This window comes from Nonomuraea basaltis (assembly GCF_005893125.1).
In the GTDB taxonomy this organism is placed as follows: Bacteria; Actinomycetota; Actinomycetes; order Streptosporangiales; family Streptosporangiaceae; genus Nonomuraea; species Nonomuraea basaltis.
This window is the reverse complement of the sequence record NZ_VCJS01000003.1, coordinates 1-55,710: the sequence shown is the minus strand read 5'-3', so window position 1 is coordinate 55,710 and position 55,710 is coordinate 1. Positions and strand designations below refer to the sequence as shown.

Genomic DNA, 55,710 nt, shown 5'->3' with positions numbered 1-55,710 from the left:
ACGGGATGACGAGGCTGCTGCCCACGGCCGAGGTCGGGTTCCTGGGCATGATCCGCAACGAGTCCACGCTGCAGGCGGAGACATACGCCACGCGGCTGCCCGACGACCTGTCCGGGCGGCAGTGCTTCGTGGTCGATCCCATGCTGGCCACCGGCGGGACGCTGGCGGCGGCGGTGCAGTTCCTGTTCGAGCGGGGGGCCGTGGACGTCACGGCCATCTGCCTGCTCGCCGCCCCCGAGGGGCTGGCGCACATGGACAAGGTGTTCGCGAACTCCGGCAAGCCGATCCGCGTGGTGACCGCCGCCCTCGACGAGCGGCTCAACGAGCGCGGCTACATCGTGCCCGGCCTCGGCGACGCCGGCGACCGCCTCTACGGCGTCGTCTGAGGCCGTACGGCGGCGCTTGGACCGATCCGAACGCCACCCGAAGAGGTCCATTTCCGTCACGCAGGGTCGTCACTTCGTTACATAGTGTGGTTGAGTGGGTACGAAGAGATGGGAAGGTTACTTCCGCATGCGCGTGAGGGAGCACGATGAGCGACATGCCCGGTTCCGAGGTGTTCTCGTGAACGAGCACATCAAGGCCGATCCGACTCCGTACGCGGAGGTGGAGGCGGTGCTGCGCGAGGAGTTCGCCGGCGTCCACTCCACGACCACGGTAACGCGCTGCGTCGAGGCGGCGCACTACGGCGCGCTCGAGGTCACCGGCTACGCCCATCCGAGCCTGGTCGAACGCATCGCGCGCAAGCACCTTCACGTCCTGGCTCTGGTGGCCAGCGAACGTGGCTAAGCAAGATCAAAACTAACCCGCCAAGTCACCTTTACCCCGGCATCCGGGTGGGTAATGTATACGGCGGGTGGAGTGGGTAAGTGGCACGGAGGCGACAGTGCAGGTCAAAAAAGTCCTCACATACGGTGGTATCGCATTTGTGGCGTACTACCTGCTGGCTCGGCCAGCTGACGCCGCTGACGCGGTGAAGGGGGCGTTCGACACGATGGTCAACGCGGCTGACTCACTGGCCCAATTCGTGAACAACCTCTCATGAGACTTGTGACCCACGGGGACTCCGCCCCGGCGTCGGTCAACCGCTACCTCCTCCCCCACGAGCAACAAGTCCTCATGGTGCGGCGGCACCCTGCCATCCTGCTGCGCCCTGTCGCCGAGGTGTTCGGCGGCCTGATCATCGCCGGGTTGCTCAGCAAAGTCTTCGGCGGCGGCGACGCGGGCGGCACGGCACTCGTCGTCGTCTGGTGGCTGTGGCTCCTGCTGCTGATCCGTTTCGTATGGAAAGTCGCGGAGTGGTCAGTCGATTACTTTGTGGTGACTTCCAAGCGCATGTTGCTGACCACCGGGCTGATCACCCGGAAGGTCGCGATGATGCCCTTGGGCAAGGTCACCGACATGAGTTTCCAGAGATCTCTGCTTGGGCGCATGCTCGGTTACGGTGAGTTCATCCTGGAGTCCGCTGGTCAGGACCAGGCTCTCTCCACGGTGGAGTACATTCCGTACCCGGAGACCTTGTACCTCGAGGTCTGCCAGATGCTTTTTCCCAGCAAGGACGACAGCGACGATTAATCTCCGCGTGGAGAATTCTTCACGCGGGGATACCAGATTCGGCTACTTCATGCAATCATTGCGTGTTGTTGACCCTTCCCCGCCTTGAGAGATGAGATGCCGAGTCAGGGAACCATCGGTGACCGCGTCCGTGGATTGCGGCTGAACAGGCGAATGTCGCAGGCCCAGCTGGCCGGACCCGACCTGTCTGACAGTTATGTCTCGCTCATAGAGTCGGGCAAGCGCACGCCGACTCCAGTCGTGGCTCGGCTCCTGGCCGAGCGACTTGGGTGCACGACCGAGTTCCTCCTTCACGGGATCGAGCCTCGGCAGCGCATCGACACCGAGCTCGGCCTGCGCCATGCCGAGCTCGAGCTCCAGCACGGCGATCCGGCCGTCGCCGCCGACCGCTTCACGGAGATCGTGAAGGCGGCCGACGAGGAGAACGCCATGCTGACCGCGCACGCACGCTTCGGCAGGGCGCGCGCTCTGGAGGCGCAGGGGCGTCTCGGCCAGGCGGTGGAGGCGTTCGAGCGCCTGCGCAGGGAGGCCGCTGCCCACCCAGAGCGGCTGGCCGACCTTCCGCTCACCACCGCGCTGAGCCGCTGCTACCAGCGGGCCGGCGACCGGCTACGGGCCCGCGACCTGGCCTCCTACGCCCTTGAGCAGGCCGAGCGGCTGTCCATCACCGAGGGCGAGATCGCCGTCGACCTGGCCGCCGCGCTCGTCGAGGCACGCAGCGAGCGGGAGGGCGACTCCCCCGAGCTGGCGTACATCAAGCGAGTACTGGACAGAACCGGCGTTCCTCATGTTGTGGACCGTTCCGGAGAGATCAAGGCGCTGTGGCACGCGAGCGCCGCCGCCGCGGCGGGCGAGGATTCCGCGCTGGCCGTGCGCCTGGCCGACGACGCGATCATGGCCGGCCGCGAGGCCCGGCTCGCGCTGCAGCTCTCCCGGGCCGCCATGCACTGGTCCAGGATGGCGACGGCGCCGATCGACGAGGCCGAGCGATTCGTCGCGGCCGCGTCCGAGGTGTTCGCCGCCTTCCCCAACACCACGCGGGAGCACGGCGAGAGCCTGATCGTCCACGCGCGGGTCAGGCTGCGGGCCGGCGACCCGGCGCGCGCGGGCGAGCTGGCCGGCGCGGCGCTGGAGCAGTCGTCGGGCCACTCGGGCACCGCGCCTGCCGAGGCCTACCTCGTGCTGGCCACCGTGGCGCTCGACCAGGGCGCGGACGCCATCGCGTCCCTGAACACCGCTCACCAGTTGCTCGGCGCGCTCGACCGGCCGGTGTTCGGCTCCGACCGGCAGGCCGCCCGCTGCTGGCGCGAGCTGGGCGACCTCTTTGGCAGGGTCGGGTCCGTGACGCAGCAGACGGCGGCCTATCGTAGGGCCCTCGAAGCTGCCGGAGTCCGCTCCGCCATGGCAGGGGTGACGGTTGACGCGATAGTTCCCCGCTGATCCTCCGGAAGCTCCAGATTTGGCGTTTGGAGTCTGGAATAATTAGGGTCGACCAGTCATTGACTCATAGGATGATTGGTTTCCCCGGAGGAGGCGGACTGTGAGTCTGCGTACGGCGCAGCGGGCTTCGCTCGTCGACCAGGTGATCGATCAGCTCAAGGAGCAGATCACCTCAGGATCATGGCGGATGAACGGCAAGATCCCTACCGAGACCGTGCTCGCTGAGCAACTCGGGGTGGGACGCAACACCGTTCGGGAGGCCGTACGCGCGCTCACGCACGCCGGGCTGCTCGAGTGCCGTCAGGGAGACGGCACTTACGTCCGGGCGACCAGCGAGCTGTCCGGCGCCATGCTGCGCCGGCTGAAGCAGGCCGAGCAGCTCGAGATCTTCGAGGTACGCCGGGCGCTCGAGGTCGAGTCGGCGCGCCTGGCGGCCACCCGGCGCACCGACGAGGACATCGTCCGCATCGAGGCCGCGCTGACTGAGCGGGACCGCGCGTGGGAGCTGGACGACCCCGACTACTTCGTCGAGGCCGACCTGGCCTTCCACATGGCGGTCGCGCACGCCACGCACAACCTCGTGCTCATCGACCTTTACGAGGACTTCTCGGCGGCGCTGCGGGCCAGCATCACGGCTGCGGGGACGTCGCTGAACAAGAGCTACATCCCGCACGACGCGATCGCCCGCGCCATCGCGGCCGGGGACGCGTCGGCGGCCGAGCGGGCGGGACACGCCTGCATGGAGCACATCCTCATCGCCCTCACCGAGTCCTGACCCCTGCCTTCAGGGGTCAGGGGCGCAGGTGGGCGGCGTGATCTCTCGCGAAGTCGGTGAACGACCTGCCGGGGTGGCCCATCACGTCCGTGAACGTCGAGGTGGTGTAGTCACCCCAGCCCTGCGCGTACGCCGTGAGGTATTCCCTGTTGACCGCGGCGATCCACTCCGGCAGCCCGGCCGCCAGCATCGAGCGGTAGGCGTCGTCCGGCGTGACCGGCTGGTAGGCGATCGGCATGCCGTACACCTGCTCCAGCTCGGCGGCCGCATCCCGTAGTGAGATGCTGGATGGGCCCGTGAGAGTGTAGGTCTTGCCCTTGTGCGGCGCGGGATCACTCAGGACCGCGGCGGCGAAGTCGCCGATGTCACGTACGTCGATCATGCCCAGCCGCCCCTCGCCCGTCGCGCCGTAGAGGGTGTCGCCGTTGACCGAGCCGAAAAGGTTCTGCATGAAGAAGGCCGGGCGGATGACGGTCCAGCCGAGCCCTGAGGCGGCGAGCTCGACGTCCGACAGGGCGTGCAGCCGGCCGTTGCGGGTCGGCGCGTCATGGGCGGCGCCGATGGCCGACATCCGCACCACGTGGCTCACCCCGGCCCTTCTCGCCGCCCAGACGGCGTTCATGCCGGCATGTGGTGCCTGCGGGCCCATCGCGGTCAGCAGCCACAGCCTGTCCACGCCCTTGAACGCCTGGTCGAGCGTGGCGGGGTCGTCCAGGTCGCCGACCGCCACCTCTACGCCCGACGGCGCCTTCGCCGCGTCACGCACCAGGACCCGCACGTCCTCCGTGCCCGCCAAGGATCGCAGCACGGCGCCGGAAACAGTGCCGGTGGCACCGGTGATCAAGATGGTCATCGCGTTGTCCCCTCTTCCATGGACACGAGCTCGTCGATCAGGTCGAAGAAGGCCCGGATGCCGGGCAGGTTGGCGCCCTTGGCGCGGGAGGCCGCGAAGTCCTCGGCCGAGCGCCACTCCACGATGTCCAGCCATTCGCCGTCGGACACGCGGACCAGCTTGGCGTCCAGGAATCCGGCCCGGTCGGCCTGGAAGTCCACGATCATCCCCTGGCGGGCCGCCAGCAGCCGGTCGGCGTGGCCGGGAGAGACGCGGAACCTGGTGAGTTCCACCGTTGTCGTCATGTCACGGACAATATAGTAATAATTAGTGACGGTCAAGATTAGTGACTAATTGGAGGGTGTGAGTGCGCAGGAGCCAGCGCAAGCAGGAAAAGCCCGATCTCGGCATCCTGTCCAGCAGGACTCTTTTCAGCCTGCAGCGGGAGCTGTTCACCAGGCTGGCCGAGCAGGGGCATCCGCGGCTCAGGCCACGGCACGGTGCCGTGATGGCGTACCTGGACGAGGAGGGCAGCAGGGCCACCGACCTGGCCGCGCAGTCGGGCCAGCACAAGCAGGTGATCGGCACGCTGGTGGACGAGCTGGTCGAGCTGGGGTACGTGGAGCGGCAGGCGGACCCGGCCGACCGCCGGGCCAAGCTGATCGTGCCCACCGAGAAGGGCCGGGATCACATGGCCAAGTCGGACGCCGTCCTCGCCGCGATGGAGGCGGAGCACGCGCGGGCGGTGGGCGAGCAGGCGTACGCGGACTTCAAGCGGGTCTTCAAGCTGGTCGCCGAACGCCAGACGGCCAAGGACCGAAACGACCCGCCCGGCGCGGCCGAAGCAGACGGCCGGCGCCTGTAGGGAGGCACCGATGCCTGTGCGCCGTTGCGGCGGCCGACCCTGTGCGGGTCAGAGGGCGTCACCCTGGAGGCGCCCGGCCCCGGTCGGCGGGTGGCGCCTCGTTGGCTTGCCGTACAAGAACAAAAAGGGGTTATGACTGGCGGAGGGACATGACCAGATAGCGGAAGGCCGGGGCGGCGTCGCCCGGGACGTCCTGGATGAGGGCGGGCCTGGTGGGCGACTCCAGGTTGATGCGCGCCAGCTCGCTCTCGATCCCCGTCAGCCCGTCGAGCAGGAACTGCGACTGGAAAGCGATCTGGATGTCGTCGCCGCGCAGCTCGCACTCCACCACCTCGGTCCCGCGCCCGATGTCACCGCCACCCGCCTGGATCAGCACCTGCCCCTGGGTGAACGACAGCCGGATCGCGGTGTTGCGCTCGGCCACCAGCGCCACCCGCTTGATCGCGTTGACGAACGCCGCCACCGGCACGTTGGCCCTGATCGACCAGTCGTTGGTCAGCCGGGCGCGGTAGTCGATGAACTGCTCGTCGAGCAGCCGCACGGTCGTGCTGCGCCCGACGCTCTCGAACCCGGCCACCCCGTCGCCCATCGCGACCGACACCTCGCCGCCGCGCAGCGACTTGGCCACCTCGACCAGCACCCGCGCCGGCACCATCGCGGAGACGGCGACGTCCGGGCCGGCCGGGCGCCAGGTGAAGTCACGGGCGGCGATGCGGTAGCGGTCGGTCGCCGCCATGGCCACGGACTCACCCTCGATGTCGACCCTGATGCCGGTGAGCATCGGCAGCGTGTCGTCGCGGCTGGCGGCGGGTGCGACCTGGGCGACGGCGGAGGCGAACACGCCGCCGCCGATGGCGCCGATGCTGGGCGGCATCGCGGGCATGGCCGGGAAGTCCTCGACCGGCATCGTGACGAGCCCGAACTCGGCGCTTCCGCAGGTCAGCACCGCCTCGGCGCCCTCGGTGACGATCTCCACGTCGTCGGCGGGCAAGCTGCGGCTGATCTCGGCCAGCAGCCGGCCGGGGATCAGGACGCTGCCCGTCTCGGACACGTCGGCGTCGACGACGGCCCTGGCGGAGACGTCGTAGTCGAACGCGGACAGGCTCAGCTCCTCGCCTGCCTGCAGCAGCAGCCCGGACAGGACGGGCACCACAGGGCGGCTGGGCAGGACTCGGGCAGCCCACGCCACCGCATCTGCCAGTACATCGCGGTTAACCCGGATCTTCACCTGTTACACCCCTTCGTCACGCCGTGCCTCTATGAAAATAGCCGAGGCGACCGACAACACCGGGCGCGTTCCGCCGCGGCCGCGAGGGGCTTCCCGTCACCGGCGCTATGAGAGCTTCCCGTCAGCCACGGCTGTTGAGGTAGGCGAGCACGGCCAGCACCCGCCGGTTGTCGTCGTCCGACGGCGCGAGGCCCAGTTTGGCAAAGATGTTGGCGGTGTGCTTGGCCACGGCGCTCTCGCTGAGGTAGAGCCGCTGGGAGATCGCGGCGTTGGACCGCCCTTCCGCCATGGCCTCGAGCACCTCCCGCTCGCGCGGCGTGAGCGCGGCCAGCGGCTCGTGCCTGGCGTTGCTGGCCAGCAGCTTGGCGATCACCTCTGGGTCCATGGCGGTGCCGCCCGCGGCGACCCGGCGTACCGCGTCGATGAACTGCTCGGCGTTGAAGACCCGGTCCTTGAGCAGGTAGCCGATCGCGCCCGAGCCGTCGGCCAGCAATTCGCGGGCGTACAACTGCTCGACGTGCTGGGACAGCACGAGGATGGGCAGTCCCGGCACCGACTTCCTGGCCGCCAGCGCGGCCTGCAGGCCCTCGTCGGTGAACGTCGGCGGCAGGCGCACGTCGACGATCGAGACGTCGGGGCGCAGCTCGAGCAGGCCCTTCAGCAGCTCGGGGCCGGACTCCACGGCGCCCACGACCGTGAAGCCATGGGCCTGGAGCAGGTGGACGAGCCCGTCTCTGAGCAGGTAGAGGTCTTCGGCGATGAGCACGCGATTCATGAGCACCAGGGTTTGGTCGGGGTCGCTTCCGCCATCCACTGCTCCCGGTTGTGGGTCGCGGGGATGCGGATGGCCATGGCATGCATGGTAAGCCCGAGCGCGATCATGCCGATGATCACCGGCCACTGCCAGACCTCGGGAAGGTGCAGCGCGAGGAACCAGGCCTTCTCGTCGAAGTCGATCAGCTTGAAGATGGCCGCCACGAACCCCTGCGGGAAGGTCGGGCACCAGGCCGTCGCCCACAGGAACGTGACCAGGATCGCCTTCCGGCGGGGGAGCTTGGACAGGTTGCCCGACCAGTGCTCCGGCAGCGCCCTGGGCAGCTCCATCATCACCGTGGTGGGGCCGCCGGGCGGGCTGTTCAGCGCGAGCACCCCGTCGAACGCGGACAGCCGCCGTTCGATGCCGGCCAGGCCGCTGCCCTTGGCCGGGTCGGCGCCGCCCATGCCGTCGTCGGTGACCGTGATGCGCAGGTCGGCGCCGCTGGAGCTGATGTCCACCGTCGCCGACCGGGCGTCGCCGTGCCGGGCGGCGTTGGAGAGCAGCTCGCTGACGGCGAAGTACGCCGCCGCCTCCACCGGCGGCTCGGGCCGGTGCGGCAGGTCCACCTCTACGGTGACCCGCAGCGGGCTGTCCATGGCCAGCGCGCGTACGGCGTCACCGAGCCCGCGCTCGGCGAGCACCGGGGGATGGATGCCGCGAATGACCCGGCGCAGCTCGGACAGCGTCTCGGAGGACACTTCCCGGGCCTTGGCCAGCAGCGCCTTGGCCGACGCGGGATCGTTGTCGACGAGTTGCTCGACCGCGCCGAGCGTCATGCCGATCGCCACCAGCCTGGCCTGCGTGCCGTCGTGCAGGTCGCGCTCGATCCTGCGCATCTCGGCCGCCTGGGAGTCGGTCGCCAGGTTGCGCGTGCGCTTGAGGTGGCTCACCTGGCCGGCCAGCCGGCTCGCGGCGGTCGCGCCGAGCAGCAGGTCGCTCCAGAACGCGTAGAGGCGCAGGCCCTGCGGAGGGAGCAGGATGAACAGCGGCAACAGGGCCACCTTCACCAGGGGGTCCAGTAACAGCCAGAGATCGTCGCGCCAGGTGGCCGGGTCGCTGATCAGCCACTTCCAGCGGTCGTTCCAGGCCGGAATGCGCGGCGATCTGTACAGGGTGCGGTCCGAGCGGTACATCCCGTCCGCCTGCGGCACCGGTGGCGGGGGCTTGGGGAGGTACGGGGCCTCGATCGGGAGATCCGTCCACGCGCGCATCAGCCGCCGGTTGAGCTCGGCCAGCATCCTGACCATCCGGGCCTGCGGCGGGAACAGGAAGACCATGCCCACCGCCACCGACAGGACCAGCATGACGACGGACAGGAGGATCATCGGCACCTCGACGACGAGCAGCGCGAGAAGCACCGTGATCTGACCGAACCTCCGAAGCATGCCTTCAGTGTGCGGCAGGGACCGCGTAGGGTCACTGCACCTAGGTACACCCTTGCCGGGCATCTAGTCGGATTCCGCCATGCCTCCGGCGTTCCTAGCGTCAATGCCATGAAAATCATCGAGGTCAGGAACCTGCGGAAGCAGTATCCGAACCACCTGGCGGTCGACGACGTGTCGTTCGAGGTCGCCGAGGGGGAGATCTTCGGCATCCTGGGCCCGAACGGCGCCGGCAAGACCACCACCGTGGAATGCGTCGCGGGTCTGCGGGCGCCGGACGGCGGCACCGTACGGGTGGCCGGGCTGGACCCCCGGAAGGACCGGGACGAGCTGCGCAAGGTGCTCGGCATGCAGCTCCAGAGCGCCGCCCTGCCGGAGAAGATCAAGGTGTGGGAGGCCATGGACCTCTACGCCTCCTTCTACCCCGACCCGGCCGACTGGTCCGAGCTGGTGGAGCGGGTCGGGCTCGGCGGCAAGCGCGACACCACGTTCAAGAAGCTCTCCGGCGGTCAGCGGCAGCGGCTGTCCGTTGCGCTGGCGCTGGTCGGCAGGCCCCGTGTGGCGGTACTCGACGAGCTGACCACCGGGCTGGACCCGCAGGCCCGCAGGGACACCTGGGAGCTGGTCGAGCAGGTACGCGATTCCGGGGTGACGATCGTGCTGGTCACCCACTTCATGGAGGAGGCCGAGCGGCTCTGCGACCGGCTCGCGCTGATCGACGCGGGCAAGGTGGCCGCCACCGACACGCCCGCCGGGCTGATCGCGCAGGTGGGCGAGGAGCAGCGAGTGCGGTTCCGGCCGTCCGCGCCCGTCGACGACGCCGTGCTGCTCGCCCTGCCCGAGGTGCGCGAGGTCAGCAGGAGCGGCGGCCAGGTCGTGGTGAGCGGCTCCGGCAACCTCGCTCCCGCGGTCATCCTCGCCCTGGCCCGGCACCAGGTCGTCCCCGGAGACCTGCGCACCGAACAGGCCACGCTCGACGACGCGTTCCTCGCACTCACCGGAAGGAAGCTCTCGTGAAGAAGATCCTCATCGTGGAGGCCAAACTGCACCTGCGCGAATGGCCCTTCATGCTGTTCACCATCGGGCTGCCGGTCGGCCTCCTGGTCGTGCTGGGGCTCAGCATCCCGATGATGACGAAGGTCGGGAACGCCGGTGACAGGCCCGTGGACACGCAGATGCCGAGCATGATGACGCTGCTCGCGCTGCTGGTTCTCGCCTGCAATGTGGTGCCCGCGGTGCTCACCACCTACCGCGAGCAGGGCGTGCTCAAGCGGATGTCCACCACGCCCGTGCACCCGGGGCGGCTGCTGGGCGTGCAGCTCCTGATCAATCTGGCCGTCGGCGCTGTGTCCACGACCATTCTGATCGTGGTCGGGGCTCTGGTGTTCGGCTCGCCGGCGCCCCGGCAGTGGGTGGGGTTCGTCCTGGTCTTCCTGCTCGGCAGCGCCGCGCTGATGGCCATCGGGCTGGTGATCGCGGCTCTGGCGCCCAACGGCAAGGCCGCCCCGGGGATCGGGTCGGTGGCGATGTTCCCGTTGATGTTCCTGGGGGGCATGTGGGTGCCGCGCGATGTCATGCCGGACGGGCTGCGCGCGGTCAGCGACTTCTCCGTGGCGGGGCCGTTCGCCCAGGCGCTCAAGGACACCTGGGCGGGACAGGCCCCGCAGCTCCCGCACCTGGCGGTGGTGGCCGCCGGGCTGCTGATTTTCGGCGGGCTGGCCGTGCGGTTGTTCCGGTGGGAGTGAGGCTAGCGTCCGGCCCAGACCGGGTGGGCGCCCGTGACGTTGGTCATCAGCGAGTAGAGCGAGGTCGAGGCCGCGATGAACATGCGGTTGCGCTTGGGCCCGCCGAACACCAGGTTGGCGGTGAACTCGGGCAGCTTGAGCCGGCCGATCAGCGTGCCGTCCGGGTCGTAGCAGAGCACCGCCTTGCCGGCCGCGGTCCAGATCCGGCCGGTGTCGTCCAGCCGCATGCCGTCGAACTTGTCGTCGTCGCCGCCCTCGGCGAAGACCTTGCCACCCGCCAGCGTGCCGTTCTCCCGCACGTCGAACACGCGCAGGTGCCGCTCGCTGGTGTCGGCCACGTAGAGCCGGCGCTCGTCCAGCGAGAAGGCCAGGCCGTTGGGCCTGACGAAGTCGTCGGCCACGATCCGCACCTCGCCGGTCACCGGGTCGGCCCGGTAGACGTGGCAGCCGTCGATCTCCTGCTCGGCGGCGTGGCCCTCGTAGTCGCTGAGGATGCCGTACGGCGGGTCGGTGAACCAGATGGAGCCGTCGGAGCGGACGACCACGTCGTTGGGGCTGTTGAGCCGCCTGCCCTCCCAGCGGTCGGCGATCACCGTGATCGAGCCGTCGTGCTCGGTACGGGTGACGCGGCGGTTGCCGTGCTCACAGGAGATCAGCCGGCCCTCGCGGTCGAGCGTGTTGCCGTTGACGTAGCCGGACGGCTGGCGGAACGGCCCGACCGCGCCCGTCATCTCGTCCCAGCGCAGCATCCGCTCGTTGGGGATGTCGCTCCACACCAGGAATCGGCCGGCAGGGAAGTAGACGGGGCCCTCCGACCAGCGGGTGCCGGTGTAGAGCACCTCGACCCTGTCGTCTCCGCCGATCGCGGCGAACCGTTCGTCCAGAACTTCGAACTCAGTGGGGATCGTCTCCATCATGGTTCCCACCATACGCCGTTCAGTCTGAACGGTATATTCGGATATACCATTCGGTGGTGGACGATATCGACCGGATGCTGATCGGTCTGCTTCAGGAGGACGCGACGCAGTCGTACGCGGTGCTCGGCAGGGCGGTGGGCCTGTCCAGCGGGGCAGCGCACGAGCGGGTACGCAAGCTGCGCGAGCGGGGCGTGATCAGGCGGACCACGATCGAGGTGGACCAGGCCGCGCTCGGGCGGGCGGTGACGGCGTACGTGCTGGTCGAGGGCAGCACGTGGATGGGCGGCAGCGCGGAGCGGCTGGCGTCGATCCCCGAGATCGAGGAGGCGCACGTGATCGCGGGGCCCGCGTCAGTGCTGCTCAAGGTCCGTACGAGCGGGACGCGGGAGCTGCAGGACGTGCTGCGCCGGGTGTTCGAGGTGGACGGCGTGACGGGCACCCAGACGGTCGTGGTCCTGGAGACGTTCTTCGAAAGGACCCTCAAGTAAACTCCAGGTATGACCAAGGTCGCCTGGAACACCAAGGAGCTCACGGTCGGCCAGCTGGCCGAGCGCAGTGGCGTCGCCGTCTCGGCCCTGCACTTCTACGAGGCCAAGGGCCTCATCACGAGCCGGCGCACGGCCGGCAACCAGCGCCGCTACAGCCGCGACAGCCTGCGCAGGGTCGCGTTCGTCAGGCTCGCGCAGCGCATCGGCATCCCGCTGAAGACCATCAAGGACGCGCTGGCCGAGCTGCCGGACGAGCGCACGCCGACCCGCGCGGACTGGGCCAGGCTGTCGGCCGCGTGGCAGGGCGAGCTGGACGATCGCATCCTGCAGCTGCAGCGGCTGCGGGACGACCTGACGGACTGCATCGGGTGCGGCTGTCTGTCGCTCGACCGGTGCCCGGTGGCCAACCCGCACGACCGGCTGGGCGATGAGGGGCCGGGCGCGCGCCGCATCGACACCCGGCTGTGCCCGCCGCAGGCCTGCTGCGTGCCGTCCGCAAATCTCTGATCCTCCGTCACGTTCGCCGGGTCCCGCGCGTCAAGGACGTAGGTGCGAACTCCGCGACCTGCAATGGGCCGATGAAACGCGGCCCACTGCGGAAGCCCTGACGAAGGATGTGACCGTGGACGCTGAGGACTTTCTGGCCGGCCGGTTCGAGGAACACCGCGCCCATCTCAAGGCGGTGGCCTACCGGATGCTCGGCTCGCTCACCGAAGCCGAGGACGCCGTCCAGGAGGCGTGGCTGAAGCTGAGCCGTACGGACTCCGGCACGATCGACAACCTGGCCGGCTGGCTCACCACGGTCGTCGGCCGGGTGTGCCTGGACATGCTGCGGGCCCGTGCGACCCGGCGCGAGGCGCCACTCGAGCAGCGCCTGCCCGACCCGGTGATCAGCCGTGAGGACGGCGGCGACCCCGAACAGCAGGCATTGATCGCCGACGCCGTCGGCCTGGCGCTGCTCGTGGTGCTGGAGTCGCTGAGCCCGGCGGAGCGGCTGGCGTTCGTGCTGCACGACATGTTCGCGGTGCCGTTCGAGCAGATCGCCGCGATCGTGGACCGCTCTCCGGACGCGGCGAAGAAGCTGGCGAGCCGCGCGCGGCAACGCGTACGGGGAACGCTCCCACCCCCCGAGCCGGACCCGAGCCGCCAGCGCCAGGTCGTCGACGCCTTCCTGGCGGCCGCGCGCGGCGGGGACTTCCACGCGCTGCTCGCCATCCTCGACCCCGACGTCGTGATGCGCGTCGACGCGGGTGCCGTGGCCGGGGGCGGAATGTGGACGATCAGCGGCGCCCAGGCGGTGGCCGGGCAGGTGTCCGGCTTCCAGCGGTACACGACCACGCGTCATGTGGAGCCGATGCTGGTGAACGGCACCCTCGGGCTCGTCAGCACGGAGGAGGGGAAGCCGCGAGGAGTTCTGAGCTTCACCATCGCCGATGGCAAGATCGTCACCCTCGACATCCTCTCCGACCCCGAGCGCCTGGCCCGGCTCGAGCTGTCGGCGCCAGGCAGCTGAGCGTGCCCACACTCAGCCGCCTGGCCCGGCCAGGCAGTGAACCGCCTCCGGGCCCGCCGTGGTGACTCCCACCACCTCATACGCGCGTGAGCCCGCGGCCGTCACCACGCGGACCCGCGCGCCGAGCCGGGCGCCGGCGCTCACCGCGATCTCGGTGTCCGCAGTCGGCGCCCGCCCCGAGACCAGCTCGTACGGCGCCGCACGGGCGGCGGACCAGGGACGTCCGACGGCGGGCGGCCCGCCGGCGAGCTGCGCGGGGAAGACCCGGTCCACCACGGCATCGGGGAACCGGGCGGCCGGCTCGGCGGCCAGCCCGCGGGGCTCGGCGAGCGGCGCGCTGCTGCCGCCCTGCCAGGTGTCCACCGTGAGGCTCTGCTCGGGGATCACCACGACGGGAGCAGCGGCGTAGCGCTGCGGCCCCCGGTCGGGCGAGGAGACGGCGGAGGCCAGTACCTGGCCGAGCGTGGCGATCAGGGCGGCGCCGAGCGCCAGGGCGGCGAACGTGCCGGCGAAGGACACCCAGCGCGTGCGCAGCGTGGACCAGGCGATCCTCAGCACGACGCCTCCAGCTGCAGCATCCTGGTGCCGACCAGCTCGGCGGTGGGGTCGTGCAACTCGCCGTACACCCGGCCGTCGGCCAGGAACACCACCCGGTCGGCATACGAGGCGGCGACCGGATCGTGGGTGACCATGACGATCGTCTGGGCCTGCCCGTCGACGAGCGTGCGCATGAGTCGCAGGACGTCGCGGCTGGTGTTCGCGTCCAGGGCGCCGGTCGGCTCGTCGGCGAAGAGCACGGCCGGCCTGGTGATCAGGGCACGCGCGATGGCGACGCGCTGCTGCTGGCCGCCGGACAGCTCGGCGGGCCGGTGGCGGGCGCGTTCAGCCATCCCGACGGCCGCCAGGCTCTGCCGTACCAGCTCCTTGCCGGCTCGCCGGCCCGCCAGGCGCAGCGGCAGGCCCACGTTCTGCTCGGCGGTGAGCGAGGGGAGCAGGTTGAACGACTGGAACACGAAGCCGATCCTGTCGCGCCGCAGCAGCGTCAGCTTCCTGTCGCCGAGCTGGGCGAGATCGCGCCCGTCCACCACCACGCGGCCCGAGCTGGGCCGGTCGAGACCGGCCGCGCACTGCAGCAGCGTGCTCTTGCCCGAGCCGGAGGGTCCCATCACGGCCGTGAACGTGCCGGGGCCGAAGCCGATCGTCACGTCGTCCAGCGCGGTGACGCCGTGCGCGTAGTGCTTGGTGACCGAGGACAGCTCCACGGCTCGCGGATGATTCATACCGAGAACGCTACGAACGCGCTTGTCCGGGCGGTACCGGACAAGTGACTAGGATGCGGTGATGCTGTGGGGGCGGGCGGCCGATCAGTCGGCGATCGAGGAACTGCTCGAACGGACTCGCGACGGGCGCTCCGGCGTCATGGTGATCAGAGGCGAGCCGGGCATCGGCAAGACGTCGCTGCTGGAGTACGCCGGGCAGCGGGCCGCGGGCATGCGCGTGCTGCGTGGCATGGGTATCGAGACCGAGGCGGAGATCCCGTTCGCCTCGCTGCACCTGCTGCTGCGCCACGCCCTTGACCGGGTCGGTGCGCTGCCCGCGCCGCAGGCGGCCGCCCTGGAGGGCGCTCTCGGCCTGGCGCCCGCCGCCAGGGACGATCAGCTCCTGGTCGGCCTGGCCGTGCTGTCGCTGCTGGCGGAGCTGGCCGAGGACGGCCCGCTGCTGTGCCTGGTGGACGATGCGCACTGGCTGGATCAGGCCTCCGCGCAGGTCCTGCGGTTCGCCGCGCACCGGCTGCATGCCGAGGGGATCGCGATGGTGTTCGGGGCGCGGGACGGGTTCGATCCCTCGGGCCTGCCCGAGCACCGGCTCCCGGGGCTCGACAGGGAGTCCGCTCTGGGGCTGCTCGGCGAGGCGGCGCCCGGGCTCGCCGGGCCGATGCGCGATCGGATCGTCGAGGAGAGCGCGGGCAACCCGCTCGCGCTGCGCGAGCTGCCGCATACCGGCCTGCCCGGACTGCACGACCAGAGCCCGCTGCCGCTTCCGGCCCGCATCCAGGAGGCGTACGCCGCCCGCATCGCCGAGCTGCCCCCGGACGCGCGGACGGCGCTGCTCGTCACCGCGCTGACGGACGGCGGCGACCTGGCCGTGATCAGGCGGGCGGGCGAGGAGCTCGGCCTCACCCCGGCCGCCCTGAGCGCGGCCGAGCGTTCCGGGCTGATCAGGATCACCGGTGGGCAGGTGAGCTTCACCCACCCGCTGATGCGGGCGGCCGCCTACCAGCACGGCACGTACGACCTGCGGCTCGAGGCCCACTCGGTGCTCTCCCGGCTGCTCGAAGACCAGCCGGACCGGCGCGCCTGGCACCTGGCGGCCGCCGCGACGGGACCGGACGAGGCGGCGGCGCTGGCGCTGGAGCAGGCGGCGCAGCGGGCCCAGGACCGCAACGGCAACGCGGGGGCCTCCGCCGCGCTCGAACGGGCTGCCGCCCTCACCTCGGACCAGGCGCTCAAGGCCCGGCGGCTGACCTCGGCGGCGGTCGCCGCCGCCGACGCGGGACAGCCCGCGCGGGCCAAGCGACTGGCCGAGCGCGCCGCGGAGCTCGTCACCGACGCGCGCTCCCGGGCCCGGCTGTCGGAACTGCGCGCCCGGATCGCCTTCGACGAGGGCGCCCCATACCTGGCCCACGACCTGCTGGTCGCGGGCGCGCAACACCTTTCAGAGGTGCCGACGGCCGAGGCGGCGGATCGGGTGGCCGCCGGGCTCATGCTCATCGACGCCGCCCGCAACGCATGGCAGCTGAGCGACCCGCCCAGGGTCGCCGAGGCCGCCTCCCGCCTGCACGCGCTCGGCCTGCGCCCCGAGGACGACCTGGACCCGGCGGTGCAGGCCGTGACCGGCGCGGCGGCCTGGCTGGACGGAGGCCCGGCCGAGGCCCTGCCCATCATGCGCGGCCTGGTGGCCGCGGGGAGCCGGATCCCCTCGGGAGCCCATGCCTTCAGGATCAACGCCTCCTTCGTGGCCATGCTGGTCGGCGACTTCCAGACCGGCCACGACATCTCCGCCGCCGTGGCGGGCGAGTGCCGCGCGAACGGCGAGATCGGCAAGCTTCCCCTGGCCCACGTGACGCTCGCCGCCGCCGAGCTGTACCTGGGCAGGTTCAGGGACGCCGTGGCCACCGCGACGGAAGGACTGCAACTGGCCTCCGACACCGGCCAGCCGAACCGCGCCGGCTACCTGGAAGGCGTCCTGGCCTGGATCGCCGCCGTCCAGGGCGACGCCGGCTGGTGCGCCGAGCTGGCGGCGAGCTCGTACGACCGCTTCGACGCCAACCGCATCGCCAACGGCCTGGCCTGGGCCGAATGGGCGCTGGCCCTGCTCGACCTCGGCCACGGCCGCTTCACCGAGGCGCTCGATCGCCTGGACGGCGCCATGACGGGCCCGGTACGCCACCAGATCCAGGCCGTCTACTTCGCCCCCGACCAGATCGAGGCGGCGGCCCGGCTGGGCATGGCCGCCGACGAGCCCCTGCGCCGGTTCCAGGAATGGGCGCTCGCCTCGCGCTGTCGCCGCAGGCGACACCAGCTCCCCGACGGCCGACGTCGCCCCCGCCCTGTCCCCGCAGGAGCTCCAGATCGTCCGGCTGGCCGCCAAGGGCCTGACCAACAGGGAGATCGGGGCCCAGCTCTTCCTCAGCCCCAAGACCGTCAGCTACCACCTCTACCGTGCCTTCCCCAAGCTGAACGTGGCCAGCCGCGCCCAGCTCGCCGGCCTGGACCTGTCCTGAATGTGACAGAGCAGACAACGGCTCCAGGAATGGCGGGTGATCGCTCCGGCGCTTTAGCCAAAGAGTGAAGGGGAGAACGCCATGACCATCCTTGTCGCCTATGACGGCTCGGCCGACGCGCGTACCGCGATCGAGTTCGCCGCCAAGCATCTCGCGGCCGAGCCCACCATGATCGTTACGGTGTGGGAGCCGCTGCTCGTGCAGTTGCGGAAGTACCCGCTGGCGGCGGCCGCGATCTCCCCGGACACGGGGGACGAGGCGCAGGCCCAGGCCGAGGCGCACGCCAAGGAGGGCGCCGAGCTGGCGATCGCGGCGGGACTCGCCGACGTGACCTATCGGGCGGTGGCCGACAACGAGTCGATCTGGAAGACGATCGTGGATGTCGCCGACGAGATCGACGCCTCGCTGGTGGTCACGGGCTCGCGCGGCCTGGCCGGGGTCCGATCGGTGCTGCTCGGCAGCGTCTCCAATCACGTGCTGCACCACGCCCGCCGGCCCACCCTCATCGTCCCGCCCGCCAAGACGCTTCGCTGAGGCAGCTCAGTTCGGGGTGAGGTCGCGGAGGGCCGACAGGCCCAGCCAGGCGCGGCCGCCGGTGAGCGCGTCGAGCGTGGTGACGGCCTGGACCAACAGCGCGGGAGGCCGCTAGGTGACCGCGGTCATCATGGTCCCGACGCGCAGCCGCTCCGTCCGCGCGGCGACGAATCCGAGCGTGGTGCATGCCTCCAGCATCTCGCTCTCGTGCGGAGCGGCGGTCGGATCGGCCTGGACGAGGTGGTCGGAGACCCACAGGGTGTCGAGGCCGGCGTCGTCGGCGGTGCGGGCGAGGCGTACTAGGTCGACGTCGGCTGAGCAGCGCGTGCGTGCTCGGCCAGTGCTCATGATCCACTGAAAGCGCTCACGGAATTGCGGGCCTACAATCTGAGCCTCAGTGCTGGGCCATGTCAACGAAGCGTGAGTAGTGTCCCTGAAAGGCGACGGTGACGGTGGCAGTCGGCCCATTTCGATGCTTAGCCACTATCAGGTCTGCCTCACCTGCTCTGGGCGACTCGCGCTCGTAGGCATCCTCGCGATGGAGCAAGATGACCATGTCCGCATCCTGCTCAATACTTCCAGATTCGCGCAGGTCGCTAACTTGGGGGCGTTTGTCCGTTCTTTGCTCGGGGCCGCGGTTGAGCTGGGAGATCGCGATGACGGGGACCTCAAGCTCCTTGGCCAGCAGCTTGATCGCACGCGAGATCTCGGAGACCTCGTTCTGGCGGCTCTCGGTCTTCTTCGGCGAGCTCATCAGCTGGAGGTAGTCGATGACCACGAACCGCAGGTCGTTGCGCTGCTTGAGCCGCCGGCACTTGGCTCTGATCTCCATCATCGACATGTTGGGCGAGTCGTCGATGAACAGGGGCGCCTCGGCTACCTCGCTCATTCTGCGGGCCAGGCGCGTCCAGTCGTCGTCGCCCATCATCCCCGACCGCATGGCGTGCAGCGCGACCCTGGCCTCGGCGGACAGCAGACGCATGGTGATCTCATTGCGGGACATCTCCAGCGAGAAAATGACCGTGGTCATCCCATGCTTGATCGCCGCGGAACGAGCGAAATCAAGGCCCAGCGTACTGTTGTGGGTCGGAATGCATGCCCGGCTGGCCAAATACATATGGTCTTCGTTGTCCACCTCGACGCACCGCACGGGCTGTGACGGAATCGGGCGCACATCCACGATGTACCGGAGCCGCGTGGCCGGTTGGTCGGCGGTGACCTGCCTGGCGGCCTTGCGAGCCAAGCGAAAGACCTTGTCCGACGTAGTAAAGTTGATCATGTAGCAGATCGAGGAGGCTTGCGTCCGGCCTTTGACTGGCTTGGTACGCATGGTGGCCCGATAGCCAAGGCTCACGATGAGTTCGTGCACATCGCGCGCGAGCCGTTCGTTGGTCACGGCGAGCTGGATCTGCCCGGCGCTGCTTATGTAGCCGTCGCTGTCGAGCAGACCAGCCAGCAATTCCCGGCGCTGCCGTTCGGAGGCACGCAGGTAGATGGCCGGAATGTGCTTGTTTCCGAGTACGCCCAAGGTCCGAAGGGTCCCTTGCACGGTGCCGTGCGTCTTGTGACACGCGCCCAACCAGACACCCAGCACATATGGCGCAAGTGGGAGATCTTGTTCATCCAGCTGGAATGCGGCTGATACCGCGACGGCATGGTTGGGCCGCCGATCCGCTGAATCACATCGAATGGTCGCAGCGATCTCCTGGGTAGTGACCACAGTCTTGTGCAGTGGTGTCGTGGCAGCGTTCTTGGGCGTGACGACCTGGTCGTACAGACCGCCGAAGAGCTTCACTGCCGGATATGCGCGGGTGTGCCGAACATATCGGCCGGGGCTCGGACCACCCACTTCGATCGGCACCTTGCCGATCGAGCCGATCTCCTTCTGCACCGCCCTTCCGGCTCCCCTGGAGGCGCGCGTGGTGGTGCGCCACTGATGCTGAGCGTCCGCGACGATCGTCGTACCGTCGCTGAACTCCACCTCATAGCACGGCCTGTCGTACATGACCTCGGTGGCCGCGACCACCCGGGTCGGCCGCCCGTCGGCTCCGATCAACTGATCGCCGACCTTGACTTCGCCCATCGTCGTCCACCCGGTCGGCGTGGGCAGCGGTGTGTCGAGCGCCAGAGCCTTCCCGATGGCCGGGCGGGCGGCCACGACGATCATCTGGCCCGGGTGGAGGCCGTTGGTGAGCTGGTCGAGGTCCTGGAAGCCGGTCGGTACGCCGACCATCTGGCCGCCGCGGCTGCCGATGGCCTCAAGCTCGTCCAGGGCGCCGGGCATGATGTCGGCCAGGGGCGCGTAGTCCTCCGAGGTGCGGCGCTCGGTGACCTTGTAGATCTCCGCCTGGGCGCGGTCCACGAGGTCATCGACCTCTTCGTTCTGGCCGCCGTAGCCGAAGGAGACGATGCGGGTGCCGGCCTCGATGAGGCGGCGGAGGATGGCCTGCTCTCTGACGATCTTGGCGTAGTAGCCGGCGTTGGCCGCGGTGGGGACGACGGCCGTGAGGGTGTGGAGGTAGGCGGCGCCGCCCACCCTGGCCATCTCACCGCGTTTTTGCAGCTCGTCGAAGACGGTGACGGCGTCGGCCGGCTCGCCCCGGCCGTAGAGGTCGGTGATGACGTCGAAGACCATCTGGTGGGCCGGGCGGTAGAAGTCGTCAGCACGCAGGATCTCCACGACGTCGGCGATGGCGTCTTTCGACAGCAGCATGCCGCCCAGCACCGACTGCTCCGCATCGATGTTGTGCGGTGGTGTGCGCTCGAAACCAGGACCTGCCCCGGTCTCTTCGTCAATGCTCACCGCGCCCCCTCGAACAACCTTGCAGGCGGTCGCACCACCCCCACTTGTAGTCGACCGGTGTGACAGTTTCGCGGAGTCGGGGTCCATCGGCAACGCAGCCTGTGGATAACCCTGTGGTCAAGCTGTGGACGACGGCGCCCAGGGTGTGAACGGCCTGTGGATCGACCTGGGGATAACTCTTGCGGAAATCCACCGAAGTACTCCTGAGCAGGGCGAACAGTATCCACCGGCTGTGGAGAAAAGAAAGTTGTGCCGACACGCCGTGTAATGGCCATAATGGACAAATGCCCATTACATCCAGAGACCGGGAGATACTACGGCTGGCCATACCGGCGTTCGGCGCGCTCGTGGCCGAGCCGCTCTTCCTGCTGGCCGACTACGCCATCGTGGGCCACGGGCTCGGCACCACGGCGGTGGGCGCTCTGGGCGTGGCCGGCGCGGTTCTGGCGACGCTGGTGAACCTGTGCGTATTCCTGGCCTACGGGACGACGGCGTCCGTGGCGCGCCAATCTGGCGCTGGGAACCACATGCGGGCCATGCGCAGCGGTGTGGACGGGATCTGGCTGGCGCTGGGCATCGGCGTGGCATTGATCGTGCTCTGCTGGCCGCTGGCCCCTGCCATCGTGCAGTTGTTCGGGGCCGGCGAGGGGCAGACCGCGCAGGCGGTGACGTACCTGCGGATCAGCCTGCTCGGCGCCCCCGGCATGCTGGTCGTGCTGGCCGGCACGGGCGTGCTGCGCGGGCTGCAGGACACGGTCACGCCGCTGGCGGTCGCGGTGGGCTCATTCGCACTGAACGCGGTGTTGAACGCCTGGTTCGTGCTGGGACTGGAGTGGGGCATCGCCGGGTCGGCCTGGGGCACCGTGCTGGCGCAGACGCTGGGTGCGGCCGTCTACCTGGTCGTGGTGGCCAGGGGCGCGCTGCGGATGGGCACGTCCCTCGCGCCTGGCCTGGCAGGGGTCAGGCAGGCGGGCACGGCCGGGTTCGCGCTGCTCATCCGTACCGTCTGCCTGCGGATCGTGCTGCTCGCGGCCACTGTGATCGCCACCAGGATGGGCGAGGCCGAGCTGGCCGCGTACGCCATCGCCATCCAGGTGTGGACGCTGCTCGCATTCGCGCTGGACGCCATCGCCATCGCCGGGCAGGCCATCACCGGACGCTCACTCGGCGCGGGAGACGTTGCCGCCACCAGGGCCGCGACGCGGCGCATGGTCCAGTGGGGCATCTGGTCGGGCATCGTGCTGGGCCTGCTGGTGATCGCGGCCAGGCCGGTGCTGCCGGGGTTGTTCGACGCCGATCCGCTGGTCGCCGAGCTGCTGCTGGCCCTGCTGTGGCCGGTGGCGCTGTTCCAGCCTGTCTGCGGGGTGGTGTTCGTGCTCGATGGCGTGCTGATCGGCGCGGGCGACCAGCGCTACCTGGCCTGGGCGGGGGTGTGGACGACGCTGGCGTACCTGCCGGCCGCCCTCCTCGCCTCGGGCCTCGGCGTCGTGGCCCTGTGGTGCGCGCTCGGCGTGTGGATGATCGCCCGGCTGATCACTCTGGTACGCCGCGCCGCCGGCACTGCCTGGCTGGTGACCGGGGCCTAAACGCGGACTTCGTTCGCAACCTGCAGTGGACCGCTGAACGCGGCCCACTGTAGGTGCAAACCCCGCAACCTGCAGTGGACCGCTGAACGCGGCCCACTGTAATCGTCTCGTGCTTGCTGTTGTCCATGTGGTGAGACATTGTGGGCGAGTTCCCTGAGCGGGGTGTTCCTTGTCCACGATGTCCACGATTCTGCGACGACTGCCGCCTTCGGAGGCGACCGGCCTGCGCACCGGCGCCCGGCACAGCCTGTCCGAGCTCTACCGTCCGGCCGACCTGGTGGTGCTCGGGCTCGGCGTGATGATCGGTGCCGGCATCTTCTCCATCGCCGGCCAGCAGGCGGCCACCACGGCGGGGCCCGGCGTGATCCTCTCCTTCATGATCGCGGGGATCGCCAGCCTGCTGGCCTGCCTCTGCTACGCCGAGCTGTCGTCCACGATGCCGACCTCGGGCAGCGCCTACACCTTCACTTATGTGATCTTCGGTGAGGTCTGGGCCTGGATCATCGGCTGGGCGCTGATCCTGGAGCTGCAGTTCGCCGCCGCCGTCGTGGCCAGGGCGTGGGGCCTGATCACGGTCGGCGCGATCATGAATCTCGGCGTCCGCGTGCCGAACCCGGACCTCGTCGCCGACATCCTCGTGTTCGTCATCCTGGTGCTGCTCACCGGCATCGTGGCGCTAGGTGCCCGGATCGGGCTGCGCGCGCTGTGGGTCATGGTGGCGGCCAAGCTGCTGGCCATCGGCGCGGTCATCGTCGTGGGCCTGACGCACCTCGACGCCGACAACTTCGGCGAGTTCTACGTCCCGCCGAAGACGCTGACCACCCCGCCGGCGACCGTGCTGGAGTTCCTCGTCGGCGAGAGCCACGCGTTCGGCTGGTTCGGGATCTTCACGGCGGGCTCGGCCATCGCGTTCGCGTACATCGGGTTCGACGTCGTGGCCACCGCGGCCGAGGAGACCGTCAACGCGCCCCGCGCGGTGCCCAGGGGCATGATCCGCAGCCTGGTGATCGCCACCGTCATCTACATCGCGGTGGCGCTGGTGATGGTGGGCATGGTCTCGTACACCAAGATCTCGGTGGAGGCGCCGCTGGCCAGCGCGTTCCGGGCGGTGGGCGTGGACTGGATGGCGCACGTCATCGACGCGGGCGCGGTGCTCGGGCTGACGACCGTGATCCTGGTGCTGATCGTGGGACAGACGCGGGTGCTGTTCTCGATGGCCCGCGACGGCCTGATCCCGCGCGGTCTGGCCTCGGTCAGCCGCCGCTACCACACGCCGTCGCGGGTGACGCTGGTCATCGGGGTCGTCGCGATCGTGCTGGCCGAGTTCGTGCCGGTGCTCACGCTGCAGGAGCTCGTGGTGATCGGGACGCTGTTCGCGTTCGCGTTCGTGGCGGCCGGGGTGATCGTGATGCGGCGCCGCATGCCCCATCTGGAGCGCGGGTTCCAGGTGCCGCTCTCGCCGCTGGTGCCGGCGCTGTCACTGCTGGCCACGTTCTGGCTGATGGTCAACCTGGGGGTGATGACCTGGGCGTGGTTCGCCCTGTGGATGGCCTTCGGCCTGCTGGTCTACCTCGTGTACGGCCGCCGCCACAGCCTCCTCGCCAGGCCGCGCACCGCCCTCGAGCCGGTGCGCGGCCGGCATCGGCGCTAGAACCGCCTCGATTCGAGCACACTCCGCAGGAACTCCCTGGTCCTGGCGTTCTCCGGATCCGTGAAGAGCTTCTCCGCCGGCCCCTTCTCGAGCAGCACACCGCCGTCGAGAAAGCACACCGTGTCCGAGATGTCGCGGCAGAAGCCCATCTCGTGGGTCGTCAGGATCATCGTCATGCCCGACTCCTTGAGCTCCCTGATGATCCCCAGCACCTCGACCACCAGCTCGGGATCGAGCGCCGAGGTGACCTCGTCCAGCAGCATCAGCTTGGGCTGCGTGGCCAGCGCCCTGATGATGGCCACCCGCTGCTGCTGCCCGCCGGACAGCCGGTCCGGGTACGCCCGCGCCTTGTCCGCCAGCCCGAACTTGGTCAGCAGCTCGTGCGCCTGCTCCTCCGCCTGCTCCTTGGCCACCTTGTGCACCCGGCGGGGCGCCAGCGTGATGTTGTCCAGCACGGTCATGTGCGGGAACAGGTTGAACGCCTGGAACACGATGCCCAGCCGCTTGCGCACGCTGTCGACGTTCACCCGCGGGTCGGTGATGTCCTCGCCGTCGAGGAAGATCGTGCCGTCGTCCACCGTCTCCAGCAGGTTCACGCAGCGCAGCAGCGTGGACTTGCCCGAGCCGGAGGCGCCGATCAGGCTCACCACCTCGTGCGCGTGCACCTCCAGGTCGATGCCGCGCAGCACGCTGTGGCCGTGGAAGTTCTTCCACACCCCGTCGATCGTCAGCAGGCTGTGTCTGATTGGTCGCTCGCTCATGCGCCGCGCCTCCTGCGGGTGCGGGCGGCCAGGTGGTCGGTGAACCTGGCCATGGGGATGGTGAGCAGGATGAACAGCAGCGCCGCCGCCAGGTAAGGCGTGTAGTTGAACGTGCTGGTCACGTGGATCTGCGCCTGCCTGAGCGCCTCCAGAGGGCCGATGGTGGCCACCAGCGCCGTGTCCTTCTGCAGCGAGACGAAGTCGTTCAGCAGCGGCGGCACGACCCGGCGGGTGGCCTGCGGCAGCACCACGTAGCGCATGGTCTTGGCGTGGCTCAGCCCGAGCGAACGGGCCGCCGCGACCTGGCTCGGGTGGATGGACTCGATGCCGGAGCGGAACACCTCGGCCACGTACGCGCCGTAGGAGAGCGTCAGCGCGATGATGCCCAGCGTCGCCAGATCGGATGGAATGCCCTGCAGCCTGAGCGCCGGGAGCCCGAATCCGATCAGGTAGATCACCAGGATCGTCGGCACGCCGCGGAAGACGTCCGTGTAGAGCGTGGCCAGCGCCCTGATCGGGAAGAACGCGGGCGTCGTGATCCCCCTTGCCAGCGCCACGAGCAGCCCGACGACCAGGATCAGCACCTCGGCGATCAGGAAGATCTTGACGTTGAGCAGGAACCCGCTCAGCACGTCGGGCAGCGCCGCGGCGAACTCCCCCCAGTCGAAGAACGTCTCCCGCACCCGCGGCCAGCCCGGCGAGTTCGTGACCGCCCACACCGCCAGGACGATGAACACGATCGTCGAGGCCGTCGCGATGGAGGCCGAGCGGTGGGCGTACGACCTGCGCACCTGCTCCCGCTGGAGCTGCCGCTCGGATTTGACCCAGTCACTCATGCGCCCTCCTTCGTCGGTCGCATGAGTGACAGTCGGCTGTATCTGATTGGTCGCTCGCTGCGCTCGCTCATCGCAGTTCGGGCGCGCCCACGGCCGAGCCGAGCCACTGCTCCTCGATCTTGGCCAGCTCACCGTTCGACTTCAGCGCGTCCACGGCCTTGTCCACGCACGACTTGAGCGCGCTGCCCTTCTCCATGACCAGCCCGAACTCCTCCGGCGTGCCGCCCGTCGAGCTGAACTGGCCCACGATCTTGGAGTCCTCGACCTGCGCGGCCGTCACGTAGAACGCCGTCGGCAGGTCCACGACCAGCGCGTCCACCTGCTTGTTCTTCAGTGCGTTCACGGCGTCGATCTGCTCGTTGTAGACGTTGGGGTCTTCGCCCGGCTGGATGACCTTCTTGACGGCGTCGAGCGAGGTCGTGCCCACCTGTACGCCGATCTTCGCGTCCTTCAGCTCGGCCAGGCTCTTCGCGTCGGCGTACTTGCCGCCCTTGATCGCCACGATGGCCTGCTTGACCGTGTAGTAGCCGTTGCTGAAGTCGACCGCCTTGGCGCGGGCAGGCGTGATCGAGACCTGGTTGATGTCGAAGTCGAACTGCTTCTCCCCCGGCGCGAACGCCGAGTCGAACTTCACCGTGCTCCACTGCACCTCGGTCCGGTCGAAGCCGAGCTCGCCGGCCACGGCAAAGGCCACCGCGCTCTCGAACCCCTGCCCGTTGCTCGGATCGTCGTCCTTGAACCACGGCTCGAAGGCCGGCTTATCTGTCCCGATGGTCAGCTTCCCGGGGTTGATGAGCGAGAGCTGATCCTTGGCACACGCGGTGGACGTCGTCGGACCGGCCGACGTGCTCGCCGTGTTGTCGACCGGCGCACAACCGACTACCGCCACGGCCAGCGCGAGCAGCATAAAAGAACGGGCCATGGCCAAGCCTCCAGGGGGAACGTGCCGAAGAACGAAGGCATTCTACGCGTGCCTGATCGGAAATGACGTATGAGGGTGCTCCTCACCACGGCAAACGGCCAAGGTGGGGCTCGCGTAACGGCGCTCAGCCGGTGAAGGGTCAGCGGCCGTTTCCTGGAGGGCGCTCGGCCGAAGTGCGGCGGTTGGCGGCCACGGCAGCGCGTCAAGAATGGAAAAGCCCCCCTCCGAACGGAGAGGGGCTCTGATCACAAAGATCAGCCAGCGACAACCTCAACATCCACCGAAGCAGAAACCTCCGGGTGGAGCTTGACGGTGACGCGGTGGGAGCCGACGCTCTTGATCGGGTTGACGATCTCGATGCGGCGGCGGTCGAGGATCGGGCCACCGGCGGCCTTGACGGCCTCGGCGATGTCGCCCGTGGTGATCGAGCCGAACAGGCGGCCGGAGTCGCCCGCGCGAGTGGTCAGCCGGACGCGCAGGGCGCCGAGCCGGCCGGCGACCTCCTTGGCGGTGCCCACGTCGCGAATCTCGCGAGCGTCGCGAGCCTTCCTGATGGTCTCGATCTGCTTCTCGGCCCCGCGGGTCCAGCGCATGGCGTAGCCGCGCGGAATGAGGTAGTTACGGCCGTAGCCGTCCTTGACCTCGACCACGTCGCCAGGGGTGCCGAGGCCGGAAACCTCGTTGGTGAGGATGAGCTTCATATCGACAGTCCTCCTTAGCGCGCGGTGCTCGTGTAGGGCAGCAGGGCCACCTCACGGGCGTTCTTGATCGCGGTCGCCACGTCACGCTGGTGCTGGGTGCAGTTGCCCGTCACCCGGCGCGCACGGATCTTGCCGCGGTCGGAGATGAACTTCCGCAGCAGCGCCGTGTCCTTGTAGTCGACGTAGGAGATCTTGTCGTGGCAGAACAGGCAAACCTTCTTCTTGGGCTTGCGCAGTGCCGGCTTTGCCATCGTGGTGCTCCTTTCAGAGCCCCGCCGTTCAAAGCGGGAATGGACTCGGACTGATAGGACTGGTTTAGAAAGGCGGTTCGTCGCTGAAGTCGTTGCCGCCGCCGCCGCCGAAGCCGCCGCCGCTGCTCTGCTGGCCGCCACCGCCGCCGCCGCCGCCGAAGCCGCCGCCACCGCCGCCCTGGTAGCCGCCACCCTGAGGCGGGGCGGGCGACGCGGAGGCCCACGGGTCGTCGGCCGGACCGCCGCCGAAGCCGCCGCCACCGCCGCCACCCTGACGGGAGGTGCGGTTGACCTTGGCCGTGGCGTTACGCAGAGACGGGCCGACCTCGTCGACCTCGACCTCGTAGACCGTGCGCTTCTCGCCTTCCTTGGTCTCGTAAGACCGCTGCTTGAGCCGCCCCTGCACGATGACCCGCATGCCGCGCTGGAGGCTCTCGGCGGCGTTCTCCGCCGCCTGCCTCCACACGTTGCAGGTAAGAAAGAGGCTCTCGCCGTCCTTCCACTCGTTGGTCTGGCGATCCATGAACCGCGGAGTGGACGCGATGCGGAATCGAGCCACCGCTTGCCCCGTTGGGGTGAAGCGCAGCTCCGGGTCGTCGACGAGGTTGCCGACGATGGTGATTACGGTGTCGCCTGCTGCCATGGCTAGCGCTCGCCTTCCTGCACGCCTTCGCTTGGGTTACGGCTCAGACTACGGGTGTTCCCCGACAAAAACCGGGGTTAGTGCACGTCCGGGCGGAGGACCTTGGTGCGCAGGATGCCCTCGTTGAGGTTCATCTGCCGGTCGAGCTCCTTGACCGTCGCGGGCTCCGCGGACAGGTCGATGACGGCGTAGATGCCTTCCGACTTCTTGTCGATGTCGTAGGCAAGACGGCGACGGCCCCAGACGTCGACCTTCTCCACGGTGCCGCCGTCGTTGCGGACCACGGTGAGGAACTGGTCGAGGGACGGCGCGACGGTGCGCTCATCGAGCGAAGGGTCCAGGATGACCATTACTTCGTAACGACGCATGCGGGACTCCAACCTCCTCTGGACTCTTGCGGTCACGACACTCTGCCGTGACAGGAGGACGCTGACGTTTGGACCGGAGACGCCCCTTTCGGCGCCGCCGGGCGACGGATCATCCATCACAACGCAGCGTGCCCCAGGTTACCAGCCGCGAGTAGGTGGGAAGGCCCTTAGGAAACCTAAGGGGGTGGTGGCTGTGCCACATGTGCTTCAACCCTCGGAGAGGGAGAGGTTCAGGCTCACGCTCAACACGGACGGGCGTCCGCACCCGATCGAGAACGTTCTGGCCGTCGCCACGCTGGCGCTGGGCGTCGTGGCGTTCGTCTCGACGTTCTGGATCGCCGCGCATCCCATCTCGGCCTGGGCCGGCACGCTCGGCTTCGGCGTCGGTCTCTACTCTCAGTACGTCTCTGAGACCACGCCGCAGCGCTCGCTCAACATCGTCGGGCTCGTGGGGTCGTTCGTGGGGGCCGCACTCGGCATCGCCCACGGCGGCTTCCTTCCCCACCCATGAGCCCCCGCTCATGAGCAACGGCCCCGGGTTTCCGGGGCCGTTCTTATATGTCGTTCATCCGTTGATGTGCAGGTCTATTCCGAGCAGGACGAGGAACCAGAGGAACACCGCGAGCAACGCCTCCGCGACGTCCCTGAGCAGCCCCACGGTGATGTAGTCGTAGATCCAGGCCACGTAGAGCCCGATCGCCACGTAAATCAATAAGATCAGCGCCCGCCAGCGCCACCTTGTCATATCGCTTCTCCTCGCGTAGGGGGCGCATGGCGACTGCCCCTGTACGCCCCCGCCAAACCGCGTCCGATGGTCGCGCCCACACGGGCTCCGCCGGTTACGCAGGCCGCCGCTCTCCGCCCCGGGCTCGCCGCCGCTCCGGCTAAGCTCCTGACCATGGTGCGAATCGGAGCTCACGTCGATCAGGACGACCCCGCCGCTCACGCCGAGGAGGTCGGGGCCGAGGTGGTGCAGTTCTTCCTCGGCGACCCCCAGGGCTACGACAAGCCCGTGCTGCCGGCCAAGCCGGTCGAGGGTGTGGACATCTACATCCACGCGCCCTATCTGATCAACGTGGCGACCACCAACAACCGCATCAGGATCCCCAGCCGCAAGCTGCTGGAGCAGCACCTCAAGGCGGCCGCCGGACTCGGCGCCAAGGCCCTGATCGTGCACGGCGGCCATGTCAACAAGAGCGACGATCCACAGACCGGGTTCGACAACTGGCGCAAGGTGTTCGAGCGCATGGAGTGCCCGATCCCCGTGCTGATCGAGAACACCGCGGGCGGCGGCAACGCGATGGCGCGCAAGCTGGAGCGCATCGCCCGGCTCTGGGACGCGCTCGACGGGTTCGACGTGGGCTTCTGCCTCGACACCTGCCACGCCCACGCGGGCGGCGAGGAGCTGATCGACCTGGTCGACCGGGTCAAGGCCATCACCGGCCGCATCGACCTGGTCCACTGCAACGACTCGCGCGACGAGTTCGACTCCGGCGCCGACCGCCACGCCAACCTGGGTCAGGGGAGGATCGACCCGGAGCTGATCCTGGCGGTCTGCCGGGCGGCCGAGGCGCCGATCGTGGTGGAGACGCCGGCCGCCGGCCAGGCGGACGACATCACGTTCCTGAGGAAGAACCTCTAGCGATACACACAGCCTGTGGATAACTTCCCTGGATTACCGAGACGAAGAAACGGGTATAGGCCTCAGCCCGCCCACGCCCCACTGAAGAACCGGACGGCGTTGACCAGCATGAGCGGCCCCGAGACGAGGGCGTAGAGCGCGATCACCCACGCTCTCCTGGTCGCCACCCTGGCGACCAGCACCCACAGCGGGAACCACAGCAGCAGCGAGCGCGGGATCGACAGGTAGTACGCCGACGTCATCAGGGCCGCCGCCTGCGCTCCCGTGTAGACGAGCTCGCTCCACCTCCGCAGCACGAGCAGCCACACCAGCGCCGCGACGACCACCACGGCCCCGGCGATCTCCATGCGGAAGGCCACCGCGAAGTCGTCGGTCCCCATGGCCGAGTGCCAGGTCGTCTTCCACGCCTCCCACGGCCACTCGAACTCGCGCCCCCAGCCTGCCTCCTGCGCGTGCTTCCACGCCAGCCAATCCCCCGACCTGAGGTGGTGGTAATACGAGTACGCCACCAGCGGCGCGAACGGCACGACCAGCCACCCCGCCCGCCGCGGCGACTCCTTGGCCGTGAAGAACTCCACGACGAGCGCGACCGCGAGGAACAGCCCGGTGATCCGCACGCACGACGCGCCCGCGGCCAGCAGCACCGCCTGCGGCCAGCGCCCCTGCCTGGCGGCCAGCCACGCGGGGATGGCGAAGGCCAGGAAGAGCGACTCGCTGTAGCCCGCCGCCAGGAACACCGCCATCGGGAAGGCCAGCAGCGCCAGCACCGCCATCCAGCCGTTCGCACCCTCGATCTCGGCCAGCCTGGCCAGCGCCACCATGGCGACCGCGCCGGCGACCAGCGAGATCAGCAGCCCGGCCGCCGACCAGTCGGGCACCACGAGGTGCACCAGCCGCAGCGCGGCGGGCAGGCCGGGGAAGAACGCGGGAAGTCCCTCGTCCGCCGGCCTGCCGGGCTCGCCGTCGTAGCCGTACTGGGCGATCGTGATGAACAGCCCGGCGTCCCACTTGCGCCACTTGTCGGCGTACTCGCCCAGGGACACCCCGAGTAACGTCGTCACCAGCAGGCCGGCCCGCGAGCCGAACCAGAGCAGCAGCGCATCCCGGACGGGCGAGCGGGTGATCATCGTACGGCGGACGCCAGCCTGAACCGGTCAGGCGCGTCGTCGAAGACGCCGCCGCCCTGGTCGTCGATGTCGGCCTGGCGCACGACGTCCTTGTCCGGACGCAGGATGTCCCGCACGACGAACGCCATCATGATCCCGATCGTGATGATGCGTCCCCAGACGGCGGTGAAGTACGTGTCGTCGCCGATGCCCAGGTCGTCCCGGTCGAGCGGCGGCTGCGAGAGCAGGTAGAGCCAGATGGCGACGAAGTACCAGACCTCGGCCAGTTGCCAGAGCACCAGCGGTTTCCAGTTGGGCCTGGCGAGCACGGCGAACGGCACCAGCCAGAGGACGAACTGCGGCGACCACACCTTGTTCGTCATCATGAAGGCGGCCAGCGCCAGGAAGCAGATCTGCGCCAGCCTGGGCCGCCGCGGCGCGGCCAGCGTGAGCACCGCGATGCCGAGGCACAGCAGGGCCAGCGCCATCATGCCGAGCGTGCTGACGTCGCCCTCGCCCAGGATGGGCCAGCCCTTGTTCTGGAAGAACAGCCACGGTGAGCCCCAGTCGACCCCGCGCTCCTGGGAGAAGACGTAGAACCTGCGCCAACCCTCCCATGCGAAGATCATGAACGGCGCGTTGACCAAGATCCACGCGCCCGCCGCCGAGCCCATCGTGACCAGGAACGCCCGCCATCGCCAGGTGCGCAACGTGAGCAGGAACAACGCGCCCACGAACATCAGCGGGTAGAACTTCGTCGCGATCGCCAGCCCCAGCAGCACCCCGGCGAGCACCTGCCGGCGCCGCCCCCAGGCCAGCAGCATGCCCATCGACAGCGCGCCCGCGACCAGGTCCCAGTTGATGTACGCGGCCAGCACCACGGCCGGTGAGATCGCGTACCAGAGCGCGTCCCACCGCCGCGTCGGCCCGGCCACCGCGGCCATCAGCAGCACGCCGATCACCAGGCAGATGCCGAGCAGGACCACCGTCAGGTCGTAGAACCTGACCGCTTGCGCGACCTGGTCGATCTCCAGGGCCCGGGCGATCCAGCTGATCACCTGCATGACCTCGCCCAGCACCACCGGGTATTCGACCTGCTTGTCGAAGCCCACCTGGGCGAAGTAGGGGTTCTGGGTGGCGAGCTGCCGGTCGAAGTAGAGCGGGTAGATGTCGGTGTAGCAGAAGTTCGTGTACGTCGTGACCTGGTCGTTCCAGCCGCCGGTCCGGCACGGCAGCCGCACCACGTACGCGAGGGTCGCCCCCAGGGCCGCGATCAGCCCAAGGGGGAGGAACGGCACGGCACGCGCCATCATGGGGACGCGTACCTCCGTGCTCGTCACTGGTCCTCAGGTCTGGTGGACTTCGGCTCCTGCCCCGAGGGCCGCGGATCGGGCGCGCTGCCACCGCCGCCGCGTCCTCCGTTGTCGCCGCCCTCGGGGAACAACTGGTCATTGCCGCCGTCGTCGACCGTGACGTTGTCGTCGGGGGGCCCGTTACCGCACGGGGGGACGAGGCAGTCCTGGTTGCCGCCCTGGTCGTCGTCGAACGGGTTCTCCTCGTCGCCGAACGGGTCGTCGCTCTGGCTGGGCGTCGGCGTCGGCGTCGGACTTGGCACGATGTTCTCGGGCAGCCCGACCTCGGCCTTCTCCGGGAACTGCTCGATGGGCTTGCCCTCGTGCGCGGCCAGCATGAACCGCTGCCAGGTCAGCGTGGGCGGACCGGCGCCCTCGAAGCCCAGGGACACCTCTTTGGAAGTGGTGTACGGATTGTTCGGCGTGTACTTCTTCTCCTTGGCCGGATCCTTGCCCCGGTACCACGGGCAGTTGGAGTATCGGGGCTGGACGACCTTGCCCGTCTTCGTCACGCACTGCTCGCGATAGAACCCGACCGCGGTGGAGATCTGCGACGTGTAGCCGACGAACCAGGCTTCCTTCTCGTCGTTGTTCGTGCCGGTCTTGCCGGCCGCCGGCCGGGCCCCCAGGCCCTTGCCCGCCGCGGTGCCGCTCCGCAGGACCTCCTGCATGGCGACCGTGGCATCGGCGGCGACGCCCGGGTCGATGACCGACTTGGGAGTCTTCAACTCGGGGTAAGCGACCTGCTTGTTCAGCTCGACGGACTGAACCACGTGGTAGCGGACGTACTTGCCGCCGTTGGCGAACATGGCGTAGCCGGCGGCCTGCTCGACCGGCGTCACCAGGGCGCTGCCGATGGCGAACTGGTAGTGGTGCTCGTCGACGTCCTGCTCCATGCGCTTCGGGTTGAACCCTGCCGCTTTGACGAGGTTCTTCACGTCGTCGAGCCGGTTGGGCAGCGCGAACGCCATCGACGCGAACGCGGTGTTGACCGACTGGGCCGTCGCCTTGACCACGTCGACGGCCGCGCCGACGTTGTGGCTGTTCGTGATGCCACCCCGAGCCTGGCCGGGGAGTTCTTTCGGAACCGTCTGGCTGCCCGGCACGAAGCTCTTGAGCGAGTATCCGGCCTGCAGCCAGGCGGCCAGCACGTACGGCTTGAACGCGGACGCCGCCTGCTTCGTGGACTGGAAGGGCTCGTTCCAGGGGTCCTTGAGATAGTCGTCGCCGCCGTAGAACGCCAGGACGCGGCCGTTCCTGGTGTCCACGGCGGCCAAACCGGCGTGGAACTCGTTCGACATGCTCGCCATCTGGCTCTTCACCGCGGTCTTCGCGGCCTCCATGAGCTTTCTGTCGAAGGTGGAGGTGATGTCGTAGCCGCCGCTCTCGATCGCCTCGCTGGTCAGGCCGCGCTCTGCCAGCTCGTTCAGCACTGCTCTGACCATGTAGCCCTTGAGGCCGCCCATCTCGTTGTTGTCACCGAGCTTGCGCGTCTTGGGGAACTCCGCGGTCTGCGGGAGCTGGGCGTACTTGTCCGGCCACTGCTCGGCCATGTACTGGACGACGGTCTTGAAGCGGTCCTTGAGCGCGGGCGCGTCGGGCTCCCAGTTCGGCTGCTGGATCCGCGCGGCGAGGTAGGCGCTCTGCACGGGTGTCAGCTTGGCGGCGGTGACCTTGGGGCCGAAGTAGGCCTTCGCCGCGGCCTCCACGCCATAGGCCCGGCCGAAGTTGACCGTGTTCAGGTAGCGCTTGAGGATCTCGTCCTTGGTGAGCGTCTCGTCGAGCTTGACCGCGACGAAGATCTCGTTGACCTTACGCTTGATCGACACTTCCTGGCTGAGGCCGTCGTAGTAGTTGCGGGCCATCTGCTGGGTGATCGTCGAGGCGCCCTGCAACTGCTGCCCGGTCGCGGTCATCCACACCGACCGGACCATGCCCGGGATGGAGATGCCGGAGTCCTCGTAGAACGTCTTGTTCTCGATGGCGATCGTGGCGTCCCTGACGCTCTGGGCCATCTGCGCGAGTTCGACGATCTCCCGCTTCGTCCCGAGCTTGGCGAGGGTCTTGCCATCCCTGAAGTAGATGGTGCTCTGCTCCGCGATCGCCTCGCCCTGGGTGACGGTGGGCACCGTGGTGTTGGCGTACGCGACCATGATCATGCCAAACAGGCCGGCCGAGAGCACCACGAAGCCGGCCACGACGATCTTCCAGCTCGGCACGAACCTGCGCCATCCACCGCGGGTCTTCTTGGCCGGCGGCCCCGGCGGTCCGGGGGGCTCCGGCGGCCCGCTCTGCCGCCTGCGCGAGCGCCGCGGGCTCTCGCTGATCATGGTCTCTTGGTTACTCACCGTGTGCGTGTCCTGGCGGGCACGTGAGCGCGAGCGCGGCGGCGGCTGCTCGGCATGCTGGGCCGGAGGGGCCCCGCGCCGGGGAGCGGGCTGATCCTCGTACGGCTGCGCGGCCATGGCGCCCGTCTGCTCGAAGGCGGCTTCCGCACGACGCTCCGGCGAAGCCGCACCCCGGGGCGTTTCGCCGGTTTGGGGCGGAGAACCTTGGGGCACAGAACGGGATGAACTGGAGCGACGGCGCCTTCCCGGGCGTGCCGTCCCCTCATTCATGCTGTTACTCACACGTCCTCGCATCGTCGTCGGAACAGAAACGGCGGTCGGGCGTGAGGCTCCTCGCCGCCCTCGGTCTTCACGCTTGGCCGAAGAGGTCAGGTGGTCCGTTCCCGAGGATGTACGAAACCGTCAGGTGGTTCCAGGAACAACCTTGGCAGACCTCGACGACGTACACCCGGAACTCATCGTAATCATGAGCCATAGTGGCGAGCTCCGTTGCGACCTTTGCCTGTCCGGCATGCCGTCCGAGTGAATCCCCGTAGACATAGGTCACATTGGTGACGTTCTCCCTCTCGCAGACCGGGCAGAGGCGTTCGGTCGGCTCGCCGAAGTGGCGCGCCGCGCGAAGGAGGTAAGGCTGTGCGTCACACACGTCGCCGCGCGGGGTGCGCCCGGTACGCAGAGAGCGGACCACCGCCTTTTTCGCGAGGCCGTAATCCACCACCCTTCGCTGTGACCACATGAGCGCCAGACTACGGCGTTTTACCGGATCATCCCAACGCCTTGGGAAATCCACAGATTGCAGCGATATAGCGAACCGACGTATCCTCAGGATGTATCGACTCGATACATCGACGCGAGAGGGGGGCGGTTCCCATGGCCGGCGGACAGGGCAGGGTCCTGGAACTGGCCGTGCTCGGGTCGCTGCATGAAACGCCGCTACACGGCTACGAGCTGCGCAAACGGCTCAACGCCCTGCTGGGGATGTTCCGTGCGTTCTCCTACGGGTCGCTGTACCCCTGTCTGCGATCGCTTCTGGCGCAGGGCCTCATCGCGGAGGAGCAACCCGCTCCCACCACGATCGTCGGCGGCAGATCGAAGATCGTTTACAAGCTGACCGCCGAGGGGAAGGAACGCCTGCAGGAGATGTTGACGCAGGCAGGGCCCTCGGCCTGGGAGGACGAGAGCTTCGGTGTGCACTTCGCGTTCTTCCGGCACACCGAGGCCGAGGTACGGCTGCGCATACTCGAAGGCCGCCGTAGCCGGCTCGAGGAGCGGCTCGACGCCGTGCGGACGGCGCTGGCGCGCACCAGGGAGCGGCTCGACAGCTACACGCTCGAGCTGCAGCGTCATGGGCTCGAATCGGTCGAGCGCGAGGTGCGCTGGCTGAACGAGCTGATCGCAACGGAGCGTCGGGCCTCGGAAGGGCCCGAAAGAGATACCACGTCAACTGATGAGTAAGGGAGCGAGTGCGATGGGTTCGGTTCGCGTGGCCATTGTCGGTGTCGGCAACTGCGCGTCGTCGCTGGTCCAGGGCGTTCACTACTACAAGGACGCCGACCCGGACACACGGGTACCGGGCCTGATGCACGTGAAGTTCGGCGACTACCACGTCGGCGACGTCGAGGTCGTCGCGGCGTTCGACGTGGACGCCAAGAAGGTCGGCCGCGATCTGTCTGAGGCGATCGTCGCCAGCGAGAACAACACGATCAAGATCACGGATGTGCCGCCCACGGGGGTGACCGTCCAGCGAGGCCATACCTTCGACGGCCTGGGCGAGTTCTATCGGGAGATCATCGACGAGTCCGACGAGGCACCCGTCGATGTGGTCCAGGTGCTCCGTGACAACCAGGTCGACGTCCTGGTCTCATATTTGCCGGTGGGTTCGGAGGAGGCTGACCGCTTCTACGCGCAGTGCGCCTTGGACGCCAAGGTGGCGTTCGTGAACGCGCTTCCGGTCTTCATCGCATCCGACCCGGTGTGGGCGCAGAAGTTCACCGACGCCGGGGTGCCGATCGTCGGCGACGACATCAAGTCGCAGGTCGGCGCCACGATCACGCATCGCGTGCTGGCCAAGCTGTTCGAGGACCGCGGGGTGGAGCTGCTGCGCACGTACCAGCTCAACTTCGGCGGCAACATGGACTTCATGAACATGCTGGAGCGCACCCGGCTCCAGTCGAAGAAGATCTCGAAGACGCAGTCGGTCACCTCGCAGATCCCGCACGAGATGGGCAAGGCCGACGTCCACATCGGCCCGTCGGACCACGTGCCGTGGCTCGACGACCGCAAGTGGGCGTACGTGCGGCTCGAGGGCCGCTCGTTCGGCGACACGCCGCTCAACCTGGAGTACAAGCTCGAGGTGTGGGACTCGCCGAACTCGGCGGGCATCATCATCGACGCGGTCCGGGCCGCCAAGATCGCCCTGGACCGGGGCATCGGCGGGCCGATCCTGTCGGCGTCCTCGTACTTCATGAAGTCGCCGCCCAAGCAGTTCTCCGACGACGAGGCCCGGGATTACGTCGAGAAGTTCATCAGGGGCGAGGTCGAGCGCTGAGCACCTGAACCATGGCGCCGCACCCGTGCTCGGGTGCGGCGCCTTTCGCGGGCGCGCACCGATTAGAGGCGGGCTGCCGGGGGCAGGGCGGCCGGAGAGGCCGGGTGCCAGGTCAGCGGGTCGGAGCCGAGCTCCGTCAGCAGCGGCACCTGCTCCCTGCACCAGGGCGAGATCGCCAGCAGCCCGTTCTGGACGCCCTCGGCGAACTCCTTCCACGGCATCCACCGCACCTCCCCCACCTCCTCGGGGTTGGGCACGACGGGATTGTCGGCCGTGACGCGGTAGACCGGGCAGAGCTCGTGCTCCACGATGCCGTTGGCCATGACGGCGCGATACGAGAAGGTCGGCAGCAGCAGATCGGCATGCTCGACGACGAGCCCGAGCTCGTAGGCCAGCCGCCGCACGACCGCCCGGTCCGGCGCCTCCCCCGGCAGCGGGTGGCCGCAGCAGCTGTTGGTCCACACTCCCGGCCAAGTGATCTTGTGGTCCGCCCGTCTGGTGAGCAGCACGCGGCCTTCGTGATCGAAGACATAGCTGGAGAACGCCAGATGGAGGGGCGTCTCACGGCCGTGCACCGACGTCTTGGGTGCGGTGCCGAGCGCATGGCCGTCACGATCGACCAGCACAACGTGTTCCTCAGTGGTCACGCTATGAAGCGTACGTGATCATGACGACCGCTCGGAACCCATGACCCACCTGCTGCGCCAGCCTCTCGCGCATCCTAGAGGGCTACCGCTTGGCTAGGCTGGCGGCGTGTCATTTGTCGCCGATCTCCGCGTGGTCCTGCGAGGCAGGGACTTCAGGCGGCTGTTCAGCACGCGCCTGGTCTCCCAGTTCTCCGACGGGATCTTCCAGTTCGGCGTCGCCGGATTCGCCTTCTTCAGTCCCGAGAGCAAGACGACCGCCCTCCAAGTCGCCGCCGGACTGGCCGTGCTGCTGTTGCCGTACAGCGTGCTCGGGCCCTTCGTCGGCGTGTTCATCGACCGCTGGTCGCGCCGGCAGATCCTGATGATCGCGCCTCTCGTGCGCGGCGGGCTGCTGCTGGTCACCGCGGGGCTGGTCGCCGCCGACGTGCCCGACCCCGCGTTCTACGCGGCGGCGCTGAGCGTGCTCGCGGTCAACAGGTTCTTCCTGTCCGCGCTCAGCGCGTCGCTGCCGCACGTCGTGCCCCCGGAGCGACTCATGGCGGCCAACGCCGTCACGCCCACGTCGGGCACCGTGGTCACGTTCGTGGGCGTGGGCGCGGGGGTCCTGCTGCGCAAACTGTTCGGGGGCGACGACTTCGGCGTGGCACTGCTCCTGGCCACCTCTGGCGTGGTGTTCGGGCTGAGCGCGTTGGTCGCGCGGACGATGGACCGCCAGTTGCTCGGCCCCTCGTACAACCCCGACAGGCCGCAGGCGAGCCAGGCCGTGCGCAACGTGGTGGTCGGCCTCGTGGACGGCGCCAAGCACCTGGGGAGCCACCGCGTCGCCGCCGCCACCCTGGGCGCGATGGCCGCGCACCGTTTCTTCTACGGCATGGCCACCGCGCTCGGCATCATCCTCTACCGCTACTACTTCTACAACGGCGACGCCGACGCGGCGCTGGAAGGGGTCAGCCTGGTCATCGCCACCTCCGGCGTCGGCTACCTCCTGGCCGTGATCATCACCCCGTACGCGACCGAGCGCTTCACCATCGAGCGCTGGGTGCCCATGGCGCTGTCCGCGGCCGGCGTGCTGGCGGCGGCGCTGGTGCTGCCGTTCCAGGAGTGGGGGCTGCCGGTCGCCGGGTTCGTGCTGGGCGTGGCGGGGCAGAGCGTCAAGATCTGTGCCGACACCACGGTCCAGCGCGACGTGGAGGACATCTACCTGGGCCGGGCGTTCTCGATCTACGACATGCTCTTCAATGTCATGTACGTCCTCGCCGCAGCCCTGTCTGCGGCGATCCTGCCCGCGAACGGCAAGTCCTACCTGGCCGTCGCGATCATCGCGGTCGGCTACCCCGCGGCGGCGCTGGCCTACCGGGCGATCACGACGTCGTCACGCGCCCGCGTCGTCTGACCTGGCCCACTCCAGCAGCGCCTCGGTGGCCGCCTCCTTGCCGATCATGCCCTTGTCGAGCCTGAGCTCGAGCAGGAACTTGTACGCCCGCCCCACCACCGGCCCGGGCCCGATGCCGAGGACGCGCTGGATCTCGTTGCCGTCGAGCTCGGGCCGGATCTTGGCCAGCTCCTCCTCGTCGGCGAGCCTGGCGATGCGCTCCTCAAGGTGGTCGTAGGTCCGCGACAGCGCGGCCGCCTTGCGCTTGTTGCGCGTGGTGCAGTCGGCCCTGGTCAGCTTGTGCAGCCGGTCCAGCAGGTGGCCGGCGTCGCGCACGTAGCGGCGCACGGCGCTGTCGGTCCACTCCCCCGTGCCGTAGCCGTGGAAGCGCAGGTGCAGCTCGACCAGCCGCGCGACGTCGGACACCACGTCCTTGGGGAACTTCAGCTCGGCCATCCGCTTCTTCGTCAGCTGGGCGCCGACCACCTCGTGGTGGTGGAACGACACCCGCCCGCCCTGTTCGTGGCGGCGCGTCTTCGGCTTGCCGATGTCGTGCATGATCGCCGCCCAGCGCAGGATCCGGTCCGGCTTGCCGTCCTCCTCCTGCGCGATTGCCTGCTCGAGCACCGTCAGCGTGTGGTCGTAGACGTCCTTGTGCCGGTGGTGCTCGTCGATTTCCAGGCGGAGTTTGGGCAGCTCGGGCAGGACGTGCGCGGCCAGCCCCGTCTCGACCAGGAGTCGCAGCCCCTCGCGCGGGTAGGTGCCGCAGATGAGCTTGTCGAGCTCATCGCGGATGCGCTCGGCGGAGACGATCTCGATGCGCTCGGCCATCGCGGACATGGCCGCCACGGCCCGCACGTCCACGGAGAAGCCGAGCTGCGAGGCGAACCTGGCGGCCCGCAACATGCGCAGCGGATCGTCGCCGAACGACTGCTCGGGCGTGCTCGGGGTCCGCAGCCGCTTGGCGGCCAGGTCCTCAAGCCCGCCGTACGGGTCGGCGAACTCGTGCTCGGGCAGGCGTACCGCCATCGCGTTGACCGCGAAGTCGCGCCGCTCCAGGTCGGCCTCCAGCGTCTCGCCGTACATGACCTCGGGCTTGCGCGACTTGGGGTCGTACGACTCGCTCCGGTACGTCGTGATCTCGATCAGCCAGCTGCCCTTACGCAGGCCTACCGTGCCGAAGTCGATGCCGATCGTCCACACGGAGTCGGCCCAGTCTCTGACGATCTCCAGCACCCGCTCGGGGCGGGCGTCGGTGGTCAGGTCGAGGTCGTTGCCGATGCGGCCGAGCAGGAGGTCGCGCACAGGACCGCCGACGAGGGCCAGCTCATGCCCTCGCGCGACGAAGAGGCGGCCGAGCTCGTCGGCCACCGGAGCGATCTTGCGGAACAGGCCGGTCATGGCCCGCCGCTGGCTTTCGGTCAAAGTTGAGTCGGACAAACCGGGTCGGGTCCTTCGTCTTGAACTTCCGGAACATATCCCCCGAGCCACACCAGGTCCGGGTTACCTTCGGTCAAGGGACCGTCGGGGGCCATGGCACGAGGCAAGGAGGCATATATGAAGGACGCCCTCGCGATCCACCGCTGGCTCCTCGCACACCAAGTCCATCATGAGATCGTACGCCTTCCGCGTCCCATGACTTGCGCGGAAGAACTCCCGGAGACGCTCTCGCGGGCGCCGGAAAGGTGCCTGATGGTCACGGTGTTCGAAGTCGCCACCAGGATCGGCCGCGAGGCCGTCATCGCGGTCGTCTCTCCCGTGGCGGCTCCCCCGCGCCCAGGGGCCGTCGGTGGACTGCTCGGCGCGCGCCAGGTGCGACCCGCTCCGGCGCGCGTCGTCAACGCGGCGAGCGACTACGCCGACGGGCTGGTCTGCCCGCTGCTGCTGCCCGAGTCGCTGCCGATGCTCATCGACGACCGGGTGTCGATGGACACCGAGCCGGTCTTCACCGCCACCGGCGAACGGCACACAGCCCTGTCCATTCGCGCGCTCGACCTGCTGACACTCCTGCCAGGCAAGATGGTCGACCTCCGCGGCCCACGGCCGAAAGGATCACGTGAGGCGGTCGCGCGGCGGCACTGAACCCGTACGATGTCGGGCGTGCGTCGTCGTACTCCAGCTCGGACAACCGCGTGATCCGTAAGGCCACGCTGCTCGCCGTGCTGTCCGCCGCGTTGCTCGCCCCCACGGTGGTGGCGGCGACGCCGGATCCGGCTGCCGCGAAAGCGAGCAGGCTACCGTTCACCGTCACGATCTCCTCGATCTCGCCGGACGTGCCGAAGAGCATGACCGACGTGATCAAATTCACCGGGACGGTGCGCAACGACACCGGCGCGCCGCAGACCGGCCTGCGCGTGCGGCTGCGCTACACGCAGCAGAAGTTCACCGACCGCGCGTTGATGGCCGCCTACCAGACCGACCAGAACCCCGCGACGCTCCCGCAGACCCCCTCGGACTCCTCGGCCATGGACCTCCAGCCGCTCGCCCCGGGGGACCAGGCGTCCTGGGAGTTCACCGCGACGCCCATCCAGATGGGGATGCGGACGTTCGGCGTCTACCCGATCGCGGTGGACGTGTCGCAATACAGGGTCTCGCTGGCGGCGCAGCGGACCTACCTCACCTACGCGCCGTCCACGGAGCCGAAGCCGCCGCTCAACAAGCTGGCCGTCGCGCTGCCCGTCATCGACCAGCCGCACCGGGCGACCGACGACGCCGTGTTCGTGGACGACAAGCTGAGCCAGTCGATCACCGGCAAGGGCCGCCTGGCCGACCTGGCCCGCATCGCCCAGGCCGCGCCCAAGTCCGTCACGTGGCTCGTCGATCCCGCGCTGCTCGACGACGTCAACACGATGTCCGGCAAGTACACCGTCAAGACCAAGGACGGCGCACAGGAGAAACCGGCCAACGCCGAGGCCGGGCAGTGGCTGACGACCATGCGCACCGCGCTGGCCGCCTCTCCCGTGGTCGCGGTCCCGTACGCCGACCCCGACGTGGCCGCGCTGGCACACCAGGGGCTGGACGCCCTGCCCAACCGGGCCATCCAGCTGAGCCAGCAGAAGGCCAAGGCGCTGCTCAACCGCGACGTGAAGACCACCGTCAACTGGCCGCCCGCGGGCCTGCTCGACCCTGACGCGCTCGACCTGCTCTCGGTCGCCGACACCAAGGTCGACACGGTTCTGCTCAACTCCACCAACCTGCCGCCGCAGCCGCCCGTCACGTTCACGCCCGACGCCGCCGCCACGCTCGACTCGGTGAACGGGCCGGTCACCGCGCTGGTCGCGGACGCCGAGCTGAGCCGCCTGTTCGAGCCGGCCACCTCCACGTCCCTGCTGCTCAGCACGCAGCGCTTCATCGCCGAGACCGCGATGATCGCCGCAGAGCCCGGCCAGACCCGGCCCAGGTCGCTGGTGGTCGCCCCGTCCCGGCGGTGGGACCCCAACCCGACGCTCGTCAACGGCCTGCTGAAGACCGCAAACCGGCTGCCGTGGCTGGAGCTGACCACGCTCGAGTCGATCAAGCGGGGCAGGGCGTCGGTCCCGCGGGCCGGACTGACCTACACCGACCAGGTCCGCAAGGAAGAGCTGAGCGAGAAATACCTGGCGCCGGTCAAGGACGCCGCGTCGAAGGCGCAGCTGACCGCCCTGATCACGACGACGAAGACGCAGTCGAGCTTCGACGCGGCGGTGCTCAGGCTGACCTCCTCGGCCTGGCGCAACAGCACGCGCACGGGCCGATCGGTGACCAAGCTGGTGGACGCGGCCGTCACGGAGCGGATCGACCGGGTCGAGATCACCGGGGCGGGGCCCGACCGGCCCCGTACGCTGGCCGGCAGCGACGGAGTGGTGCCCATCAGCGTGAAGAACTCGCTGGGCGCCCCCATCGCGCTCTACATCGACGTCAAGTCGAACAACCCCAAACTGCTGCAGGTCAAGTTCCCGCAGGAAGAGCCGCTGACCATCGGCGCCGGCCAGAGCGGCACGGTCCAGGTGCCGATGATCGCCACCCCTGGCATCAGCGGCGACGCCACGGTGACGGTCCAGCTCAGGACCGCCGACGGCAAGGCGTACGGCAAGCCGCAGCGGCTGACCATCCGCACCACCGGCTACACCGGCATCGCCCTGGTGATCGTCGGGGCGGCGCTCACCGTGATGCTGGCCGCCGTGGTGACGCGGATCGTGCGGCGCAGGTCGGAGCGGAAGGTCGCGCGGGCCGCCAAGAACCGGGAGAGTGAGACCGTATGAGCCGCATGCTGCGGGCCAGCGCCGTCATGGCGGCGGGCACGATGGTGTCCCGGGTCACCGGGTTCGTGCGGACCATGGTGCTCGCGTACGCCATCGGCACGCAGGCGCTGGGCGACTCCTACAACGCGGCCTACGCGATCCCGTACAGCATCCTCGACCTGCTGCTCCTGGGCGTGCTCAGCAGCGTCATCGTGCCGATGATCATCCGGGCCCAGCAGCAAGACCCCGACGGCGGGCGTGCCTACGAGCAGCGGCTGCTGACGCTGGCCACGGTCGTGCTCGTGGGCGTCGCGGTGGTGGCCGTTTTCGCCGCGCCGCTGCTCATCGAGCTCTACACCGGCTGGGCCCCCGGCAACCCGAAATACGAGGTCGGGGTCACGCTGGCCCGTTTCATCCTGCCGCAGCTGGCCTTCTTCGGCGTGGGCGCGGTGGCGGGCGCCATACTCAACACACGCGACCGCTACGGCGCTCCCATGTGGGCGCCGGTGGTCAACAACCTCGTGGTCATCTGCGTGTTCGTGCTCTACGCCGTGGTGAGCTCGGCGGGCGACGACATCGAGCGGATCAGCGACGGCGAGATGGCGCTGCTCGGCCTGGGCACCACGGCCGGCATCGTGGCCCAGGCCGCCATTCTGATCGTCGCGCTCAAGCGGGTCGGGTTCTCGTTCGTGCCCCGCTTCGACCTGCGCAACGCCCGGCTGGGCGAGATGGCCAAGGCCGGTGTCTGGACGATCGGCTACGTGATCGTCACCCAGCTCGGCTTCCTGTTGACCACCAACCTGTCCGCCAGGGCGGGCGACGTGGTGGCGGGGCACGGCATCAGCCCGTACACGTTGGCGTTCCAGCTTTTCCAGCTGCCGTACGGCGTCATCGGCGTCTCGGTGATCACGGCCATGCTGCCGCGGATGAGCCGGGCCGTCGGGGAGGGCCGGTTCGCCGACGTACGCGGTGAGTTCGGGTCAAGCGTGCGGCTCATCTGCTCGCTCATGGTGCCGGTGTCGCTGCTGCTCATGGTGCTCGGCCCGGCGATCACCGTGCCCATTTACGGTCACGGGGCCAACAGCGTCTCCGACGCCGTCTACATCGGCAACGTGCTGCAGGTCTACGGGCTGGCGCTGGTGCCGTTCGCGGTGTTCCAGCTGCTGCTGCGGGTTTTCTACAGTTTCGGCGACACCCGGACGCCGGTCTTCGTCGGCGCGGGCACGACCGCGGTCAACGCAGGGCTGATGGTCCTGTTCTACGCGCTGCTGCCGCCTCGTTACGCGGTGATGGGGCTGGCGCTCGCGTACGCCATCGCGTACGGGCTCGGCGCGGTCACGGCCTGGTGGCTGGCCAGCCGCCGGGTCCGAGGGCTCGGCGGGTGGACCATCGGCATGGCCCTGACCAGGATGTACCTCGCGTCGCTGCCCACGGCCGTGCTGGCACTGGCCTCGGTGTGGGCGGTCACGCAGGTGTTCGGCGGGCTCGATTTCGTCAACTCGCTGATTGTTCTGGCCATCGGCGGGGGCCTTGGCCTGCTGATGTACCTCGGTGTGGCTCACAGAATGCGCATACCGGAGGTCAACTCGATCGTTGGGATGGTCGCGAGACGGGTAGGTCGGTAAAGAAACTCGGCACTACGATGGAGTCCCGACACGCGCGAATGGAAGCAGGAGGGGCGTGGGCGGATCCACCCGGCATAACGTGCCTTCGTGGGACACCACGCAGGTGAGTCGAGTCATGAACACGCCCGATCGGCCAAGCGGAGTGAGCCTGTGAGCACGTCGGCCGTCGAACCCGGCACCCGTCTTGCCGAGCGTTTCCGGCTCGAGGACCGCGTCAGCGAGTCCGACGGCGCGACACTGTGGAAGGCCATCGACGAGATCCTGGCCCGCCCGGTGGCCGTGCACACCTTCGAGCCGGACTTTCCGCGCGTCCACGAGGTGGTCACGGCCGCCCGCGCCGCGAGCAGGCTCACCGACCCGCGCCTGACCCAGGTGTTCGACGCCGCCGAGGACGACAAGACGGCCTACGTCGTCAGCGAGTGGGTCACCGGCGAGACGCTGACCGACCTGCTCGCCTCCGGCCCGCTGGAGCCCGAGCGCGCGGCCGGGCTGGTGGCCGAGGCCGCCGAGGCGCTCAGGCACGCCCATGAGTCGCAGCTCTACCACCTCTGCCTGCGTCCCGCCCACCTGGTGTGGACGACCGGAAACACGGTCAAGGTGCTCGGCGTCGCCGTCGACGCGGCGATGTACGGCCTGACCACCGACCAGCCGGCGCTCGATGACGCCGAAGGGCTGGGCCGGCTGCTCTACGCCGGGCTGACCGGTCACTGGCCCGGCGATGAGGAGGAGGGCGGGCTGCCCGCCGCCCCCATGACCGACGGCCAGTTCTGCACGCCCCGCCAGGTCACCGCCGGGGTGCCCGGCTACCTCGACACGGTGACGGTGCGGGCGTGCCTGCCCGAGTCGCGCCGGGGCCAGGGCCCGTTGACGACTCCGTCCGAGGTCGCCGAGGCGCTGGCCGACGTTGCCAGGCCCATGCCGATCCCGATCTCCTATCCGTCGACGCCCGCGGTGGCCTCCGCCTCGCACACCGAGGGCCTGGACATCGCCCACCGCCAGCAGCGCACCGCCCCTCCGCCGCCGCCCCCGCCGCGGCGGCCGCCCAGTGGCGGCAGCACACTCAACAGGGTGCTGATGACGCTGGTGGTGCTGCTCGTCATCGCCGCGGTCGGCGTCGGCGCCTGGACGATCGGCCGCAGCCTGGGCAGCCCTACCGAGCCCGAGGCCAAGAGCACCAGTCCCAGCGCCTCGACCTCGGCGTCGGCGCCCGTCCAGGCCGTCGAACCGGAGAAGGCCCAGGGTTTCGACCCGCTCGGCGACCAGGACGAGAAGTCGGAGATGGCCGCGCTGGCCATCGACGGCAAAACGAGCACCCTGTGGAAGACCGAGGCCTACACCAGCGCCGAGCTGGGCAACCTCAAGAAAGGGGTTGGCCTGCTGCTCGACATGGGCAAGTCCGTGCAGGTCAGCGACGTGGCCGCTACGCTGTCGGATGCGCCAGGCGCGGCCGTCGAGCTCAAGGTGGGCGACTCGCCCGATCTGGACTCGCTGAAGACGGTGGCGACCGAGAAGAACGCGGCGGGCAAGACCACGCTGACCCCTGATCAACCGGCGAGCGGTCAGTACGTTTTGATCTGGTTTACGCGTGTTCCGGCGGATGCGGGCAAGTTTCATGGCACCATCTATGAAGTAGTGGTGCACTCTCCCGGATCGGCATAATCAGGAATCTCTCTTGTGAACTCCCCACCCGAGACACCCTCAGCAGCGGAGCGGCCGGCGGTCACAGACGCCGAGCTGCTGACCGCGCACATCAATGGGGATCCTCACGCCTTCAGTGAAATCGTCAAGAGGCACCGCGACCGCATGTGGGCGGTCGCCCTGCGTACGCTCGGTGACCCTGACGAGGCCGCCGACGCCGTGCAGGACGCCTTCGTCTCCGCATACCGCAAAGCCGCCACGTTTCGCGGCGAGGCGGCCGTCACGACGTGGCTCCACCGCATCGTGGTCAACGCCTGCCTCGACAGGATGCGCCGTAAATCGGTCAGGCCGGTGGCCGACGACGAGCTCATCGAGGCCGCCGAGCGTGAGACCCCATTGCCTGACCAGACCGTCGAGCGTGAGGTCTCGATGGAGGTTTCGGCCGCTCTGAAACTCCTACCCGCCGACCAGCGTGCGGCGCTGGTCCTCGTCGACATGATGGGATATTCGGTCGAAGACGCAGCTCAGGTGCTCGACGTGCCCAGCGGCACCGTGAAGAGCCGGTGCGCTCGGGGCCGCGCGAAACTTGCCCCAATTCTTTCGCATCTGCGGAACCGAACGGACCTCAATCGCGTCTCATCCGCGAAGGGAGCAGAACTTCGTGACGGGTGATACGCACTACCATCTGGAAACCCTGGCCGAGCTGGCCGAGGGTCTCCTGGACGTCGCCACGGCGCGCCAGGTCCGCGAGCATCTCGCGGTCTGCGACCCCTGCGGGGAGCAACTGGCCGATCTGGCGGCGGTTCGCGAGGTGCTCGCGGCGACTCCGACACCGGCCATGCCGATGGGTGTCGCACTGCGCATCGACAAGGCCCTGGCGGCCGAGGCGGGGTCTCGGCGCGGAGGTGTCGGCCTCGTGGAAACACCGGACTGGGATGAGCTCATGCGGGACGCCCCGTGGGAGCGGCCCATCGAGGTGCCTGAGCCCGCGCATGCGAGGGCCGCGTCCGAGGACGCCGTCCCCGAGCCCGTGCGCCTCGGAGTGGTCTCCGATGACGGCACCATCGTCCCGGCCAGGCACAGGTCCGCTAGACGGCGCCGATGGGCGTTGCCCGCGGTCGCGGCCGCGGCGGCCGCCGCCGTGGTGGGCACGGCCGTGCTCTCGACGAATCTCCTCGCCTCCGGCGGAAGCGGCACCAGCGTCGCACCGCCTCTGGCGTTGCCGTCCGTCGAGCCGTCCAAGACCTACCCGAAGGCCAGGGCGTACGCGCTGACCGACAGCGGCCACAACTACAGCCCCAACGAGCTGCGGCAGCCGCTGGAGGGGTTCTTCGGCTTCGCCCAGGCGCTGGTGGGCGGCGACAACTCCAGCGCCGACCAGGCCGACAAGTGCATCAGCAAGGTCGCTGCCCGGAGCAAGCTCGACGTCTTCGCGGCCGACCAGGGACAGTACAACGGCCAGGAGGCGCTCATCGTCGCCTCCTGGAAGAACAAGCCGGCCAAGAAGATCCGCATCGATATCGTGGACCCCTTCAACTGCAAGAACCTGCGCAAGCCCACCTTGGGCAGCTGGTAGGCAAAGCCCACGTCAGAGCCCGCTTCGGCGGGCTCTTTCGTTTTGCGCGGACCCAGATGCCTTGCGCGGCGCAGATAAGGCGGCGGGGTGGGTAGGGCCGGGAATCACAGCGGCCTAGGATCTGTTGACGCCGGTGCAACAGCAGACGAGGAAGGCGTAGAGCGTTGAGCGACGTTCGTAACGTGATCATTATTGGATCCGGCCCAGCTGGCTATACCGCGGCCGTCTACTCCGCGCGCGCCGAGCTCAAGCCACTGATCTTCGAGGGCTCCGTGACCGCGGGCGGTGCTCTCATGAACACCACCGACGTGGAGAACTTCCCCGGGTTCCCCGACGGCATCATGGGGCCCGACCTCATGGACAACCTGCGCAAACAGGCCGAGCGGTTCGGAGCCGAGCTGCTCGCCGACGACGTCGTCGAGGTGGACCTGGAGGCGAACCCCAAGGTCGTCAAGACGCACAGCGACACTTACTACGCCAAGTCCGTCATTCTGGCCATGGGCTCCGGTTACCGCGAGCTCGGCCTGAAGAACGAGAAGCGCCTGTCCGGCCACGGCGTGTCGTGGTGTGCGACCTGCGACGGCTTCTTCTTCCGCAACAAGGACATCGTGGTCGTCGGCGGTGGCGACACCGCGATGGAGGAGGCCACGTTCCTGACCCGGTTCGGGCGCATGGTCACGGTGGTCCACCGTCGCGACTCGCTGCGGGCCAGCAAGATCATGCAGGAGCGGGCGTTCGCGAACGAGAAGATCCGTTTCGTCTGGGACTCCGAGGTCGTCGACGTGCTGGGCGACACCAAGGTCGAGGCCGTGAAGGTGCGCAACGTCAAGACCGGCGAGGAGTGCGAGCTGGCCACCGACGCGCTGTTCCTGGCCATCGGCCACGATCCGCGTACCGAGCTGGTCAAGGGGCAGATCGACCTCGACGAGGACGGATACGTCAAGGTGGCCGCCCCCACCACGGCGACCAACATCGACGGCGTCTTCGCCGCGGGTGACGTCGTCGACCACATCTACCGCCAGGCCATCACCGCGGCCGGCACCGGCTGCGCGGCCTCGCTCGACTCCGAGCGCTGGCTTGCCAACAACGAGAAGTAAGGAGCGCACCGTGAAGGCTGTCACCGACGCCACTTTCGACGCCGACGTCCTCAAGAGCGACAAGCCCGTGCTGGTCGATTTCTGGGCCGAGTGGTGCGGCCCGTGCCGTCAGGTCGCGCCCATCCTGCAGGAGATCGCCAACGAGTACGGCGACAAGCTTGAGATCGTCAAGCTCAACATCGACGAGAACCCCGAGGTTCCTCGTGAGTACGGCGTGCTCCAGATCCCCACGCTGAACGTCTACAAGGGTGGAGAGGTCGTGAAGCAGATCATCGGCGCCAAGCCGAAGGCCATGCTGCTGCGCGAGCTCGAGGGCATCATTTAGTTCGCCTCTTGCGGCGCGCTATCTAGTTCGCCGCTTGCGGTGCGCTTCGCCCGGCAGAGCCCCCCGTGATTCTCGCGGGGGGCTTCCGCATGCGGGAAACCTTGCCGGGTCCTTCTTCGCCAGGAGGGCTTCCACGGACGGACCTCAGGAGGTTCAGGGAGCCCTGAGTCGCTCTGAGCCGCTCTCATTCGCTCTCAGACGGGACGTAGGGCCCGTTCCGGGCTCATGGATCCCAGGAGCCGCTCCAACGCCACCTCGACGTCCTCACGCCACGAGACGGCGGTCTTGAGTTCCAGCCGTAGCCTCGGGAATCGCAAATGCGGACGAACCGTCTTAAACCCCACAGAAAGCAAGTAGTCCGCAGGAACTACGCAACGCGGCTCTTCCCACTTGAGGTCGCCAAAAGCTTCAATGGCCTTCACACCGCGCCGCGTCAGGTCTTTGGCCACACCCTGGATCAGCATTCGCCCCAGCCCGCCACCCGAGAACTCCGGAATGATGTGGGCCGTCATCAGCAACACGGCGTCGGCGCTGACCGGCGAGGTGGGGAAGGCCACCGAACGCGGGCTGTAAAGCGGCGGGCTGTAGAGCACGAACCCGGCCGGCACGCCGTCCACATAGACGATTTTCCCGCAGCTCCCCCATTCCAGCAGCGTGGCGGAGATCCAGGCCTCCTTCTCCAGCCCAGGGTCGCCCGACTCCACCGCGCGCTCCCCGCTGACGGGATCGAGCTCCCAGAACACGCACCGCCGGCAGCGGCGCGGCAGATCTTCAAGATTGTCCAGGGTTATGTTGACCAGTCGGCGCGACAACTACCGCCCCTATCGTTGACCCGGAAAAGCGCGCGAAAACCGCGTCCACAGGTGGCATGGTAGCTCAGTGAAGAAGACGTCAGCGGACACCACGACGGTCGAGCCCGGTCACGTGCGACATGTCCGTCTGGCGTAATCTGGTATTTCCGCCCGATATGAACCTAGGAGGTGGGCCGTGACAGGAGAGCTGGATCACGGTCAGACACCCGCGACCCAAGGGTCGCGCATCGACGCCTACGTCGATCGGTACGCCGCGCGAGCTGCCGGGATGGTCGCCTCCGAGATTCGAGCTCTTTTCGCCGTCGCGTCGAGGCCCGAGGTGGTCTCGCTCGCGGGCGGCATGCCGTACGTCACGGCCCTTCCCCTCGACATGGTCGGCGAGCTGGTCTCCGACCTCGTCACCAAGCGTGGCCCCGTCGCGCTGCAGTACGGTTCCGGCCAGGGTGACCCGCACCTGCGCGAGCAGATCTGCGAAGTCATGCGGCTGGAGGGAATCTACGCCGGGGCGGACGACGTGGTCGTCACCGTCGGTTCGCAGCAGGCGCTCGACCTGATCACCCGCATCTTCATCGACCCGGGCGACGTGGTGCTCGCCGAGGGTCCCTCGTACGTGGGGGCTCTGGGTACATTCGCCGCCTACCAGGCCAAAGTGGTCCACATCGCCATGGACGATCAGGGCATCGTGCCCGAATCGCTGGCCCAGACCATCTACGCGCTGGAGACGGCCGGAGCGCCCATCAAGTTCCTCTACACGATCCCGACCTTCCAGAACCCCGCCGGCGTCACGCTGAACATCGCCCGCCGGCAACAGGTGCTCGACATCTGCCAGCGAGCCGGAGTCCTGGTCATCGAGGACAACCCGTACGGGCTGCTCGGCTTCGACGGGGAGCCCATGCGCGCCCTCCGGGCCGACAATCCCGACGGTGTGGTCTATCTGGGGTCGTTCTCCAAGACGCTCGCTCCCGGTTTCCGCGTCGGCTGGGCGCTGGCCCCGCACGCCATCCGCGACAAGCTCGTGCTCGCCATGGAATCGGCCGTGCTGTCGCACTCCTCGTTCACACAGCTGGCCGTGGGCCAATACCTGGCCACGCAGCCGTGGCAGGAGCAGATCAAGACGTTCAAGGAGCTCTACCGCGAACGCCGCGACGCGCTCGTGGACGCCCTCGACGCCCTGATGCCGCCCGAGGTCACGTGGACCCGCCCAGGTGGAGGCTTCTTCGTCTGGGCGACCCTTCCTGAGGGACTCGACTCGAAGGCCATCCTGCCGCGAGCGGTGGCCGAACGGGTGGCGTTCGTACCGGGGACCGGGTTCTTCTCCGACGGCAGCGGTGCTCGTCACATGCGCCTGTCCTACTGCTTCCCCGAGCCGGATCGCATCCGGGAGGGGGTGCGGCGGCTCGCCGGGGTGATCGACCAGGAGATGCAGCTGCGGGACACCTTCGGCACGAGCTCGGTACGCGAGCACAACGGCGTGGACACCCCTGGACCGGACCTGGCTTAGCGGCCTCAGCCCGCAGGCCGGCGTCGCCTTGCGGGGTGGCCCGGGTTACTTCGGTCGCCCGGCTCCCCTGGGTGACGCCGGCCCATGCCCGTCACCGGGCACCCCACCGCCTTGCGTCCTGTGCACCTGCTGGCGCTTGCACACTGCAACGATCCGTCCGGCAACCACCGCCACCGTGCAAGCGCCGTCACCATGTGCGCCGCGACCATGGCCGCCGTCTCTGCCGCCACGTAATGCCCCAGCACCACAACGCGCTCGCCATCACGATCCAGGCGCCGTCGTCGTCTGGGGTCGCTTCCGCCGTGGAAGGACGGCGAGTCGTACATGGCCGATGCCATCCCCGTGGCATCGTCCGGAGGAGTCAGTCGATCTCGCCGGGAAGGTTGTCTGGAAGGTAGGAATGGCTACGTGAACGCGATGGCGGCGCCCTCGCCCGGGCAGAATCGCGGGAGAAAGCACCTCACGTACACCATTCACCCCCGACGCCGGTACGGTTGGACAGCGTGCGATCAGCGGAGGAGATGTGATGAGCGATCTGGGCCACGTGCTGGTGCTGGCCGGAGGCCTCTCCTATGAGCGGGAGGTGTCTCTGCGCTCGGGTCGCCGAGTCACCGAGGTGCTGCGCGCGGCGGGCATCGACGTGGAGACTCGGGACACCGATGCCTCCCTCGTGCCCTCCATCCTCGCCGACCCGCCGGACGCGGTGTTCGTGACCCTGCACGGCGGCGCGGGCGAGGACGGCGCCATCCGCTCCGTCCTGGAGCTCCTCAACGTGCCGTACGTCGGTGCCGACCCCGACGCCTGCCGGGTGGCCTTCGACAAGCCCACCGCCAAGGCGGTCGTCCGCTCCGTCGGCCTGTGTACACCGGAGTCGGTCACCCTGCCGAAGGAAACGTTCCACGACCTCGGCGCCACGGTGGTGCTGGGCCGCATCGTGGAGCGGCTCGGCCTGCCCCTGTTCGTGAAGCCGGCCCGGGGCGGCTCCGCATTGGGCGCGTCGATCGTACGCACGGCGGAGGAGCTTCCCGCCGCCATGGTCGGCTGCTTCGCCTACGGCGACACCGCGCTGATCGAGCGTTACGTCGAAGGCGTAGAGGTGGCGGTCTCGGTGGTGGATCTCGGCAACGGCCCGGTGGCACTGCCGGCCGTGGAGATCGTTCCCGACGAGGGTGTGTACGACTACGCGGCCCGTTACACGGCCGGGCACACCGAGTTCTTCGCCCCGGCCCGCCTGCCCGCCCCGGCGGCTGCGGCGTGCGCCGAAACCGCGGTGACCGCACACACCGCTCTCGGCCTGCGCGACATCTCGCGTACAGATTTGATCGTCGACGCCGAGGGTGTCCCCCATTTCCTTGAGGTCAACGTGGCCCCCGGAATGACGGAGACCTCGCTCCTGCCCATGGCCGCCGAAGCAGCCGGCCAGGATCTGGGCGACCTCTGCCGCACCCTCCTCCAGAACGCCGCCGCCCGCCCCCGCACCTGACCATCACGCTTCGGGATACCGCCCTTCCCGCTCGCCCGCCGGCGCCATCACACTCGCGCGTCCACCGCTGCCACGACAGAACCTGTCGCCCATGGGAGACAGGCCGCCGCTGCGGATTTCGGTGGCGGTCGTCTGCCGTCGCAGAGCCCTCGCAGCGGGCTCCACGATCCCTGCGCCCCCGTGGCGACTCCACATCCAGCAACCCGACGCCCACTCCGGGCGGGCGAGTGGTCATGGTGAGCCGCTTCCCATCCGGCGGCACTGTCTCCGGCTCCTCGACAAGGAGTCGCCGGAGACAGTGCCACTAGACGAGGACCTAGCCCGGGGCGCGACGGCGTCGGGCACCCGGAACGCGACACGGAAACCCCTCCCGATCAAGAAGCCATATCCAGCCCACCCGACGGGACCCGGATGCCTGCCGAAGCGGTGGTCGTAGCCTTACGGTGTGCTGATCGATTCGACGACGTACCCCAAGAGTTTCGCCAGCGACAACCACGCTGGCGTGCATCCGACCATCCTCGAAGCCATAGTGGCGGCGAACCATGGAGACGCGCCCGCCTACGGAGACGACAGCTGGACCGCAGCCTTCGAGGACAAGATCAAGGAGGTGTTCGGTGCGGGCGCGGAGGGCTTCGCGGTGCTCAACGGAGCGGGCGCGAACATGGTCGGCCTAGCGCTCATGCTCGGCCGCTACGACGCCATCATCTGCGCCAACAGCGCCCACATCGCCACCCATGAAGCCGGAGCAGCCGAGCGCCTGCTCGGCGTGAAGCTGATGATGGTCTCTACCGAGCACGGCAAGCTCCGTCCGGCCGACATCGAGGCCCGCCTGGACGGCCTCGGCAACCCGCACGAATCGCAGCCGACGGTCGTCTCCATCTCGCAGGCCACGGAACTCGGCACGTGCTACTCCCCCGACGAGATCGCCGCCCTTGCGGAGTCGGCGCACGCGGCGGGTCTGCGCCTCCACATGGACGGCGCCAGACTGGCCAACGCCGCCGCCTACTTCGGCTGCGGCTTGAAGGCAATCACGACGGACGCCGGGGTCGACGTGTTCAGCTTCGGCGGCACCAAGAACGGCGCCCTCGCCGCGGAGGCCGTGGTGGTCCTCGATCCTTCTCTGACCGACGCCGTTCCCTTCCTCCGGCGACAGTCCCTTCAGCTCGCGTCGAAGATGCGCTTCATCTCGGCGCAGCTTTCCGCCCTCCTCATGGACGACCTGTGGCGCCGCAACGCGGCACACGCCAACCAGATGGCGGTGCGCCTGGCGGATGGCATCACGGACGTCCCCGGCATCTCCCTGACCCAGCCGGTCCAGTCCAACGCCGTCTTCGCCACCCTCCCACCGATCGTCGCGGAGACCCTCCGACGCCGCTACCTGTTCCACCACTGGGACGAGGCGGCAGGCATTGTCCGTTGGATGACCGCCTTCGACACGACACCTGAACACGTAGACGACTTCCTCGACGACATCCGCAAGGCCGCTGCCACCGCGTAGACCCACGCGCGCCTCCTCCGGTTTCACGTGAAACACATCGCATCGCGTAACAGCCTTCACCCGCCCACCAAGCCACCTCGCCCTTCATGAGAGCGTGCTCACCGCTCTCATGTTTCACGTGAAACCGTGAGGTCTCGTCGAGGCGCAGTCCCACACGACACAGACCCGGGCGCGGGCACGTAGACCGGCCGCTCGTTTCACGTGAAACATCAGCTGGCCAAGCAGCCACCGCGGTCCGCAGTCCAGCCCGATGGGCCCGGCAGCCCCGCGGGCACACGAGCACCGGCACAGCGGCACAGCGGCACAGCGGCACAGCGGCGATAGGACGCCTGACGAACGCGGCGCCACACGTCGCCTGGCAGCGTGGCGGGCCGGTCATGGCGGGCCGGTCGTGGCGGGCCGGTCGTGGCGGGCCGGTCGTGGCGGGCCGGTCGTGGCGGGCCGGTCGTGGCGGGCCGGTCGTGGCGGGCCGGTCGTGGCGGGCCGGGCGTGGCGGGCCGGGC

The 55,710-nt window shown here is 68.8% G+C and carries 56 protein-coding genes (1 of these 56 only partly in view); 31 read left to right on the top strand and 25 right to left on the bottom strand.

Going from position 1 to position 55,710, the window contains the following annotated elements:
• The 5 genes from upp to EJK15_RS01865 all read left to right on the top strand — a co-directional run.
• Positions 1 to 386, top strand: partial view of a uracil phosphoribosyltransferase gene (upp, locus tag EJK15_RS01885; protein WP_138708590.1) — the 3' portion only. It extends 253 nt beyond the left edge of the window; 386 of the gene's 639 nt are visible here — the last part of the coding sequence; its start codon lies beyond the left edge, outside the window; it ends in the stop codon at positions 384 to 386.
• Positions 387 to 564: 178 nt separating this feature from the next.
• Complete coding sequence (locus EJK15_RS01880) at positions 565 to 789, top strand: hypothetical protein (RefSeq protein WP_138708589.1); 225 nt, start codon at positions 565 to 567, stop codon at positions 787 to 789.
• A gap of 252 nt (positions 790 to 1,041) precedes the next feature.
• Entirely contained in the window at positions 1,042 to 1,575 is a 534-nt protein-coding gene (locus EJK15_RS01875) for a PH domain-containing protein (protein ID WP_138708588.1), read from the top strand.
• A gap of 96 nt (positions 1,576 to 1,671) precedes the next feature.
• Positions 1,672 to 3,015 (top strand): helix-turn-helix domain-containing protein, encoded by a 1,344-nt coding sequence (locus EJK15_RS01870; protein ID WP_138708587.1) that lies wholly within the window; start codon positions 1,672 to 1,674, stop codon positions 3,013 to 3,015.
• Positions 3,016 to 3,115: 100 nt separating this feature from the next.
• Entirely contained in the window at positions 3,116 to 3,790 is a 675-nt protein-coding gene (locus EJK15_RS01865) for a FadR/GntR family transcriptional regulator (RefSeq protein WP_138708586.1), read from the top strand.
• A gap of 16 nt (positions 3,791 to 3,806) precedes the next feature.
• On the opposite strand, the gene EJK15_RS01860 is transcribed toward EJK15_RS01865, so the two are convergent.
• Both EJK15_RS01860 and EJK15_RS01855 read right to left on the bottom strand, forming a co-directional pair.
• Positions 3,807 to 4,643, bottom strand: coding sequence for an SDR family oxidoreductase (locus EJK15_RS01860; RefSeq protein WP_138708585.1), 837 nt, complete (start codon positions 4,641 to 4,643; stop codon positions 3,807 to 3,809).
• The gene (locus EJK15_RS01855) at positions 4,640 to 4,927 is read right to left on the bottom strand and encodes an antibiotic biosynthesis monooxygenase family protein (protein ID WP_138708584.1); all 288 of its coding nucleotides are present in this window, start codon (positions 4,925 to 4,927) and stop codon (positions 4,640 to 4,642) included. Before EJK15_RS01855 ends, EJK15_RS01860 begins: the two co-directional genes overlap by 4 nt.
• 62 nt (positions 4,928 to 4,989) lie before the next feature.
• On the opposite strand from EJK15_RS01855, the gene EJK15_RS01850 reads away from it, so the two are divergent.
• Positions 4,990 to 5,487, top strand: coding sequence for a MarR family winged helix-turn-helix transcriptional regulator (locus EJK15_RS01850; RefSeq protein WP_138708583.1), 498 nt, complete (start codon positions 4,990 to 4,992; stop codon positions 5,485 to 5,487).
• Between the two features lie 130 nt (positions 5,488 to 5,617).
• On the opposite strand, the gene dnaN is transcribed toward EJK15_RS01850, so the two are convergent.
• From dnaN to EJK15_RS01835, 3 genes are all read right to left on the bottom strand, one after another.
• Positions 5,618 to 6,715, bottom strand: coding sequence for a DNA polymerase III subunit beta (gene dnaN / locus EJK15_RS01845; RefSeq protein ID WP_138708582.1), 1,098 nt, complete (start codon positions 6,713 to 6,715; stop codon positions 5,618 to 5,620).
• A 121-nt stretch (positions 6,716 to 6,836) separates the two neighbouring features.
• The gene (locus EJK15_RS01840) at positions 6,837 to 7,490 is read right to left on the bottom strand and encodes a LuxR C-terminal-related transcriptional regulator (RefSeq protein ID WP_138708581.1); all 654 of its coding nucleotides are present in this window, start codon (positions 7,488 to 7,490) and stop codon (positions 6,837 to 6,839) included.
• Positions 7,487 to 8,917, bottom strand: a complete 1,431-nt coding sequence (locus EJK15_RS01835; RefSeq protein ID WP_138708580.1) for a sensor histidine kinase — start codon at positions 8,915 to 8,917, stop codon at positions 7,487 to 7,489. Before EJK15_RS01835 ends, EJK15_RS01840 begins: the two co-directional genes overlap by 4 nt.
• Positions 8,918 to 9,025: 108 nt before the next feature.
• Here EJK15_RS01835 and EJK15_RS01830 point away from each other — a divergent pair, with 108 nt between their 5' ends.
• Together EJK15_RS01830 and EJK15_RS01825 are read left to right on the top strand one after the other, a co-directional pair.
• On the top strand, positions 9,026 to 9,931 hold the full coding sequence (locus EJK15_RS01830; RefSeq protein WP_138708579.1) for an ABC transporter ATP-binding protein: 906 nt from the start codon (positions 9,026 to 9,028) through the stop codon (positions 9,929 to 9,931).
• On the top strand, positions 9,928 to 10,659 hold the full coding sequence (locus EJK15_RS01825) for an ABC transporter permease (RefSeq protein WP_138708578.1): 732 nt from the start codon (positions 9,928 to 9,930) through the stop codon (positions 10,657 to 10,659). Before EJK15_RS01830 ends, EJK15_RS01825 begins: the two co-directional genes overlap by 4 nt.
• Before the next feature lie 2 nt (positions 10,660 to 10,661).
• On the opposite strand, the gene EJK15_RS01820 is transcribed toward EJK15_RS01825, so the two are convergent.
• A complete protein-coding gene (locus tag EJK15_RS01820; protein WP_138708577.1) occupies positions 10,662 to 11,576 on the bottom strand; it encodes an SMP-30/gluconolactonase/LRE family protein in 915 nt (304 codons plus the stop codon).
• 56 nt (positions 11,577 to 11,632) lie between these two features.
• Here EJK15_RS01820 and EJK15_RS01815 point away from each other — a divergent pair, with 56 nt between their 5' ends.
• The 3 genes from EJK15_RS01815 to sigJ all read left to right on the top strand — a co-directional run bounded on the left by EJK15_RS01815 (position 11,633) and on the right by sigJ (position 13,577).
• Entirely contained in the window at positions 11,633 to 12,064 is a 432-nt protein-coding gene (locus EJK15_RS01815; protein ID WP_206060602.1) for an Lrp/AsnC family transcriptional regulator, read from the top strand.
• A gap of 9 nt (positions 12,065 to 12,073) precedes the next feature.
• Positions 12,074 to 12,571: a redox-sensitive transcriptional activator SoxR gene (gene soxR / locus EJK15_RS01810; protein ID WP_138708575.1), complete on the top strand. Its 498-nt coding sequence runs from the start codon at positions 12,074 to 12,076 to the stop codon at positions 12,569 to 12,571.
• 115 nt (positions 12,572 to 12,686) lie between these two features.
• On the top strand, positions 12,687 to 13,577 hold the full coding sequence (gene sigJ, locus EJK15_RS01805) for an RNA polymerase sigma factor SigJ (protein WP_138708574.1): 891 nt from the start codon (positions 12,687 to 12,689) through the stop codon (positions 13,575 to 13,577).
• 12 nt (positions 13,578 to 13,589) lie between these two features.
• On the opposite strand, the gene EJK15_RS01800 is transcribed toward sigJ, so the two are convergent.
• Positions 13,590 to 14,135 carry a hypothetical protein gene (locus EJK15_RS01800; RefSeq protein ID WP_138708573.1) on the bottom strand — a complete coding sequence of 182 codons (546 nt, stop codon included), beginning with the start codon at positions 14,133 to 14,135 and terminating at the stop codon, positions 13,590 to 13,592.
• Entirely contained in the window at positions 14,129 to 14,857 is a 729-nt protein-coding gene (locus tag EJK15_RS01795) for an ABC transporter ATP-binding protein (RefSeq protein WP_138708572.1), read from the bottom strand. The genes EJK15_RS01800 and EJK15_RS01795 overlap by 7 nt, the downstream gene beginning before the upstream one ends.
• A 61-nt stretch (positions 14,858 to 14,918) precedes the next feature.
• On the opposite strand from EJK15_RS01795, the gene EJK15_RS78430 reads away from it, so the two are divergent.
• Together EJK15_RS78430 and EJK15_RS01785 are read left to right on the top strand one after the other, a co-directional pair.
• Positions 14,919 to 17,429: an AAA family ATPase gene (locus EJK15_RS78430; protein ID WP_138708571.1), complete on the top strand. Its 2,511-nt coding sequence runs from the start codon at positions 14,919 to 14,921 to the stop codon at positions 17,427 to 17,429.
• A 13-nt stretch (positions 17,430 to 17,442) separates the two neighbouring features.
• Positions 17,443 to 17,895, top strand: coding sequence for a universal stress protein (locus EJK15_RS01785; protein WP_138708570.1), 453 nt, complete (start codon positions 17,443 to 17,445; stop codon positions 17,893 to 17,895).
• Between the two features lie 111 nt (positions 17,896 to 18,006).
• Here the strand turns inward: EJK15_RS01785 and EJK15_RS01780 are convergent, their stop codons facing one another.
• On the bottom strand, positions 18,007 to 18,243 hold the full coding sequence (locus tag EJK15_RS01780; RefSeq protein WP_206060601.1) for an LLM class flavin-dependent oxidoreductase: 237 nt from the start codon (positions 18,241 to 18,243) through the stop codon (positions 18,007 to 18,009).
• Between the two features lie 46 nt (positions 18,244 to 18,289).
• Positions 18,290 to 20,698 carry a replicative DNA helicase gene (gene dnaB, locus EJK15_RS01775; RefSeq protein ID WP_206060600.1) on the bottom strand — a complete coding sequence of 803 codons (2,409 nt, stop codon included), beginning with the start codon at positions 20,696 to 20,698 and terminating at the stop codon, positions 18,290 to 18,292.
• A gap of 284 nt (positions 20,699 to 20,982) precedes the next feature.
• Between dnaB and EJK15_RS01770 the strand changes: the two genes are divergently transcribed.
• Both EJK15_RS01770 and EJK15_RS01765 read left to right on the top strand, forming a co-directional pair.
• On the top strand, positions 20,983 to 22,284 hold the full coding sequence (locus tag EJK15_RS01770) for an MATE family efflux transporter (RefSeq protein ID WP_138708568.1): 1,302 nt from the start codon (positions 20,983 to 20,985) through the stop codon (positions 22,282 to 22,284).
• 178 nt (positions 22,285 to 22,462) lie between these two features.
• Complete coding sequence (locus tag EJK15_RS01765) at positions 22,463 to 23,935, top strand: APC family permease (RefSeq protein ID WP_240776709.1); 1,473 nt, start codon at positions 22,463 to 22,465, stop codon at positions 23,933 to 23,935.
• Here the strand turns inward: EJK15_RS01765 and EJK15_RS01760 are convergent.
• The 7 genes from EJK15_RS01760 to rpsF all read right to left on the bottom strand — a co-directional run bounded on the left by EJK15_RS01760 (position 23,932) and on the right by rpsF (position 28,417).
• Positions 23,932 to 24,696, bottom strand: a complete 765-nt coding sequence (locus EJK15_RS01760; RefSeq protein ID WP_138708567.1) for an amino acid ABC transporter ATP-binding protein — start codon at positions 24,694 to 24,696, stop codon at positions 23,932 to 23,934. The two genes, EJK15_RS01765 and EJK15_RS01760, sit on opposite strands and share 4 nt — an antisense overlap.
• A complete protein-coding gene (locus tag EJK15_RS01755) occupies positions 24,693 to 25,532 on the bottom strand; it encodes an amino acid ABC transporter permease (protein WP_138708566.1) in 840 nt (279 codons plus the stop codon). Before EJK15_RS01755 ends, EJK15_RS01760 begins: the two co-directional genes overlap by 4 nt.
• 67 nt (positions 25,533 to 25,599) lie before the next feature.
• On the bottom strand, positions 25,600 to 26,454 hold the full coding sequence (locus tag EJK15_RS01750) for an ABC transporter substrate-binding protein (RefSeq protein WP_138708565.1): 855 nt from the start codon (positions 26,452 to 26,454) through the stop codon (positions 25,600 to 25,602).
• Between the two features lie 254 nt (positions 26,455 to 26,708).
• Positions 26,709 to 27,155, bottom strand: coding sequence for a 50S ribosomal protein L9 (gene rplI / locus EJK15_RS01745; protein ID WP_138708564.1), 447 nt, complete (start codon positions 27,153 to 27,155; stop codon positions 26,709 to 26,711).
• A gap of 14 nt (positions 27,156 to 27,169) precedes the next feature.
• Positions 27,170 to 27,406, bottom strand: a complete 237-nt coding sequence (gene rpsR / locus EJK15_RS01740; protein ID WP_020543048.1) for a 30S ribosomal protein S18 — start codon at positions 27,404 to 27,406, stop codon at positions 27,170 to 27,172.
• A 64-nt stretch (positions 27,407 to 27,470) separates the two neighbouring features.
• Complete coding sequence (locus EJK15_RS01735; RefSeq protein WP_138708563.1) at positions 27,471 to 28,049, bottom strand: single-stranded DNA-binding protein; 579 nt, start codon at positions 28,047 to 28,049, stop codon at positions 27,471 to 27,473.
• A 77-nt stretch (positions 28,050 to 28,126) separates the two neighbouring features.
• On the bottom strand, positions 28,127 to 28,417 hold the full coding sequence (rpsF, locus tag EJK15_RS01730; protein WP_026214314.1) for a 30S ribosomal protein S6: 291 nt from the start codon (positions 28,415 to 28,417) through the stop codon (positions 28,127 to 28,129).
• 193 nt (positions 28,418 to 28,610) lie between these two features.
• Between rpsF and EJK15_RS01725 the strand changes: the two genes are divergently transcribed.
• Positions 28,611 to 28,928, top strand: a complete 318-nt coding sequence (locus EJK15_RS01725; protein ID WP_240776707.1) for a hypothetical protein — start codon at positions 28,611 to 28,613, stop codon at positions 28,926 to 28,928.
• 54 nt (positions 28,929 to 28,982) lie between these two features.
• Here the strand turns inward: EJK15_RS01725 and EJK15_RS01720 are convergent, their stop codons facing one another.
• Positions 28,983 to 29,162, bottom strand: a complete 180-nt coding sequence (locus EJK15_RS01720; RefSeq protein WP_138708562.1) for a hypothetical protein — start codon at positions 29,160 to 29,162, stop codon at positions 28,983 to 28,985.
• A 153-nt stretch (positions 29,163 to 29,315) separates the two neighbouring features.
• Between EJK15_RS01720 and EJK15_RS01715 the strand changes: the two genes are divergently transcribed.
• Positions 29,316 to 30,059 (top strand): deoxyribonuclease IV, encoded by a 744-nt coding sequence (locus tag EJK15_RS01715; RefSeq protein WP_171074047.1) that lies wholly within the window; start codon positions 29,316 to 29,318, stop codon positions 30,057 to 30,059.
• 62 nt (positions 30,060 to 30,121) lie between these two features.
• Here the strand turns inward: EJK15_RS01715 and EJK15_RS01710 are convergent, their stop codons facing one another.
• The 4 genes from EJK15_RS01710 to EJK15_RS01695 all read right to left on the bottom strand — a co-directional run bounded on the left by EJK15_RS01710 (position 30,122) and on the right by EJK15_RS01695 (position 35,601).
• Complete coding sequence (locus EJK15_RS01710; protein ID WP_138708561.1) at positions 30,122 to 31,186, bottom strand: mannosyltransferase family protein; 1,065 nt, start codon at positions 31,184 to 31,186, stop codon at positions 30,122 to 30,124.
• Positions 31,183 to 32,505: a glycosyltransferase family 87 protein gene (locus EJK15_RS01705; protein WP_240776706.1), complete on the bottom strand. Its 1,323-nt coding sequence runs from the start codon at positions 32,503 to 32,505 to the stop codon at positions 31,183 to 31,185. Before EJK15_RS01705 ends, EJK15_RS01710 begins: the two co-directional genes overlap by 4 nt.
• Positions 32,502 to 34,865 carry a transglycosylase domain-containing protein gene (locus EJK15_RS01700; RefSeq protein WP_171074046.1) on the bottom strand — a complete coding sequence of 788 codons (2,364 nt, stop codon included), beginning with the start codon at positions 34,863 to 34,865 and terminating at the stop codon, positions 32,502 to 32,504. Before EJK15_RS01700 ends, EJK15_RS01705 begins: the two co-directional genes overlap by 4 nt.
• Before the next feature lie 349 nt (positions 34,866 to 35,214).
• Positions 35,215 to 35,601, bottom strand: a complete 387-nt coding sequence (locus EJK15_RS01695; RefSeq protein WP_138708559.1) for a DUF5318 family protein — start codon at positions 35,599 to 35,601, stop codon at positions 35,215 to 35,217.
• Positions 35,602 to 35,735: 134 nt separating this feature from the next.
• On the opposite strand from EJK15_RS01695, the gene EJK15_RS01690 reads away from it, so the two are divergent.
• Together EJK15_RS01690 and EJK15_RS01685 are read left to right on the top strand one after the other, a co-directional pair.
• On the top strand, positions 35,736 to 36,320 hold the full coding sequence (locus EJK15_RS01690; RefSeq protein ID WP_138708558.1) for a PadR family transcriptional regulator: 585 nt from the start codon (positions 35,736 to 35,738) through the stop codon (positions 36,318 to 36,320).
• Positions 36,321 to 36,333: 13 nt separating this feature from the next.
• On the top strand, positions 36,334 to 37,413 hold the full coding sequence (locus EJK15_RS01685; RefSeq protein WP_138708557.1) for an inositol-3-phosphate synthase: 1,080 nt from the start codon (positions 36,334 to 36,336) through the stop codon (positions 37,411 to 37,413).
• 62 nt (positions 37,414 to 37,475) lie between these two features.
• On the opposite strand, the gene idi is transcribed toward EJK15_RS01685, so the two are convergent.
• Positions 37,476 to 38,060: an isopentenyl-diphosphate Delta-isomerase gene (gene idi / locus EJK15_RS01680; protein ID WP_138708556.1), complete on the bottom strand. Its 585-nt coding sequence runs from the start codon at positions 38,058 to 38,060 to the stop codon at positions 37,476 to 37,478.
• Between the two features lie 106 nt (positions 38,061 to 38,166).
• Between idi and EJK15_RS01675 the strand changes: the two genes are divergently transcribed.
• A complete protein-coding gene (locus EJK15_RS01675) occupies positions 38,167 to 39,453 on the top strand; it encodes an MFS transporter (protein ID WP_138708555.1) in 1,287 nt (428 codons plus the stop codon).
• On the opposite strand, the gene EJK15_RS01670 is transcribed toward EJK15_RS01675, so the two are convergent.
• Positions 39,433 to 40,833 (bottom strand): CCA tRNA nucleotidyltransferase, encoded by a 1,401-nt coding sequence (locus EJK15_RS01670; RefSeq protein WP_138708672.1) that lies wholly within the window; start codon positions 40,831 to 40,833, stop codon positions 39,433 to 39,435. The two genes, EJK15_RS01675 and EJK15_RS01670, sit on opposite strands and share 21 nt — an antisense overlap.
• Positions 40,834 to 40,965: 132 nt before the next feature.
• On the opposite strand from EJK15_RS01670, the gene EJK15_RS01665 reads away from it, so the two are divergent.
• The 8 genes from EJK15_RS01665 (at position 40,966) to trxA (ending at position 49,913) form a co-directional block, all read left to right on the top strand.
• On the top strand, positions 40,966 to 41,514 hold the full coding sequence (locus tag EJK15_RS01665; protein WP_338089838.1) for an aminoacyl-tRNA deacylase: 549 nt from the start codon (positions 40,966 to 40,968) through the stop codon (positions 41,512 to 41,514).
• Between the two features lie 50 nt (positions 41,515 to 41,564).
• Positions 41,565 to 43,673: a DUF6049 family protein gene (locus EJK15_RS01660; RefSeq protein ID WP_138708553.1), complete on the top strand. Its 2,109-nt coding sequence runs from the start codon at positions 41,565 to 41,567 to the stop codon at positions 43,671 to 43,673.
• Positions 43,670 to 45,277 (top strand): murein biosynthesis integral membrane protein MurJ, encoded by a 1,608-nt coding sequence (murJ, locus tag EJK15_RS01655; protein ID WP_240776703.1) that lies wholly within the window; start codon positions 43,670 to 43,672, stop codon positions 45,275 to 45,277. Before EJK15_RS01660 ends, murJ begins: the two co-directional genes overlap by 4 nt.
• A gap of 150 nt (positions 45,278 to 45,427) precedes the next feature.
• Complete coding sequence (locus tag EJK15_RS01650) at positions 45,428 to 46,936, top strand: protein kinase family protein (RefSeq protein ID WP_138708552.1); 1,509 nt, start codon at positions 45,428 to 45,430, stop codon at positions 46,934 to 46,936.
• A 15-nt stretch (positions 46,937 to 46,951) separates the two neighbouring features.
• A complete protein-coding gene (sigM, locus tag EJK15_RS01645; protein WP_138708551.1) occupies positions 46,952 to 47,587 on the top strand; it encodes an RNA polymerase sigma factor SigM in 636 nt (211 codons plus the stop codon).
• Positions 47,577 to 48,491 carry an anti-sigma factor family protein gene (locus EJK15_RS01640; protein ID WP_138708550.1) on the top strand — a complete coding sequence of 305 codons (915 nt, stop codon included), beginning with the start codon at positions 47,577 to 47,579 and terminating at the stop codon, positions 48,489 to 48,491. Before sigM ends, EJK15_RS01640 begins: the two co-directional genes overlap by 11 nt.
• 164 nt (positions 48,492 to 48,655) lie before the next feature.
• A complete protein-coding gene (gene trxB, locus EJK15_RS01635) occupies positions 48,656 to 49,588 on the top strand; it encodes a thioredoxin-disulfide reductase (RefSeq protein WP_138708549.1) in 933 nt (310 codons plus the stop codon).
• Positions 49,589 to 49,598: 10 nt separating this feature from the next.
• Positions 49,599 to 49,913, top strand: coding sequence for a thioredoxin (trxA, locus tag EJK15_RS01630; RefSeq protein ID WP_138708548.1), 315 nt, complete (start codon positions 49,599 to 49,601; stop codon positions 49,911 to 49,913).
• Between the two features lie 194 nt (positions 49,914 to 50,107).
• Here the strand turns inward: trxA and EJK15_RS01625 are convergent, their stop codons facing one another.
• Positions 50,108 to 50,725, bottom strand: coding sequence for a GNAT family N-acetyltransferase (locus tag EJK15_RS01625; RefSeq protein ID WP_138708547.1), 618 nt, complete (start codon positions 50,723 to 50,725; stop codon positions 50,108 to 50,110).
• Positions 50,726 to 50,900: 175 nt separating this feature from the next.
• Here EJK15_RS01625 and EJK15_RS01620 point away from each other — a divergent pair, with 175 nt between their 5' ends.
• From EJK15_RS01620 to EJK15_RS01610, 3 genes are all read left to right on the top strand, one after another.
• Entirely contained in the window at positions 50,901 to 52,226 is a 1,326-nt protein-coding gene (locus EJK15_RS01620; protein ID WP_171074045.1) for an aminotransferase-like domain-containing protein, read from the top strand.
• Between the two features lie 526 nt (positions 52,227 to 52,752).
• Positions 52,753 to 53,709, top strand: coding sequence for a D-alanine--D-alanine ligase family protein (locus EJK15_RS01615; RefSeq protein WP_138708546.1), 957 nt, complete (start codon positions 52,753 to 52,755; stop codon positions 53,707 to 53,709).
• A 445-nt stretch (positions 53,710 to 54,154) separates the two neighbouring features.
• Positions 54,155 to 55,207 (top strand): threonine aldolase family protein, encoded by a 1,053-nt coding sequence (locus EJK15_RS01610; protein ID WP_138708545.1) that lies wholly within the window; start codon positions 54,155 to 54,157, stop codon positions 55,205 to 55,207.
• Positions 55,208 to 55,710: the final 503 nt, after the last annotated feature.

Coding starts and splice junctions, on each gene's coding strand:
- EJK15_RS01875 (WP_138708588.1), top strand. CDS start 1,042: ATGAGACTTGTGACCCACGGGGACTCCGCCCCGGCGTCGGTCAACCGC.
- EJK15_RS01870 (WP_138708587.1), top strand. CDS start 1,672: ATGCCGAGTCAGGGAACCATCGGTGACCGCGTCCGTGGATTGCGGCTG.
- EJK15_RS01860 (WP_138708585.1), bottom strand. CDS start 4,643: ATGACCATCTTGATCACCGGTGCCACCGGCACTGTTTCCGGCGCCGTG.
- EJK15_RS01855 (WP_138708584.1), bottom strand. CDS start 4,927: ATGACGACAACGGTGGAACTCACCAGGTTCCGCGTCTCTCCCGGCCAC.
- EJK15_RS01840 (WP_138708581.1), bottom strand. CDS start 7,490: ATGAATCGCGTGCTCATCGCCGAAGACCTCTACCTGCTCAGAGACGGG.
- EJK15_RS01835 (WP_138708580.1), bottom strand. CDS start 8,917: ATGCTTCGGAGGTTCGGTCAGATCACGGTGCTTCTCGCGCTGCTCGTC.
- EJK15_RS01830 (WP_138708579.1), top strand. CDS start 9,026: ATGAAAATCATCGAGGTCAGGAACCTGCGGAAGCAGTATCCGAACCAC.
- EJK15_RS01820 (WP_138708577.1), bottom strand. CDS start 11,576: ATGATGGAGACGATCCCCACTGAGTTCGAAGTTCTGGACGAACGGTTC.
- soxR (WP_138708575.1), top strand. CDS start 12,074: ATGACCAAGGTCGCCTGGAACACCAAGGAGCTCACGGTCGGCCAGCTG.
- EJK15_RS01795 (WP_138708572.1), bottom strand. CDS start 14,857: ATGAATCATCCGCGAGCCGTGGAGCTGTCCTCGGTCACCAAGCACTAC.
- EJK15_RS78430 (WP_138708571.1), top strand. CDS start 14,919: ATGCTGTGGGGGCGGGCGGCCGATCAGTCGGCGATCGAGGAACTGCTC.
- EJK15_RS01785 (WP_138708570.1), top strand. CDS start 17,443: ATGACCATCCTTGTCGCCTATGACGGCTCGGCCGACGCGCGTACCGCG.
- EJK15_RS01780 (WP_206060601.1), bottom strand. CDS start 18,243: ATGAGCACTGGCCGAGCACGCACGCGCTGCTCAGCCGACGTCGACCTA.
- EJK15_RS01770 (WP_138708568.1), top strand. CDS start 20,983: ATGCCCATTACATCCAGAGACCGGGAGATACTACGGCTGGCCATACCG.
- EJK15_RS01765 (WP_240776709.1), top strand. CDS start 22,463: ATGTCCACGATTCTGCGACGACTGCCGCCTTCGGAGGCGACCGGCCTG.
- EJK15_RS01760 (WP_138708567.1), bottom strand. CDS start 24,696: ATGAGCGAGCGACCAATCAGACACAGCCTGCTGACGATCGACGGGGTG.
- EJK15_RS01755 (WP_138708566.1), bottom strand. CDS start 25,532: ATGAGTGACTGGGTCAAATCCGAGCGGCAGCTCCAGCGGGAGCAGGTG.
- EJK15_RS01750 (WP_138708565.1), bottom strand. CDS start 26,454: ATGGCCCGTTCTTTTATGCTGCTCGCGCTGGCCGTGGCGGTAGTCGGT.
- rplI (WP_138708564.1), bottom strand. CDS start 27,155: ATGAAGCTCATCCTCACCAACGAGGTTTCCGGCCTCGGCACCCCTGGC.
- rpsR (WP_020543048.1), bottom strand. CDS start 27,406: ATGGCAAAGCCGGCACTGCGCAAGCCCAAGAAGAAGGTTTGCCTGTTC.
- EJK15_RS01735 (WP_138708563.1), bottom strand. CDS start 28,049: ATGGCAGCAGGCGACACCGTAATCACCATCGTCGGCAACCTCGTCGAC.
- rpsF (WP_026214314.1), bottom strand. CDS start 28,417: ATGCGTCGTTACGAAGTAATGGTCATCCTGGACCCTTCGCTCGATGAG.
- EJK15_RS01720 (WP_138708562.1), bottom strand. CDS start 29,162: ATGACAAGGTGGCGCTGGCGGGCGCTGATCTTATTGATTTACGTGGCG.
- EJK15_RS01715 (WP_171074047.1), top strand. CDS start 29,316: ATGGTGCGAATCGGAGCTCACGTCGATCAGGACGACCCCGCCGCTCAC.
- EJK15_RS01710 (WP_138708561.1), bottom strand. CDS start 31,186: ATGATCACCCGCTCGCCCGTCCGGGATGCGCTGCTGCTCTGGTTCGGC.
- EJK15_RS01695 (WP_138708559.1), bottom strand. CDS start 35,601: ATGTGGTCACAGCGAAGGGTGGTGGATTACGGCCTCGCGAAAAAGGCG.
- EJK15_RS01690 (WP_138708558.1), top strand. CDS start 35,736: ATGGCCGGCGGACAGGGCAGGGTCCTGGAACTGGCCGTGCTCGGGTCG.
- EJK15_RS01685 (WP_138708557.1), top strand. CDS start 36,334: ATGGGTTCGGTTCGCGTGGCCATTGTCGGTGTCGGCAACTGCGCGTCG.
- EJK15_RS01670 (WP_138708672.1), bottom strand. CDS start 40,833: ATGACCGGCCTGTTCCGCAAGATCGCTCCGGTGGCCGACGAGCTCGGC.
- EJK15_RS01665 (WP_338089838.1), top strand. CDS start 40,966: ATGGCACGAGGCAAGGAGGCATATATGAAGGACGCCCTCGCGATCCAC.
- murJ (WP_240776703.1), top strand. CDS start 43,670: ATGAGCCGCATGCTGCGGGCCAGCGCCGTCATGGCGGCGGGCACGATG.
- EJK15_RS01615 (WP_138708546.1), top strand. CDS start 52,753: ATGAGCGATCTGGGCCACGTGCTGGTGCTGGCCGGAGGCCTCTCCTAT.